Annotated in this window: 54 protein-coding genes and 1 tRNA gene (2 of these 55 only partly in view); 15 read left to right on the top strand and 40 right to left on the bottom strand. The window is 44.0% G+C overall.

What is annotated here, in order from left to right; translation table 11 throughout:
- The 5 genes from B9N78_RS13105 to B9N78_RS13125 all read right to left on the bottom strand — a co-directional run.
- Nucleotides 1–1,262 carry the 5' portion of a PAS domain-containing sensor histidine kinase gene (locus B9N78_RS13105; protein WP_170921424.1) on the bottom strand. It extends 439 nt beyond the left edge of the window, so 1,262 of the gene's 1,701 nt are visible here — the first part of the coding sequence; the start codon lies at nucleotides 1,260–1,262; its stop codon lies beyond the left edge, outside the window.
- Between the two features lie 240 nt (nucleotides 1,263–1,502).
- Nucleotides 1,503–2,060, bottom strand: a complete 558-nt coding sequence (gene amrA / locus B9N78_RS13110) for an AmmeMemoRadiSam system protein A (RefSeq protein ID WP_085103003.1) — start codon at nucleotides 2,058–2,060, stop codon at nucleotides 1,503–1,505.
- Between the two features lie 9 nt (nucleotides 2,061–2,069).
- The gene (locus tag B9N78_RS13115) at nucleotides 2,070–2,312 is read right to left on the bottom strand and encodes a cysteine-rich small domain-containing protein (RefSeq protein ID WP_085103005.1); all 243 of its coding nucleotides are present in this window, start codon (nucleotides 2,310–2,312) and stop codon (nucleotides 2,070–2,072) included.
- A 1-nt stretch (nucleotide 2,313) separates the two neighbouring features.
- Nucleotides 2,314–4,452, bottom strand: coding sequence for a SpoIIE family protein phosphatase (locus B9N78_RS13120; protein WP_085103007.1), 2,139 nt, complete (start codon nucleotides 4,450–4,452; stop codon nucleotides 2,314–2,316).
- Between the two features lie 12 nt (nucleotides 4,453–4,464).
- The gene (locus B9N78_RS13125) at nucleotides 4,465–4,779 is read right to left on the bottom strand and encodes a DUF4389 domain-containing protein (RefSeq protein ID WP_085103009.1); all 315 of its coding nucleotides are present in this window, start codon (nucleotides 4,777–4,779) and stop codon (nucleotides 4,465–4,467) included.
- Between the two features lie 238 nt (nucleotides 4,780–5,017).
- On the opposite strand from B9N78_RS13125, the gene B9N78_RS13130 reads away from it, so the two are divergent.
- The gene (locus B9N78_RS13130) at nucleotides 5,018–5,299 is read left to right on the top strand and encodes a hypothetical protein (protein ID WP_085103011.1); all 282 of its coding nucleotides are present in this window, start codon (nucleotides 5,018–5,020) and stop codon (nucleotides 5,297–5,299) included.
- On the opposite strand, the gene B9N78_RS13135 is transcribed toward B9N78_RS13130, so the two are convergent.
- The 8 genes from B9N78_RS13135 to B9N78_RS13170 form a co-directional block, all read right to left on the bottom strand.
- Entirely contained in the window at nucleotides 5,300–5,701 is a 402-nt protein-coding gene (locus B9N78_RS13135; protein ID WP_085103013.1) for a secondary thiamine-phosphate synthase enzyme YjbQ, read from the bottom strand.
- A gap of 2 nt (nucleotides 5,702–5,703) precedes the next feature.
- Complete coding sequence (cobM, locus tag B9N78_RS13140) at nucleotides 5,704–6,462, bottom strand: precorrin-4 C(11)-methyltransferase (RefSeq protein ID WP_085103015.1); 759 nt, start codon at nucleotides 6,460–6,462, stop codon at nucleotides 5,704–5,706.
- A 3-nt stretch (nucleotides 6,463–6,465) separates the two neighbouring features.
- Nucleotides 6,466–7,686 (bottom strand): precorrin-6y C5,15-methyltransferase (decarboxylating) subunit CbiE, encoded by a 1,221-nt coding sequence (gene cbiE, locus B9N78_RS13145; RefSeq protein ID WP_085103017.1) that lies wholly within the window; start codon nucleotides 7,684–7,686, stop codon nucleotides 6,466–6,468.
- Nucleotides 7,687–7,903: 217 nt separating this feature from the next.
- Nucleotides 7,904–8,986, bottom strand: a complete 1,083-nt coding sequence (cbiD, locus tag B9N78_RS13150; protein ID WP_085103019.1) for a cobalt-precorrin-5B (C(1))-methyltransferase CbiD — start codon at nucleotides 8,984–8,986, stop codon at nucleotides 7,904–7,906.
- A 9-nt stretch (nucleotides 8,987–8,995) separates the two neighbouring features.
- Nucleotides 8,996–10,174, bottom strand: a complete 1,179-nt coding sequence (gene dinB, locus B9N78_RS13155; protein WP_137982543.1) for a DNA polymerase IV — start codon at nucleotides 10,172–10,174, stop codon at nucleotides 8,996–8,998.
- A 44-nt stretch (nucleotides 10,175–10,218) separates the two neighbouring features.
- Nucleotides 10,219–11,595 (bottom strand): cobyrinic acid a,c-diamide synthase CobB, encoded by a 1,377-nt coding sequence (locus tag B9N78_RS13160; protein ID WP_085103021.1) that lies wholly within the window; start codon nucleotides 11,593–11,595, stop codon nucleotides 10,219–10,221.
- A 27-nt stretch (nucleotides 11,596–11,622) separates the two neighbouring features.
- Nucleotides 11,623–12,366: a tetratricopeptide repeat protein gene (locus tag B9N78_RS13165; protein ID WP_085103023.1), complete on the bottom strand. Its 744-nt coding sequence runs from the start codon at nucleotides 12,364–12,366 to the stop codon at nucleotides 11,623–11,625.
- A gap of 89 nt (nucleotides 12,367–12,455) precedes the next feature.
- A complete protein-coding gene (locus B9N78_RS13170) occupies nucleotides 12,456–13,199 on the bottom strand; it encodes an RNA methyltransferase (RefSeq protein WP_085103025.1) in 744 nt (247 codons plus the stop codon).
- Between the two features lie 290 nt (nucleotides 13,200–13,489).
- On the opposite strand from B9N78_RS13170, the gene B9N78_RS13175 reads away from it, so the two are divergent.
- Nucleotides 13,490–14,809: a malic enzyme-like NAD(P)-binding protein gene (locus B9N78_RS13175; RefSeq protein WP_085103027.1), complete on the top strand. Its 1,320-nt coding sequence runs from the start codon at nucleotides 13,490–13,492 to the stop codon at nucleotides 14,807–14,809.
- A gap of 156 nt (nucleotides 14,810–14,965) precedes the next feature.
- The gene (locus B9N78_RS18185) at nucleotides 14,966–15,142 is read left to right on the top strand and encodes a hypothetical protein (protein WP_170921425.1); all 177 of its coding nucleotides are present in this window, start codon (nucleotides 14,966–14,968) and stop codon (nucleotides 15,140–15,142) included.
- Between the two features lie 38 nt (nucleotides 15,143–15,180).
- Here B9N78_RS18185 and B9N78_RS13180 read toward each other — a convergent pair whose 3' ends face one another.
- The 4 genes from B9N78_RS13180 to B9N78_RS13200 form a co-directional block, all read right to left on the bottom strand.
- Complete coding sequence (locus tag B9N78_RS13180; protein ID WP_085103029.1) at nucleotides 15,181–15,363, bottom strand: hypothetical protein; 183 nt, start codon at nucleotides 15,361–15,363, stop codon at nucleotides 15,181–15,183.
- 448 nt (nucleotides 15,364–15,811) lie between these two features.
- Nucleotides 15,812–17,968: a methyl-accepting chemotaxis protein gene (locus tag B9N78_RS13190; RefSeq protein ID WP_085103033.1), complete on the bottom strand. Its 2,157-nt coding sequence runs from the start codon at nucleotides 17,966–17,968 to the stop codon at nucleotides 15,812–15,814.
- Between the two features lie 155 nt (nucleotides 17,969–18,123).
- Nucleotides 18,124–18,888: an exodeoxyribonuclease III gene (locus B9N78_RS13195; RefSeq protein ID WP_085103034.1), complete on the bottom strand. Its 765-nt coding sequence runs from the start codon at nucleotides 18,886–18,888 to the stop codon at nucleotides 18,124–18,126.
- 322 nt (nucleotides 18,889–19,210) lie between these two features.
- Nucleotides 19,211–20,041 carry a hypothetical protein gene (locus B9N78_RS13200; protein WP_085103037.1) on the bottom strand — a complete coding sequence of 277 codons (831 nt, stop codon included), beginning with the start codon at nucleotides 20,039–20,041 and terminating at the stop codon, nucleotides 19,211–19,213.
- 127 nt (nucleotides 20,042–20,168) lie between these two features.
- Here B9N78_RS13200 and B9N78_RS13205 point away from each other — a divergent pair, with 127 nt between their 5' ends.
- Nucleotides 20,169–21,080, top strand: a complete 912-nt coding sequence (locus B9N78_RS13205; RefSeq protein ID WP_085103039.1) for a hypothetical protein — start codon at nucleotides 20,169–20,171, stop codon at nucleotides 21,078–21,080.
- A 104-nt stretch (nucleotides 21,081–21,184) separates the two neighbouring features.
- Here B9N78_RS13205 and B9N78_RS13210 read toward each other — a convergent pair whose 3' ends face one another.
- From B9N78_RS13210 to modA (B9N78_RS13320), 23 genes are all read right to left on the bottom strand, one after another.
- Nucleotides 21,185–21,478 (bottom strand): hypothetical protein, encoded by a 294-nt coding sequence (locus B9N78_RS13210; protein WP_085103041.1) that lies wholly within the window; start codon nucleotides 21,476–21,478, stop codon nucleotides 21,185–21,187.
- A 122-nt stretch (nucleotides 21,479–21,600) separates the two neighbouring features.
- Nucleotides 21,601–22,770, bottom strand: coding sequence for an ATP-grasp domain-containing protein (locus tag B9N78_RS13215; RefSeq protein WP_085103043.1), 1,170 nt, complete (start codon nucleotides 22,768–22,770; stop codon nucleotides 21,601–21,603).
- A 371-nt stretch (nucleotides 22,771–23,141) separates the two neighbouring features.
- Nucleotides 23,142–24,323, bottom strand: coding sequence for an iron-containing alcohol dehydrogenase (locus tag B9N78_RS13220; RefSeq protein ID WP_085103045.1), 1,182 nt, complete (start codon nucleotides 24,321–24,323; stop codon nucleotides 23,142–23,144).
- A 300-nt stretch (nucleotides 24,324–24,623) separates the two neighbouring features.
- A complete protein-coding gene (locus B9N78_RS13225) occupies nucleotides 24,624–25,964 on the bottom strand; it encodes a sigma-54-dependent transcriptional regulator (RefSeq protein WP_085103047.1) in 1,341 nt (446 codons plus the stop codon).
- Between the two features lie 13 nt (nucleotides 25,965–25,977).
- Nucleotides 25,978–27,159 (bottom strand): two-component system sensor histidine kinase NtrB, encoded by a 1,182-nt coding sequence (locus B9N78_RS13230; RefSeq protein WP_085103049.1) that lies wholly within the window; start codon nucleotides 27,157–27,159, stop codon nucleotides 25,978–25,980.
- Nucleotides 27,159–28,301: an iron-containing alcohol dehydrogenase gene (locus B9N78_RS13235; RefSeq protein WP_085103051.1), complete on the bottom strand. Its 1,143-nt coding sequence runs from the start codon at nucleotides 28,299–28,301 to the stop codon at nucleotides 27,159–27,161. Before B9N78_RS13235 ends, B9N78_RS13230 begins: the two co-directional genes overlap by 1 nt.
- Nucleotides 28,302–28,403: 102 nt before the next feature.
- Complete coding sequence (locus B9N78_RS13240) at nucleotides 28,404–28,988, bottom strand: histidine phosphatase family protein (RefSeq protein WP_085103052.1); 585 nt, start codon at nucleotides 28,986–28,988, stop codon at nucleotides 28,404–28,406.
- 43 nt (nucleotides 28,989–29,031) lie between these two features.
- Entirely contained in the window at nucleotides 29,032–30,165 is a 1,134-nt protein-coding gene (locus B9N78_RS13245) for a DVU_1551 family NTP transferase (RefSeq protein ID WP_085103054.1), read from the bottom strand.
- Between the two features lie 2 nt (nucleotides 30,166–30,167).
- Nucleotides 30,168–31,214, bottom strand: coding sequence for an XdhC family aldehyde oxidoreductase maturation factor (locus B9N78_RS13250; RefSeq protein WP_085103056.1), 1,047 nt, complete (start codon nucleotides 31,212–31,214; stop codon nucleotides 30,168–30,170).
- A gap of 24 nt (nucleotides 31,215–31,238) precedes the next feature.
- The gene (locus B9N78_RS13255; protein ID WP_085103058.1) at nucleotides 31,239–32,552 is read right to left on the bottom strand and encodes a DVU_1553 family AMP-dependent CoA ligase; all 1,314 of its coding nucleotides are present in this window, start codon (nucleotides 32,550–32,552) and stop codon (nucleotides 31,239–31,241) included.
- The gene (gene trsS / locus B9N78_RS13260; RefSeq protein ID WP_085103060.1) at nucleotides 32,545–33,933 is read right to left on the bottom strand and encodes a radical SAM (seleno)protein TrsS; all 1,389 of its coding nucleotides are present in this window, start codon (nucleotides 33,931–33,933) and stop codon (nucleotides 32,545–32,547) included. The genes B9N78_RS13255 and trsS overlap by 8 nt, the downstream gene beginning before the upstream one ends.
- Nucleotides 33,923–34,387, bottom strand: a complete 465-nt coding sequence (locus B9N78_RS13265; protein WP_085103061.1) for a DVU_1555 family C-GCAxxG-C-C protein — start codon at nucleotides 34,385–34,387, stop codon at nucleotides 33,923–33,925. Before B9N78_RS13265 ends, trsS begins: the two co-directional genes overlap by 11 nt.
- 22 nt (nucleotides 34,388–34,409) lie before the next feature.
- Nucleotides 34,410–35,075, bottom strand: coding sequence for a DVU_1556 family methyltransferase (gene trsM / locus B9N78_RS13270; protein WP_085103063.1), 666 nt, complete (start codon nucleotides 35,073–35,075; stop codon nucleotides 34,410–34,412).
- Between the two features lie 2 nt (nucleotides 35,076–35,077).
- On the bottom strand, nucleotides 35,078–35,293 hold the full coding sequence (locus tag B9N78_RS13275) for a DVU_1557 family redox protein (protein ID WP_085103065.1): 216 nt from the start codon (nucleotides 35,291–35,293) through the stop codon (nucleotides 35,078–35,080).
- Nucleotides 35,290–37,569, bottom strand: coding sequence for a pyridine nucleotide-disulfide oxidoreductase/dicluster-binding protein (locus tag B9N78_RS13280; RefSeq protein WP_085103067.1), 2,280 nt, complete (start codon nucleotides 37,567–37,569; stop codon nucleotides 35,290–35,292). The genes B9N78_RS13275 and B9N78_RS13280 overlap by 4 nt, the downstream gene beginning before the upstream one ends.
- A 79-nt stretch (nucleotides 37,570–37,648) precedes the next feature.
- Nucleotides 37,649–40,372 (bottom strand): molybdopterin-dependent aldehyde oxidoreductase, encoded by a 2,724-nt coding sequence (locus tag B9N78_RS13285; RefSeq protein WP_085103069.1) that lies wholly within the window; start codon nucleotides 40,370–40,372, stop codon nucleotides 37,649–37,651.
- Nucleotides 40,373–40,439: 67 nt separating this feature from the next.
- Complete coding sequence (locus B9N78_RS13290) at nucleotides 40,440–41,459, bottom strand: molybdopterin-binding protein (protein WP_085103071.1); 1,020 nt, start codon at nucleotides 41,457–41,459, stop codon at nucleotides 40,440–40,442.
- Nucleotides 41,460–41,944: 485 nt separating this feature from the next.
- Complete coding sequence (locus B9N78_RS13295; protein WP_085103073.1) at nucleotides 41,945–42,676, bottom strand: Rossmann-like domain-containing protein; 732 nt, start codon at nucleotides 42,674–42,676, stop codon at nucleotides 41,945–41,947.
- A 42-nt stretch (nucleotides 42,677–42,718) separates the two neighbouring features.
- Nucleotides 42,719–43,390 (bottom strand): molybdate ABC transporter permease subunit, encoded by a 672-nt coding sequence (locus B9N78_RS13300; protein ID WP_085103075.1) that lies wholly within the window; start codon nucleotides 43,388–43,390, stop codon nucleotides 42,719–42,721.
- 8 nt (nucleotides 43,391–43,398) lie between these two features.
- The gene (gene modA / locus B9N78_RS13305) at nucleotides 43,399–44,121 is read right to left on the bottom strand and encodes a molybdate ABC transporter substrate-binding protein (protein ID WP_085103077.1); all 723 of its coding nucleotides are present in this window, start codon (nucleotides 44,119–44,121) and stop codon (nucleotides 43,399–43,401) included.
- Nucleotides 44,121–44,825: an ATP-binding cassette domain-containing protein gene (locus B9N78_RS13310; RefSeq protein ID WP_085103079.1), complete on the bottom strand. Its 705-nt coding sequence runs from the start codon at nucleotides 44,823–44,825 to the stop codon at nucleotides 44,121–44,123. The genes modA (B9N78_RS13305) and B9N78_RS13310 overlap by 1 nt, the downstream gene beginning before the upstream one ends.
- Nucleotides 44,822–45,478, bottom strand: coding sequence for a molybdate ABC transporter permease subunit (gene modB, locus B9N78_RS13315; RefSeq protein ID WP_085103081.1), 657 nt, complete (start codon nucleotides 45,476–45,478; stop codon nucleotides 44,822–44,824). Before modB ends, B9N78_RS13310 begins: the two co-directional genes overlap by 4 nt.
- Before the next feature lies 1 nt (nucleotide 45,479).
- The gene (modA, locus tag B9N78_RS13320; RefSeq protein ID WP_085103083.1) at nucleotides 45,480–46,214 is read right to left on the bottom strand and encodes a molybdate ABC transporter substrate-binding protein; all 735 of its coding nucleotides are present in this window, start codon (nucleotides 46,212–46,214) and stop codon (nucleotides 45,480–45,482) included.
- 134 nt (nucleotides 46,215–46,348) lie between these two features.
- Here modA (B9N78_RS13320) and B9N78_RS13325 point away from each other — a divergent pair, with 134 nt between their 5' ends.
- The 11 genes from B9N78_RS13325 to B9N78_RS13380 all read left to right on the top strand — a co-directional run.
- Entirely contained in the window at nucleotides 46,349–47,392 is a 1,044-nt protein-coding gene (locus tag B9N78_RS13325; RefSeq protein WP_085103085.1) for a TOBE domain-containing protein, read from the top strand.
- Between the two features lie 88 nt (nucleotides 47,393–47,480).
- Nucleotides 47,481–47,996: a thiol peroxidase gene (tpx, locus tag B9N78_RS13330; protein WP_085103087.1), complete on the top strand. Its 516-nt coding sequence runs from the start codon at nucleotides 47,481–47,483 to the stop codon at nucleotides 47,994–47,996.
- A gap of 253 nt (nucleotides 47,997–48,249) precedes the next feature.
- Nucleotides 48,250–48,750, top strand: coding sequence for a hypothetical protein (locus B9N78_RS13335; RefSeq protein WP_085103089.1), 501 nt, complete (start codon nucleotides 48,250–48,252; stop codon nucleotides 48,748–48,750).
- Between the two features lie 227 nt (nucleotides 48,751–48,977).
- Nucleotides 48,978–50,666: an FmdE family protein gene (locus tag B9N78_RS13340; protein ID WP_085103091.1), complete on the top strand. Its 1,689-nt coding sequence runs from the start codon at nucleotides 48,978–48,980 to the stop codon at nucleotides 50,664–50,666.
- 10 nt (nucleotides 50,667–50,676) lie between these two features.
- Nucleotides 50,677–51,096 (top strand): winged helix-turn-helix domain-containing protein, encoded by a 420-nt coding sequence (locus tag B9N78_RS13345; RefSeq protein ID WP_085103093.1) that lies wholly within the window; start codon nucleotides 50,677–50,679, stop codon nucleotides 51,094–51,096.
- Between the two features lie 141 nt (nucleotides 51,097–51,237).
- Nucleotides 51,238–54,276, top strand: a complete 3,039-nt coding sequence (fdnG, locus tag B9N78_RS13355) for a formate dehydrogenase-N subunit alpha (RefSeq protein ID WP_137982544.1) — start codon at nucleotides 51,238–51,240, stop codon at nucleotides 54,274–54,276.
- Between the two features lie 47 nt (nucleotides 54,277–54,323).
- Nucleotides 54,324–55,064 (top strand): 4Fe-4S dicluster domain-containing protein, encoded by a 741-nt coding sequence (locus tag B9N78_RS13360; RefSeq protein ID WP_085103099.1) that lies wholly within the window; start codon nucleotides 54,324–54,326, stop codon nucleotides 55,062–55,064.
- A gap of 63 nt (nucleotides 55,065–55,127) precedes the next feature.
- Nucleotides 55,128–56,051, top strand: coding sequence for a formate dehydrogenase accessory protein FdhE (locus B9N78_RS13365; protein ID WP_085103101.1), 924 nt, complete (start codon nucleotides 55,128–55,130; stop codon nucleotides 56,049–56,051).
- 131 nt (nucleotides 56,052–56,182) lie between these two features.
- A tRNA-Thr gene (locus tag B9N78_RS13370) sits at nucleotides 56,183–56,258 on the top strand.
- A gap of 461 nt (nucleotides 56,259–56,719) precedes the next feature.
- Nucleotides 56,720–56,971, top strand: coding sequence for a hypothetical protein (locus B9N78_RS13375; RefSeq protein ID WP_085103103.1), 252 nt, complete (start codon nucleotides 56,720–56,722; stop codon nucleotides 56,969–56,971).
- On the top strand, nucleotides 56,958–57,671 hold the 5' portion of the coding sequence (locus B9N78_RS13380; RefSeq protein WP_085103105.1) for a hypothetical protein. The gene runs 267 nt beyond the window's last position; the window shows 714 of its 981 coding nt (coding positions 1–714); it begins with the start codon at nucleotides 56,958–56,960; its stop codon lies off the right edge, out of view. The genes B9N78_RS13375 and B9N78_RS13380 overlap by 14 nt, the downstream gene beginning before the upstream one ends.

Genomic DNA, 57,671 nt, shown 5'->3' on the forward strand with positions numbered 1-57,671 from the left:
TTTAAAGCTACTTCATTAAGGTCGAGAAGGATTGCAGATTCATAATCAAGGTGCGTAAAACTGTTTAAAGCCTTAACAATTGTTGAAACGTGTTCTATGCCTTCCTGTGATTCGTGTATTGCCAGAAAAACTTCTTCTCTCAAGTAGTCAACATTTTCTATGTCCTTCGGCGAAATAACATTAGAATCATATTTATTGTCTGAAATATTTTTAGGAAGATGTTCGGTTAGTTTATTGATAAATTCAAATAATTCGCTGAAGGACTGATTAAGAAAGTTTAAATTTTGCGATAAAAATTGCAACGGAGTATTAATTTCATGGGAAACTCCGGAAGCAAGCTGCCCTATGCCTTGTAGTTTATGGCTTTGCCACAACTGGCGTTCCATTTCTGTTTTTTGGGTTAAGTCGTCAATAAGAACTATCCCGCCTTGGGATTTTCCGCTTATATCGAGCATTTTGGACATCACGACGCTGTAGTAAAAAATGTCATCGTCTTCGCGGACTTCTTTATCAATTGTAAGGGAAGGTCTTCCTTCAGATATAAAATTTTTTATTTCATCTGCCAGCCATGGGAATGTTTCACTCAGCGGAGTTCCCTTTATCTCTTCCGGGTCTTTGCCCTTTTGCCCGTAATATACCGCCCCCGGGAGATTGGTGATTCCAAGCATAGAAAAAGATTTTGGATTCATATTGTCAATATTGCCGTGTTCATCAATTAAAATAGTCGGAACATTCAGACTTTCGAATATAGTCAGATATTTGTTTTTCTCATTGGTAATTTGTCTATTTGATTTCTGTAATTCTTTAATTGTATTGTCAGGGTCCAGACCAGACCACTCAGAGCAGAAAGCAATTTCAATCCGATCCAGTACTCTCTCAACAAATTTTTCATAGTGAAGTTTGCGTTCTTGATCTGTATCCATATTTCGGACTAGATCTACATAAGCATAGCGATAATATTTGTAGAGCCCGAGAAACATTTGAAGGCTTATACCCCGTTCACGGTGCACACGGGCTTCAATCACACCAAATACTGCTGCAGGGTCCTCTGCATAGTTCTCGTCCGCGCTAAACTGCGGTAAATCGTCGCCGTATTCATTCAGAGCAATAATTATAGCTTCTGATAATCCCTGTATAGAAATTCGCCATGCTTCAATAAGTGTTGAGGTATAATCTGTATATTTTTGAGCTTTAGCGTAAGATAGAATGCGCTCCATCAACCAAAGTTCATTGTCAGAAATAAATTTAGCAAGAGTCTGCATTGAACCCTCCATGGTATTCATTCGGGCATGGAATAGTTTTAATCTGTTCAATAATTAAATAGCCCCTTTAATATGCACATTTAAAACTATAAATACAATTAAAAGCGTATAAAATTATATAGAAATGATTAACACAAAACAGCTCTGCTTTATTAAGCCAGAGATGTTTTGCGCTATTATAGATAAGATGACGGATTTAATTAAGGTCTAAGTGCTCTTTTAACTAGCAAATTTAGATAATTAGAAGACTATCGCTTCAAACCAGAATATATTGGTAGCTTCATCCTGCCATGCCCTTGGTTCCATTCCTGCCTTCTGGCAAGTGTGCGCCAGAAATTGGTGGCGATTCCATTTCCATTCAGTTGCAACCTGCGGCAACAGCAGCCCCGAATTTCTTCCTCTTTGCATGATCAGTCCGTGTTTTCCTATTTCTATCTGCTCTATGTCAGGGCAGATGGAAATAGGACTTAGAATCGAAATTTCGTAATCAAGTTCTTCATATTCACTTAAAGTGAGCTCTGGAAATCTGGGGTCTTCAAATGCTGCCGCGCGGGCCATTGCCCATATTGTTTGATAAAGCGGTCCGGTCCCTTGAACATTACCTATGCACCCGCGAAGATCGCCACCAAGCTTAAGTGTAACAAAGGCCCCAAGGTTCTCTTTCAGGTGTCCAGTTGGCGGATCCGGTATTTCATGCTCTTTATCACCGCGCAGGTTGCTGACAATGCTCAGCTTTACAATCTTTTTGAGATATTCTTTTTCTTCGTCAGTAAGCGAAAAACTGAAATTTTCTGTCATGGTCTCTCCTTACTTAGACTTATTTCGTTTGAGCTTGCCTATGATGTAATCATACATCTCAGGGCGATGAGGCAGGGCGCAGTCCGAGCACCATTTAATGCCGTCTTTAACTTCATATGTGCCGCCGCATTTTTCCAGATGATAGAGTGGGCAGAAGCAGAACAGGCAGTTGAATTCCAAGTTGTTTTCCACTTCATGGCAGGGAAAATACCGGCATTGATAATTTCTAAAAAAACGGAAACTGTTTTCCATGCTACGACTCACAATTCAGTTTGTTAACTTTGATAATGACGAGAGTTATATCGTCTTCCTGCTCCATTTCGCCTTGAAACTCTTGTACTGCATTGATTATTTTGTTTTGTATTTCAGATGCAGGCAATGCTGCATTTTCCAGAATAAGTGCATCAAGTTTTTTCCGCCCGAACATTTCATTGTCACTGTTTCGAGCCTCCCATATTCCGTCTGTGCCGATGAACACGATTTCACCTTCTGCCAGTGGTGTTATGGATTCTGCGTAGTCACTTGCGTCAAATATGCCTAAGGCAAGCATTGCATCGCCTACGAGTTCTCTCGTTTCACCTGTTGCCGGAGTGTAAACAGTGGCCGGATCGTGTCCTGCTCTGACATAGGTGGCGGTGGAATTGTCGGAAGAAATCTCCATACAAAAAAGAGTCATAAAGCGTCCGGTATTGCCTATGTCATTGCATAGCAACCGATTAACTTCGGCAATTCTTGCTGCAAGAGGCAACTTGTGTCCTGATGCATGTTTGAGGTGTGCGCGACCTGTCGCCATAAGCAGTGCGGCTGAAACTCCGTGTCCGGTTACGTCTCCAAGTAATATTCCTGTCCCGCCGTCGCTTGGGACTTTATAGTAATCGAAATAATCCCCGCCGGTTTCGTCACAGGAGATGCTTATGCCGGAAATATCAAGTCCGGCTACTTTCGGCGAAATTTCAGGAAGGAGATTGTTATGAACCTCTTGAGCAAGTTCCATGGATTTAGTTATCCGTAAATGGTCCTGCAGTTTAGGAATCATAGAATTGAACGCTTCCGCAAGGGTCTGCCGCTCGTCATTGGTGCCGACTTCAACGTGTGTGGAAAGGTCTCCCCCTGCGATTCTCTTTGCCGCATCGGTCATCAGAATGAGAGGGGCAATGATTGCCTTGCTGCCGAGATAGGCGACAAGCGCGACCGTAAGCAGAATAATGAAAGCCGCAGTTCCGACAGCAATGTAAAGATTCTGACTGAGGTCAAGGGTTCTTTCTGCCGCTGCGTCTGGTATTTCTGTTATTACTTTTTCCGGAACTATCAGCACATAACTGCCTTGATCTCTAAACGGTGCATATGCCCAGACTGAATCAATTCCGTTATGGGGCATTCTCACTACACCGGATTTCTTAGCTATAATATCCTGAGTTGTTATGGCCAGTTTTTCTGCGTTTGAAGATTGCAAAAATTTGAGATCGCTTGGAAGTTGGGCGCGCCATGAAATAGATTTTTCTTCATGGCCTGATTCTGCCCAGATTCGAAGCTCGTTTTTGCCGTTTGATACAACCGGCCCCACCACGAAAGCCTGAATTGCGGAGGACCATTGCGATGACAACTCATCTTTTCGCAGCAACTGAACCAACTGAATATCGATTGCCGCAACTCCCAGAATCTTTCCGCCCCTGCCTCTGATGGGCATGGAGAGAGTGTAGACCTGCTGACCTGTGCTTACGTCGATAAACCTTTCCCATACAATCCGGCTTGTTGAGATGGCATTTGTAAACCATTTCCTTTTTCTAGGATCGTAATCTCGGGGATAATTGCCGTGTCCCGGGTACTCCATATGCAGCCCGGAAGTAAGAGTTACATGAATTCTATGCAACCCTGTTCCGGCTTCTGAAAAAAAGGATTTGAATTCAGGTTTTAAGAGATTCAGCCGTGCAATATTCTGATCTTTTTTCATGTATTGTTTGTCTTTCGGGTAAAAGAAAACGGGTTCTTCAAGGCTTATGGAAGAAGATTTTCGTTCACCTGAATCATCAATGCTGAAATATTGATCTGAGGGGGCAAGGTCAGGCGGCTGTTTACCCGCTGTTTTAAAATCATCAGCAAAATAAACTTTCGGCAGTCCGTTTACCGGATCATTAAGCACATCTTCAGCATCAGATACAATTGCTTTAAGTGCGAATTCAAGTGAAACAGCCTGCTGTTGCACCAGTTTGGCAGAGTCCTTTGCAGATTGGCGCATTTCACCTTGTAAAATGTTGATCATCCCGGATCGCAGAGTTTCAGATTGAGTCTGTCCGAGACTGAGAATACCCTGTCTGCTGATAGAGGCAACAACCAGAAGTGGAATCAGGCTGAAAACCAACAAGAGAAAGAATAATTTTGTACGTATACTCATAATTTTTAAATTTTAAGAAAAGTCAATTTTAGAAGAAGGAGATTCACAGTTTGATGTTTCCGGTAGATCTGAAAAAGGGAAAGGTTTCCGGTTATCATTAAGCGTAGCATAGCGTAGTAGTTCATAAGTATAGGCGCTGAGTCTGTTGCCGAATCTGCGAAGCGGGGCGGAAGATTTGGCGAAAATCAGCAGGTAGGCATATTGAAAAAAAACAACTGCTTGAAGTAATAGTCTAACCAGCTCAAAGGCGATCATGCATATGATTGTTCTTAAAAGTCTTTTGAGTATGTCGATCCGGCTGTTTTTACATTCGGTAAAGTTTTCCATCTTTTTATGCATCCTTTTATAAAACAGTTCACAAACATTTATTAAAAGTGTTAGATTAGAAGTAACTCCGATATTATATACAATCTTCTTTCCATTGGATTGTACCTTCTTTGTTTTCAGACAGCAATGGAGGATTGAAAATTGCATCAGAACCCGTAACAGGGAAATAACCGTCGGTTATCCGGCTTATCCGCTAGCTTGGCAGAAATTATGAACTTCGACCTCCGGGAGGTGTTTGATGAACACCATGCTGATAGAAGAATTGGTAAGAAGAAAGGCTCAGTCGTTCAGGTCTGACGGGGCTTCAATTTCAGAAGCTCTTGACCGTGCAGGGGAAGAAATCTTATTGCGCTTCGGAGCAGGGCGCGGACATGGCTCCCTTTTTTGTCTGCGTATGTGTTTGCAAGCGGCAAAAGAACGAATTTCTCCGGAATATCAGAGTGAATCCGGTAATGCGGAGGGGGACAAAAGGCTTCCGCTAACAAATTTTGTGCAGGCAGGAGAATATTGTTCCCTTTAGTTACTCCTCAGACGGAAGCCACTTAATCCACAAGTTGCGGTTTCGCGGTCCGTCAAATTCGCAGAAGAATATTTTTTGCCATGTACCGAGCATTATTTCTCCGCCTTCCACGATAAGCATCTGTTCAGGACCGAACATGCTGGTCTTGATGTGTGCATCGCTGTTACCTTCTGCGTGCTGATAATCTCCGGCATGCGGAACAAGTTTCCTTAGATTAACTATGATATCTCTGACCACATCGGGGTCGGCTCCTTCGTTTACAGTGACAGCTCCTGTTGTGTGTGGGCAGTACAGAAGAACTGCGCCGGATGACCAGCCTTTATCGCGAACAATCTTCCTCACCATTCCGGTAATGTCGATCATTTCGTCTCTGACATTTGTTCTGATATTAAGTGTTTCCATATTTAATCCTCACCTTTTCTGAACATGTGAGTGAAACCGGAGTCGTAGAGTAATGATTCCGTTTCCTTATTTTTACCCGGAAGAATGAGAAAAATGGTCTGCCGTTTGAAGCCGTTCTCTTCTGCTGTTGCAGCAAGGTTGCTCAAAGTTGTTTCAACTGATTTTTCTTCGGGCCAGCCTATACGGTATCCGATGATTACAGGTGTTTCCGGTCCCATTCCGCCTTTGACAAGTTCTTCCTGAATTCTGGAAGGATTGCCTGCGGAAAGATAGATGGCCATAGCACTGCCATGCATAGCAAGCTTTTCCAAGCTTTCACTTTGCGGAACAGGTGTGCGGCCTTCCATGCGGGTTATGATAAGAGTCTGTGTGCCGCTTGGTACGGTGAAAGATGCGCTGGAGGCCGCCGCAGCGGCGCAGGCAGAAGTCACGCCGGGGATAACTTCATATTCAATTGAACTTTGTTTAAGCAGTCTGGCCTGTTCCTGTACAGCTCCGTAGAGGGAAGGGTCGCCTGTATGAACGCGGGCAACAATGTTACCTTTTAAGGCATACTCAATCATGATGGAGTTTGTTTCTTCAAGTGACATTGCCGCAGAATTTTCAATGCGCGCATCAGGAGAAGCTTCGGCAATTACCGCTTCCGGCACAAGTGAACCTGCATACAGCACAAGCCCTGCCTCGCGAATTATGCGTTGACCTTTGACTGTTATGAGTTCGGGGTCTCCCGGTCCTGCTCCAATGAAATATACTTTGCCCATAATTTATGACTCCGGCTTGTCAGCCCACATTATTGTGACGGGATTTTGCGCTTTAAAACGGATATCGCCGGCGAGTTTATCTGAAATACTGGCTTGAAGCTGCATAGCCTGCCATTGCCATCCTAATTGTTCAAAAATTTCTTTTGTGCGTTGAACTGAACCCATAAGAATGGCGTGAACTACAATACGCCCGCCGGGTTTGAGTCTTGCTGTTGCTTCAGTTATTGTTGAACTGTCTTTTCCTATTCCTCCGCCGATAAAAATTCGGTCAGGGTCGGGTAGCTCTGCTAAAGCTTGCGGCATTGTTCCTTGAACCGGTACAACCGTGAAGGCTCCAAATTTTCGCACATTTTCTTTTATCATTTCAAATCTATCCGTGTCCTTTTCTACCGCAAAAACTTGTGAATTTTTCGCAAGAAAAGAAGCTTCAATAGAAACTGAACCGCATCCCGCGCCGAGGTCCCATATTGTTTGTCCTCTGCTAAGCCCCAGCAGGGCGAGACCCGTAGCGCGAACAGGAAGTTTTGTAATAAGCCCTTTCTGGCGTGTAAAATCATCATCACTGCGCCCGATAACTGGATGGTTGCAGGAGCAGTGCCCAACCGTAAGCATCACAAGATTTAGGTCTGAACATGTGAAGTCTAGAAATTTATCCAGAGGTCCTGTGGTAATTTTTTCAGACGAAGTACCAAGCTGATCCAGAACCGTCATAGTGTAATTTGCAACACCTTTTTCGAGTAATTTTTTTGCGATTACAGCAGGATTATTGATATGATCGGTATACACTGCGCAGTCTGCTACGCGCTGCAATGCTCCGAATAGAGGGGAGGAGTTTGTCCTGCCGTGGAGCGATATGATTTCGAAATTTTTCCATCCCTTGCCTATTTTCGCCGCGGCAAGCTGAACAGTTGATACACAGGGAATAACGCAAACGCTGTCGCTGCCGAGATTCCTGATCATGCTTTCTGCTATTCCGAAAAGCAGCGGGTCTCCGTCAGCCAGAAGAACAATTCTTTTCCCAGACTGACGCAGTTCATCAAGTTTTTCTGCAAATGCTGCAACCGGGGTAAAGAAAGTCAGGAGTTCGCCATTAAACTCAGGGAATTTATCCAGCAACCGTTTGCCGCCTGCCAGTACATCCGCTTCGCAGATGATCTGACGTGATGATTCCATCGGTTCCAGACTGCCGGGATGTAGGCCTATTATGTGTACAGCGTGTTTCATTTAAGCCTTATACAATGGAAATTAAAGATGTGAAAGGAGCCATATTCACGGCACTGTGTCCTATATATATCACCCAAATCAAGCTCAATATTTTCCCGTCAAAGTCAAATAGACAGTACTGAGTAGATACATTATAATATACTGTAAATAAATGTTCTTTACATTTTTAGATTACCGATAAGTTCCGCTTTAAATGTGACTATTAGCTCTTAATTGGTTATTTCAGCATATTACCGTCAAAGTCAAACAAGCAATACTTAATTGACATGCTGTCATCCCCTGTGAATGAAGTAGCATTGCGTTTTGCCTTATCGATCAGTGTCGTGATGAAGAGTTGTGTTGAGCCTTGAGGGATCATTTCAAAAACTTGTCTGGCGGTATTGGCTCCGGCTATTTCTTTTGTAATTGCGGAAGGTATATCTAATTCTTCGCACCATCTGGCTAGCCGCTCAAATTCAATATGCCAGTCTTTCGCGTGGGTGTAAGGGAATCCCATGGCGTGCTTGACCAGCTTACCGATGAAAAGCGACCAGCGAACTTTGCGAAAACCGCTTGCTTGCGCTTCAAGCATTGAGAATTTAAAAAAGTCTGCGGCTTGAATCATTGCCAGTTCTTGTGTGTTTGGAAAGTGCTCCAGATAGAATCGCTCGCTTCTCCGGCCGGTAGTGAAGATTATTTCTTCAACTCCCGCGGCTTTCGCAACATTTATTCCCTGCGCAATAGACGCTTTCCATGACGCATGGCTGAAAGGTCTGACGATTCCCTGCGTCCCGAGAATTGAAATCCCGCCGATAATGCCGATTCGTGCGTTCATGGTTTTAAGGGCGATAGCTTCACCTTGCGGGACTTCTATACGTACTTTGATGGTCCCTGTAAGGCTTGGTGTCATCATGGAAGCTTCTTTCAACACTCCGGCAATGATCTGTCCCCGAGGGGCCGGATTGATAGCAGGTTCGCCAACAGGCACAGGCAACCCGGGCAGGGTAACTTTGCCGACTCCTGTGCCTCCTGAAACCTCAACGCGGATTTCATTCTCATCTGATATTAGCTCAACAACTGCATGAATTTCGTGTCCGCTTGTAGCGTCCGGGTCATCTCCGCCGTCTTTAATAACTACGCCGCGTGCGCATGTCTTTTCTAACTCGACACGTTCAACAGGAATTACGAGAGTTCCTTTTTCAGGAAGAGGAATTTCTATTGATTGCGGTTTAGATCCGCCAAGCAGAACCCGAAGCGCGCTCATTGCTGCGGCTGTAGCTGATGAACCTGTGGTGTACCCTTCGCGAAGATTTTCTCTCATTCTATGCCTTTACTTGTCAGAAGGGGATTTTAGCAGGCTGCCACGGGTGAGCATTGCACTGCCGAATTTTTCACGTACTTTATCAACAGCTTTATCAAGCTGGTCCAGTTTTTTGTCGTCACGCACATTCTGTTCAGGTTCCAGCAGTGAAAGCTGTCTGCTGCGCTCTTCAAAATTTGATATTCCTATTCCGATGAGTCTTACAGGCCCGAGACAGCCTTCTGCATCAAGAATAGCGCACCCTGTTTTATAAATAATTCCGGCATTTGATGTCCGCTGGTCTAAAGTCTTACTGCGGGTAATCTGCCGGAAATCAGGGAATTTAACTTTTAAAGTTATAGTACGTCCTTTCAGCCCATACCTGCGGACATCTGCCGCAATGCGTTCGGATTGACTCAGCAGCCATGTTTTTAGAATTTGCGGGTCGCGAACGTCTTCCCCGAAGGTGTTTTCTGCGCTGGAAGACTTCATCTGCCCGCCTACAGCCACCGGAGTGGGATCAATTCCCGAAGCTTTGGCATAAAGAACACTTCCGCGTTCACCAAATCTTTCCTGCCAGAATTCAGGAGGATAACGGAGCATATCCGCGGCATACTTGATGCCGAATGACTGGAAGCGCGGCAAGGCTTTTTTACCAACACCGGGTATTTTTTCAATGGGAAGTGTCTTTAAAAACTGCTCAACTTCATGAACTTCAATAATGGAAATTCCAGCAGGTTTTTTTAAGTCTGAGGCTATTTTCGCCAGAAATTTAACAGGCGCAATGCCTATGGACGCGGTGAGTCCTACTGTGCTTAATATTTCCTGTTTCACGCTTTCCGCCAGTGTGAGCGGTGGTCCGAAAATTTTCTCTGTTCCGGTGATATCGAGGTACGCTTCATCAATTGAAGCCTGCTCCACAACAGGTGAATAGTTTCCAAGTACAGCCATGACCTGTCGTGAAATCTCTTTATACCTACTCATTCTTCCAGAAACAAGAATCAGCTGAGGGCAGAGCTTTAAAGCCTGTTGCGAGGGCATTGCCGAGCGGACTCCGAATTTTCTGGCTTCGTATGAAGCGGTGCTCAGCACGGAACGTTTGTGAGATGAGCCTATAGCAATGGGTTTACCGCGAAGTTCCGGATTATCCATTTGCTCTACGGACGCGAAAAAAGCATCCATATCAAGGTGCATAATATATTTTTGCATGGCTTTTCTCAGAGTCTGAAAAGAGGCAGTCCTGAAGTCTACGACTAAATTTTTTCCTGCTTGGAAAAGTTGATACATGCTTCAACAAAGTTTTTAGCAAGATCAGGATTGCTTGCAAAATGCAGGTGGATATAGCTTCCCAAGGTGTTTCCTTCAGTTAAGAATCCTTCTGCTTTTATGTCGCCATTTTTCCCGTGGACAAGAAAACATTTATTTAAATCTTCGGGCATATCCGCAAGAGCTGAATAATGGAATTCGTGTCCTCTGGCGGCAGTTCCGGCCTTGCCCAGTATGCAGTCACCTGACAGTTCAATTTCTTTGTAGCCGAGGGCCTGAAATCTGTCTTTCATGGTTGAGCGGAAAGGGAAGACTCCGCACATGGGGAAAACTCGATCCCCTTTAGAAATGGACTCCATCAGGTACATGAAGCCGCCGCATTCGGCATAAACCGGTTTGCCGGATTTTGAAAATTCCGCAACGGCGCGCCGCAGACGGGTGTTTTGAGCTAGGTCGAATGCAGACAGCTCAGGGTAGCCTCCGCCGAGATATAGCCCTGAAAGATCAGGAGGTAATTCTTTGTCGTTTATGGGGGAGAACGGCACAAGTTCGGCTCCGGCATATCTGAGCATGCGGAGATTTTCCTCGTAGTAGAAAGAGAAAGCCTCATCCTGTGCAATTCCGATTCTGGTATGAGGAATCATGGGAAGTTCGTCAAAGCGCGGCGGCATCGGGATATCCGGCAGAGCTTCTAAAATAGTATCAAGGTCGAGATGTTCTTCAACCCAGTCGGCAAGGGCAGAGTATTTACCTTCAAGATCTTCCAGATGTTCAGCTGTGATCAGCCCTAAATGGCGGGAAGGGGTTTCGATTTCATTTCTTTTCGGCAAACATCCTACAAGCGGGATGTCTGTAAGTGAAATGGCTTCTTGAAGTGTCTGCGCGTGGCTTTCACTGCCGACTCTGTTAAATATAACCCCGGCGATTGCTGTTTCAGGGTCAAATTCGCTGAACCCTTTAATCAGTGCCGCTGCGGATCTTGCCATCGCACGGGCATCCACAACGAGTATTACCGGAAGATTGAGTTCTTTTGAAAGATGAGCGGTGGAACCTGTTTCTTCCAGAGCTGAAAAACCGTCGAAAAGACCCATTACTCCCTCAACAATACAGACATCTGAGTCCTGAGAGTATCTTGAGAAGATATCGCGCAGCACTTCTCCTGAAAGCATCCATCCATCAAGGTTGTGACAGGTCTTACCGGCTGCTCTTGAATGATGACCGGGGTCGATAAAGTCCGGACCTACCTTGAATGGTTGCACTTTCAGACCTTTGCGGGCGAAAGCAGCCATCAGTCCGAGGGTGACTGAAGTTTTGCCGCATCCGCTGTGCGTTCCTGCTACGATAAAGCCTTTAATAGAGTTCATATATTTTCTATAATGTTTTTTGTATGATCAGCCTAGCTTCTTTTTATCTAGGTAGGCGATAAATTTAATAGCTTCTTCAAAATCGGCTCTAAGTTCCAGACAGGTCTTTAATGCTTCACGTGTTTTAGCGTAGTCTTTTGCTTCAAAGTAGGCTCTTGCAAGATTGTAGTGCAGATTTTCATCTTCGGAACTGAGAGACAGAGCCTTGCTATAGTACTGAATGGCTTGCGGAATCATTTTTGATTTACGAAGACTTATCCCGAAATCATTAAACAAATGCTTATGCTTTCCTTCAAAGGCTGCGTCCATGGAGATGAGTCTGGCAAACACATCATTTGCCCGTTCTGTTTCACCTCTTTCCATAAAGCAGAGTCCCACTCCGAAATTCCCGCGGACGTTCAGTTCGTCAACTTTAATCGCATTTGTATATTCCATTTCTGCGCTGTAGGAGTTGCCTTGTTTACGGTGTCTGTCCGCACGGGCGAGTGTTTTCTGCAAATCCTTCATATTAGGAAGAACTTGTTTATGATACATTTCCGGCTCAGGCGTATAGTCAGTCAAAAGTGAGTCTCGTGAAACTTTTTCCGAGTTTCCGGTAGGAACAAAATTGCTGTTCAAAGGGCGTACTTCGAACAGATCATCTTCAAGCTGCTCAATGAAGTAATAGCCTATCTGCGCAACTTTTCTTGAAGTTGTTCCTGTTCCTACTTTTGCTATTTTTTGGCGGGAAAAAACCCCTGTTAAGTCATGAATCGTATTGGAATCAGTCATTTATATACTCCGAAAATAATATAGACAATTTAGCTGTTATAGTAGCTGTCTTTTGCCTCATTGAGAAGGGCGATTTATTCATTCAACAATTATTTCTTTGGGGATGATTTTTCAGCAATCCATTTGATTTGCCGGCAAATACCCATAAGTAAATTGAATTCATTTCTTTTAATATTTATTCTGGACATGAACCGTTTAACGGGAAGCATCCAGTAGTCGGAATTCTCTTCTTTCAAAAAATCAATTGCCAATAAAGTTTCTTGCAAATTGGCCGCCAAAATTTCCTGTTCTTGAAATGTGGTGATTCTTTCTTCAGGCGGACCTGCCGGAGTGAACGGCGTTTCAAGGGCTTCTTTAAAGCATTCGTAAAGAATTATAAGAACAGCCTGTGAAAGGTTAAGTGAACTGCTTTCTTCACTTGTCGGAATATTTATCAGTCTTGAACAAAGTTTTGTTTCATCGTTGGTCAAACCTCTGTCTTCCGGCCCGAATACAAGGGCAATCTTTTCTCCGTCCTTAAGCTGCTGCACAATTAAAGGCGCAGCTTCTGCGGGAGTCAGTACCCCTTTTCTCCATCCGCCTGTACGGGCTGTAGTTCCATAAATTTTGGAATGATCGGCAAGAGCGGTTTCAAGGTCAGGGCATATACGGGCTTTTTCAACTATTTCATGACCTTTAGCGGTAGCCAAAGGCATGGCCCTCTCCATATTCCATAGCGGTGGGTTGACTAGAATAAGATCAGAACAGTCCATGTTTCTCATGGCACGGGCTGTTGATCCGACATTCTCAGGGTATTTGGTCCCGAAAAGTACTACACTGATATTTTTAAGCATATTTTCTCCGGGGGCAACAATAAAAAGGCTTTTTGTACCCGTGGAATAATCTTCAGAAAAGCTGAATTTAATTTGTGGATTATCACATTAGCAGAAAGTAGGTGGAGGCTTAATAGATTTATCTTTCACACATGTCCACTGTATAAAAAAGCGGGCGTGGACTTTATGGCCAGAATAGAAAGTATTACTATATTACTTAGAATGCTTGACCATTTTTGATGTCAGCAATAGAAAAGGGTATGTAATTGATCAGTCAATCATCTGCAAACATTTTCAACGGGGGTTCAGGTATGGCTCTTTTCACAAAAGAGGAAGCTCTAAGGTATCATAGTGACGGTAGAAAAGGTAAGTTGGAAGTTATTTCCATCAAGCCTTGCAATACCCAGAAAGATTTATCTATGGCATATTCTCCAGGCGTAGCTGAAGCTTGCCGCGCAATACACGCTGATGAAGATCTGTCTTACAAGTACACAGGCAGAGGAAACCTTGTTGCTGTTGTTTCTAACGGAACCGCGGTCCTTGGACTGGGTAATATCGGTCCTGCCGCAGGCAAGCCTGTTATGGAAGGCAAAGGTGTGCTCTTTAAAATTTTTGCTGATGTTGATGTCTATGACCTGAATATTGATGCTTCCGATCCTGAAAAAGTCATTGAATTTTGTAAAATGATTGAGCCTTCCTTTGGTGGTATTAATCTTGAAGATATTAAAGCCCCAGAGTGTTTTGAAATAGAAAGAAGACTTATTGAAGAAATGGATATTCCTGTTTTCCATGACGATCAGCATGGAACAGCAATCATTTCTACTGCCGGAATTTTGAATGCTCTTGAAATTACCGGTAAAAAAATTGAAGAAATTAAAATTGTTGTTTCCGGCGCCGGCGCTGCAGCAATTGCCTGCTCTAAATTATATGTGACTATGGGTGCACGCCCGGAAAATATTTATATGTTCGATTCTCGCGGACTTCTTTATGAAGGCCGTGCAGGTGTAACCGGATTCAAAGCCGACTTCGCCCAGAAAGAAAATGCAGGATCACTTGCTGACTGCATGGTCGGCGCAGATATGTTCCTCGGACTCTCTGTTAAGGACGCAATTAATCAGGAAATGGTTAAAACCATGTCTAAGGGCGCAATCATTTTTGCCTGTGCTAATCCTGATCCTGAAATCTCTTATCCTGATGTTAAAGAAGTCCGTCCTGATATTCTTATGGGAACCGGACGTTCCGACTATCCTAATCAGGTTAATAATGTCCTTTGTTTCCCATTCATTTTCCGCGGAGCACTGGACTGCCGCGCGACCACGATCAATGACGAGATGAAGTTGGCCGCAGCTCAGGCTCTTGCCGCTCTTGCCAAGGAACCTGTCGCACAGGATATTTGTGATGCTTTCGGTGTGGATAAACTTGAGTTCGGCATGGATTATATCATTCCGAAACCTACAGATCCCCGCGTTTTAACCCGCCTTGCCCCTGCAGTTGTCAAAGCTGCTATGGAAACAGGTGTTGCCCGCATCCAGATTGATCTTGACCAGTACAAAGCAGATCTCGAAGAACGCATGGCCGCTTCTAAAGCTCGTGGTAAAATGGTCGTTGACTCATTTAATTATGACTTTTAATTAAACTTCCAGCCTGTTCTTTTTGCAAAAAGAGAGGCAGAGCTACTTTGAACCGATTAATAAAACGGCTCGGTCATCAGTAAAATGATCGAGCCGTCTTTTTTTTTGTTCAATCTAATGCTTTGCAAATCACAAGTATGAAAGTATTCTAATTAAATGAAGCGCATTGAACTTACAGAAAAACAGATTGCCTTTGTAAATTCGTCAGGATTGACAGAACAAGAACTTATTGAATTGTTAACAGGGGACGGTTTGATCCCTGCTGAACTTTTGGAGATTGTCCAAAAGGTTGCTGCGCATACTGCGCAAGTCTTAGAAAAAGAAGATTCCTGATAGTCTGATCTGTGTATTTTATACCTGACAAATGAATGCTATCTTTTACGTTTGCTAACGGGAAAAACATCTCCTTCCTCATTCACTTCTCCTATCAGCTCAAAATCAGGAAAAAATTTCGGGTCAAAAGTATAAGAGTAGTAATCCCTGAATTTAATCAAGTATGTTTTCCACCCATATTCTCGTCGCGCACTAGCGGCTGCCTTTATTGCATCTGCCATTTTATACTCCGATGATTTTACAGTTTGAGACTTGCTCTAAGAATTTGGGGAAATGTTCTCAAAATTTTCGTCTTCGGCGTTTCCGTTATGGAAATAATTTGGTTCAGATAAAATTGAGCTGGCTGAAGCTTGGATGGTTGAGCTGTTACCAGTTGAGAACCCTTTAAAAGCCTTTTTTAAAAATGATTTTTTATTCCTGGATGAAATGCTGGCGGTTTGAGTCATGTCGCTACTTCCTTTGTTCTTGGTGATTGTTTATGTTGAGATAAATCTATACTGAATATGATAATCAATTTCAATCAAAAACAGTCTTTTTTTAAATTAATCAATAAAAAAGGTTCTTCTGCTATTCAGAAGAACCTTTTTAAATTTGTAACAAGCTAAAATATTGCTTTATATTTTAGAAAGAGCGGGTTTTACCCGCTCTAATTTAATTATATGTCAGGAACTAAACATCCTTAAGTTCTACAATTAAAGATTGCAGCTCTGAGGATAGGCGGGCCAGATCAGAAACCGCCTGCATTGACTGACTCATCGCTCCGGCTGTTTCCGCGGCAATACGGTTTACTTCTTCGGTGCCACGGCTGATCTGTTCACTGGCCGCAGATTGTTCTTCACTGGCAGTGGCTATAGCACGGACCTGATCAGCGGTTGACTCGACAATTTCCACAATGCTTTTAAGACTATGCCCGGCTTCACCGGCAAGCTTCGTGCTTTGGTCGACCATAGTTGCCGCACTGTTCATTTCACTGATACTTTTGCGTGTTCCACCTTGGATAGCTTTTACCGCTTCTCCTACTTCATGGGTGGCCTGCATGGTTTTTTCAGCAAGCTTCCTAACTTCATCAGCTACGACTGCGAAACCGCGACCGGCTTCACCTGCGCGGGCCGCTTCGATGGCCGCATTCAGTGCCAGCAGGTTTGTCTGATCAGCTATGTCAGTAATGACAGTGATTACTTTACTGATACCTTCCGCTTGTGAACCGAGATCATTAAGTCCTGAAACCATGATCTTCGTTGCATTATTTACTTCATTGATGGATGAAACGACATCGGCGACAATTTTACCACCTTCTTCTGCATTGCCCTTGGCTTCCATGGCACTTTCCGCTGCCCTTGAAGCGTTTTGAGCAACTTCCAGAACGGAGGCATTCATTTGTTCCATTGCTGTTGCAGATTCAGATGTCCTGTCACGTTGAATTTCAGTTCCTCTGCTGGATTCTTCAATCTGAGATGCCAGCTCTTCGGATGCGGAGGTAACCTGTTCAACAATACCTTCAAGCTGTCTTGCCGCGTGTAGCATTCCTTCTGCTTTAGCTCGTTCGGCCTTCTCTTTTGCTTTACGTGCATCTTCTAACGCAACTTCTGCGACTTGTGTATGATGCTCAGCTTCTTTAGTCTTCTCTTCGGAAGTTGCAATGAGCTCAACAAGGCTTTTTACCATGCTGGATAATGCATTATATAAAGTGAGAAGTTCTCCGCCAAAGTTGCGAACATCCGGTTTAGAGTCGAAGTTGCCGTCTGCAATATCCTGAGCAAAGCCGACCATACTGTTGATAGGTTTTGACACACTGCGAGCAATGAGAAACGCTACGATTAGTACTAAGCAGATGCCGACAATGGATAAAATCGTGCTCACTATAAGGAATTCATGAGATTCTGCGTCAATAGTTTGTATTGGAATCGCTAGACCTATGGTCCAAGGTGTACTTGTTCCTTGAATAACGATCGGAGCAAACAGGAAAAAGTAATCTTTCCCATCAAGGGGAGAAATAATATCTTTGTGGAAGGTTTTACCATTTGCGATTGCAGAGGAAATTTCGTTACGTTCGTTTTCAGGGAATGCTTCAGTGATATTTTTCCCGACCAGTTCTTTATCTGGGTGAGCAACGCAATATCCTTTATTGGAAGCCAGAAAAGCAAATCCGTTCCCCATCGGGTGAATGTCATCAACCATTTCCTGGAACGAGTTGATCATAAAGTCTATGCCGATTATTCCGATAAAGCTTCCGTTTTTGATTATCGGAACACTCACTGTCGCCATAGTTCCTTTAACAACACTCGTAGTATATGGTTCTGTCAGGATAGGACGTCGTGTGTCGCGAGGAATTTTATACCAATCACGGGTTTGAGCAGGGTTATGCTGAATCATATCTTCAGCTTTAAGCTCTCCGTTTTCGCGCCAGAAATATGGTCCGTATTCTCCGTTTGGACCATACCATTCCTTTGTTCCCTTATAATCGGCATCGCGACCATCAAACTTATTGGGTTCGAACACTACTTGTATTCCAAAGAAAGTGGGATCAGATAACGTAAGCTGTTTTATGAAATTATCAGCTAAAGTTCGATCAAACTTATCGTCGAAATCGGAAAATGTTATAAAAGCAGCAGCGCCAGCCTTAGAGGCATCAAGGGCTTTTTCTATGTTATTTTTAACCTGATTGCCATATCTGATTGCCATTTCATCAGCCATTTCCATAGCTTGATTTCTGGACATCTGTCTGGTTTTGGTAACAGTTATGCTTGTAAAAGTTACAAAAATTAAAATTACCAATACGCTGATACCTATGGCAATTTTAGGTCCGATTTTTAAATTTTTAAACATGTACCCCCCCGGGAACAAATAATTAAATCTTGAAAAGTTTTCTCTTATTTATCATTTTCATCTAAGAGAATGGTGATTTTTATAATAGATTTTTAAAAGAGGCTATATAATAATGACCAGTCTAGTAATATTATTCTTAGTCTAAGGTGTCACTGTTAGAAAATAAGTTCTATCCCGATCGGACAATGGTCAGAACCTAAAACATCCTGTTCGATCCACGCTTTTTTTACATTATCTTTGAGTTCTTCCGAGACAAAGAAGTAGTCAATTCGCCACCCTGCGTTGTTCTTGCGAGCGTTAAAGCGATAACTCCACCATGAATAATTGCCCCCATCAGGTTCAAACATTCTAAAAGTATCAATATAACCATGCGCCGTAAATTTATCCAGCCATTCCCGTTCAATAGGTAGAAAACCTGATCTTTCAGAATTTGCTTTAGGATTTTTGAGGTCTATTTCTTTATGCGCAGTATTAAAATCACCGCCGACAACAATCGGTTTTTTTTTGCGCAGTTCCTGTGCATATTCAAGGAAGCAGTCATAGAACCCTAATTTATACTCAAGTCGTCCGTCATCCATTTGTCCGTTAGGGTAATAAATATTAAACAGGTAGAATTGTTCGTATTCAGTAAGGATCACACGGCCTTCTCCCTGATATGCTTCATCCGGCAGGCCGTAAGAGTGGGAAAGTACAGGAGTGCGTGAAAAACAAGCTGTGCCGGAGTATCCTTTTTTGCCTTTGGACCAGTTCCAGAATGATTCATATCCCTTAAAATCGCGGTGGGTGTCCGGTATCTGGTCAGGGTGGGCTTTTGTTTCCTGAAGCATTACAACATCTGCATCGCTCTGCTGAAACCACTCTGTAAAATCTTTTTTTATTACAGCGCGATATCCATTAACGTTCCAAGAGTATATTTTCATTATTCAGTCCTTTTCGGCGATGGCAGTAATTTTTAAGTTTTTAACGAAAAAAGCCCACATAATGCGGGCTTTTCAGGAAAAATAAAACGGGATTGCCCGCAAATAAAACTAAGACTATTCGTCAGTTGTGCTGCTAGCCTTAATGAATCCGATGACTGCAATGGTCATCGCCAGACCTAGAAAAAACCAGAAAAAGCTCATCATATCCGTTTCCTCCATGTAAAGCTTGTCGATACAATCTAAGATTAATAGCAAAAAAAAATGAGCTTGAACAGCCTGTAGTCAAAAGAGGATTACTTTTGTGACTATTGAACTGATTAACTTATACAGAAAGATTCAGTACTGACCCTTTTGCAGGGGGCTTTAAATATCCTGAGTTCTGAATTTGATCCATCAGCTCACCCGCGGCGTCAGGTGCAGCCTGAGCTGTTATACCGGGATGAAGTTCTTCGGCTTTTTCTAGTGCCTTCTCCAATCCTTCTTTAAAAGAACTGAGTGAGTTGCCTTTTGTTTTCATAATCTGATCGATCATGCTTTCAATGGCTTCAGATGTTCCCGTGCCGAACTCCTCGTTCAGTTTGGCAAAGGTGTTACTGAGATTTATTTTTGCCGCAGTGCCCGGTTTTGCTGCAAAAAAATGTTCCTGCAAACCGTTTTCAAAATGATTGTTCATCACATTATTCAGGTTCGCGTTGAAGTGGTCCATAACCTTATCTCCGGCAGAAAAACCGAAGTTGCGGTCAATGAATTGAATGGACTGTAACAACCCGTTACTAAGGGATTCCTCAGTAACCGTGTCCCCTGAGTTCGCAATGACAATTCCTTTAAAGGCGGTAGCCGCATCTTTACCGAATTCACTTTCAATAAAGTTTGAAGCCTCAGCAAGAGCTCCGGCAAGTTCAGAAGGGTCTTTGGAAGACTGTCCGTTTTCCAAAGCTCCCTTCTGAGCTTCTGCGCCTGAAGTCTTAGAACTAACGGTTTTTTGAGCGATCAAATCGGCGAATTGTTCAGCAGTATTAACGGGTGGGGCCGAAACATTAAGGCGCGTCGCTCCCACGCCGAAAGTCCGGCTCCCGCCCAAAAGCGAAGCCCGACTGTCTTGCCAACTAGTTGCTCCGTAGGTACTTTTTAATGCTGATGCGTCAATTTGCATAACCGAATTCCGTCCTTAGGGGTTGTATCGGTTCATTTGTAAATTAACTTTATATTTCTTTAGAAAAATGAATATAAAATATGCGCATATTATTGACGTACTTACCTGCTGACCGTATCTTCCGTGCATGAATATTTCCACAATTAAAGAATTTATGAAGCGTAAGAAGCTAATTCTTATTGGAATTGCAGGCGCAATTGCCTTGATTGCAATAATTTTCTGTGTATTAGCAGTGCAGAATAACTTTGCAGAAGAGCGGGCGCGTATTGCGGAGCAAAGTCGCATAGAGCAGGAGCGAATCCTCAAAGAAAAACAGGATAAAGCCCGTGAGAATGTAATTTTCAGCATGAAGCGACTTATTGAAACAGGAAACGCTGAAACAGCCCTTGCTGTTGCTGAAAAAAATAAAGAGTTAATGAATGACGAGCTTGAGGCGCTCATTCATCTGGCGACAGAGAAAGATCTGCTGTTCAGGATAGAGAATACATCCAAGTGGAATTATTCAGAATTGGCAAAATATTATGCCCGGCTAGCAGCCCTTGAGCCTGATAATTCAAAATATATCAAGGCCCTTAAAGGGTACGACAGTAAGCTTAACAGAAAGTTGGAAAAGAAGCTTTATGCGCGCGCGCAGACACTGCCCGCTGGAGACTACAAGGCAAATATGGATATTTATGCTGAGCTGGTGAGGCTGAACCCTGATGAGGGTTTATATAAAAGCAAATACGAGCGTTATAAATCCATGTACGATGATTTTATGAAGGATCTTGAGAAATTCGGAGATAAGCCGGAAAAAACATCCGCAGACGGCTACTATGTAGAAGTTGAAAAATACTTAAAAGAAAAGTCGGAATTCCCCGAAACTTTGCAGATGGAACGCTGCACAGATTGCTATTATACAGATAAGGGCTGGCTTGTCGGTTGCAACTACAGTGAAAAAAATGCAGCAGGTTCAAGGTTCAGCGAATTTTTATGGTTCACTATTACCAATTCCACAGTGCAAAAAGTGGAATCTGCCGGAACATATACGGTAAATTAATTTTGCGTTCTCTTTTTCGCTAAAAAGCTCCGCTCAGATATATTTATCTGGGCGGAGCTTTTTTATGAGTGATGAAAAAATGCGCGAATCGCAGAAACTTAAGTCTATTCTTCGACTTCTTTCAGCCACTCTTCCAAAGTATCAATAATTTTGCGGGCCTGAGCAGGACTGGAAATATTGAATTTAGACTGCGGGCGGTATTCACCGTTCATTTTACGGAAGCGGCGGATTGTGTACATATCTTTTCCGAACTCTTCGGTCTTGCGATCAAGCTGCTGATAACGGAAGATGATCGTGGTCCATGCACCCTTGGTAAGGACTTCTTTTGCCAGCTCTTTTACAACTATTTGTCCGTCTTCTTCATATTGTATGGTCAAGTCTTCGATTGTAGAACTCATATAATCTCCTTGAAGGGTTGTTTTTATAATCTAGGAATTGCCGTAAATGCGCGCTCTTGTCAAAGGCGATCATTATGGGGATTGTGCTTACGGGATTTTCTAATTTCCATTTCAATTCCCTTCTACTCAAATACAAAATACTTACTAAAATCAGCATGCAGCACATTCTTAAGTTCTGCCATATTCTCCTTTTCCACTTCCGCAAACATGAAAGCGAAAACTGGGAATGTTTTGTAATCAATCTTACGTAATTCAAGTGGTTTAGTGAAATAAGAATTAAATTCTTCGTAATCAACTTTTTTGATTTTTGTACGGTCAATGCTCGAATCTACATCGGCGATAATCATTGCGTAGACTTTATCTTTGTTCTTCTCGAATATTTCATTCCAATCGGGAGTTAGGCCTTGCATGAAATACTTATACGGGTTGATTCCATATGCAAAGTAGGCAAGGTCCGTTACGCACCATCCTGCAAAGCGCATGGGGTTGACTTCTATTACTCCTAGATTGCCTTTCTCGTCGCCTCTGATTTCTATATGGAGCGGGAAGTTTGTGAGTTCGGTTCTTTTACCTATTTCCGCAAGCAGAGCTTTAAACTTGTCATGCCATTTCTTGATGATTTCAGTGGATGTTATGTAAACTCTGTCGCTGACATCATCGCTGGATGCGAAAAGGTGTCCGAAAATATTTAGAATTATAGGCTTTCCTTCTCCGTCGAAATAGGCGTCAACTGCGAACTCTTCACCTTCAATACATTGCTCAATGATAAACATATCCAGTTCAAGAACTTTTGCCGGATACATAGTTTTGATGTGCTCAACTTCGCCTTTGATTTTGGCTACTGCGTCATGCCAGCCCTTGATAGATTCAACCATATGCACGCCAAGGCTGAAAAAACCTACGCTAGGTTTTACCACGCAGGGGATGGGCAAATCTGCCGGATTGACGGAATCTAGCTCTTCAAAGGCTACTGTTTTATAAAAAAAGTTTGGATATAGATCCTTTACTAAATCGCGGAAGGCGGCTTTGTCTTTAAACAGGCGGATCTTTTGCGGCAACCCGTTGGAAATCAGATGGTTGTCGATCCAGTCTATAGCATTTTCAGAATTGGAATAAACAGGCTGGTTGGGATTCGATTTGTATGAATTAACGAAATCCTGCTCACTTACGAGCGAAAGGGGAGAACCGTGCAGTGCCGTTTTTGCGATATCGTTGCTCAGCACTTTTGCGTTAAGTTCGATCAGTGTGTTTTTTAACAGATCAGATACGTATGGCTTTTCTAAGATAAACATCTGCAATCCTGTGGTTATTGAATAATGTTTCAATATAATGATGAAACTTTTTAAGGAATGCAGATATTAATAATAAGAGAAAGGTAAATTGTACAGCGGCAGATTGCGAAAGCTTGCAGATAATAGAAGGTGGGGAATAGATTTTTTAATAAGAGAAGGGGAGGAGTGAGCCACCCCTCTCTTTTTTTGGGAAAATTTAGCCTGTCGGCACCATTTTGAGCTTTCGGCTCCACCCGAACTCTGATGCTGGACTTTTCGAACAGTCAGGGCTTCCTTAGCCAATCCATTCTCGTATACCTGACTGTTCGTGGCATAAAACTGGAAACGGTCGATTCCGAGTTGCCCACCGGAATCGACCGGAGTTCGTTTAATTAAAGTGCTGCTTTGTAGATTGCTGAAACTGCTGCGTCAGACATGCAACGTGGGTTAGTAAGACCACATGCATCTTTCTGTGCATTAGCTGTCATAGTCGGGATATCTTTTTCTGAAACTTTCTTACCATAACGTTCGCCAAGAGCAATCAAGCCGTCAGGAATACCTACATCGGTTGAAAGTTTGCGAATTGCTGCGAGACATTCATCTGCACCATCGCGTTTGGACATTCCTGATATATCTGCGCCGAGCCATTCAGCCATGTCGCAGAAGCGGTCAATGTTCGCAATCAGGTTGTACTGTTCAACGTGTGGAAGAAGAATAGCGTTACATTCACCATGTGGAAGGTCATAGAATCCACCGAGCTGATGAGCCATAGCATGAACATGACCGAGGCTGGCATTATTGAAAGCCATACCACCTAGATACTGTGCGTAACACATACCTTCACGTGCTTCGATGTCTTGACCGTTAGCAACTGCGCGGCGCAGGTACTTGGAAACGAGTCTGATAGATTTTTCAGCACAAGCGTCTGTGATCGGGGTAGCGATTGTTGAAACATATGCTTCAACGGAGTGAGTAAGAGCGTCCATACCGGTAGCAGCGGTAAGGGATGGTGGCATTCCCATCATGAGTAATGGATCATCAAGAGCGATACCAGGAGTTACACGCCAGTCAACGATTGCCATCTTAACTTTACGTGATGTGTCGGTGATAATACAGAAACGGGTCATTTCTGAAGCTGTTCCTGCTGTGGTGTTAACTGCAATGTAAGGAGGCATTGGGTTTTTAGATTTGTCCACGCCTTCGTAGTCATGAATTGTTCCACCGTTGGCAATAACAAGTCCGATACCTTTACCACAGTCATGCGAGCTACCGCCGCCAAGGGTGATAAGTGAATCACATTTGTTGTCCTGGTAAACTTTTACACCGGCAGCAACGTTTTTATCGGTTGGGTTAGGGATAGTTTCATCGTAAACAACGCAATCCATTCCTTCTGCTTTTAAGATGTCTACAATCTGTTTGGTGATACCAACGCCAGTGATTCCCTTATCTGTTACTAGAAGTGGCTTTTTGCCGCCTAGTGAACGAATGCGAACTGGAATTTCTTTGTGTGCACCGATACCGATCAGGGTAACACTTGGAATAAAGAAACCGTGTACTTCTTCGCGTACTGCCATTTTGACCATCCTTAAGCTACAGGTTTTTGAAGGTTGTACTTGCCGAGTGCTTATTAATGGTTCTCTATAAGCAATAACGGGGCCAAACTGTAATATCATTTTATTTAAGTATGTTATGTGTTATGAAGGGTGGGCATAGTGGATCGGTTTCATCTAAAAAAAACAGTCGTTCAAGGTTTAGCATTACAAAAGAGAGAGTGATGAACCTCGCAATGGTTATAAAACGTACCATTGCGAGGGCTGTGTCATTTTGTCTCAAGATATAACGGCTGTGTGTCATTCATTGTGGGGTTGGTTGGTCTACAGATTGTACTTATCAATTTTGCGGTAGAGGGTTTTGCGGCCGATACCAAGGGCCTGTGCAGCTTTAAGTCTGTTGCCGTTAAAAAAGTCTATAGCCTTGATAATATGTTCCCGTTCCATACGCTCAAGAGAAAGTATACCTGTTTCGCGGTCTCGCTCCGGCTGATCGGCAATTTCGCGGGGAAGACAGTTGCAGGTGATTACATAATTATCGGATAGGATGATACTGCGTTCCAGAACGTTCCTGAGTTCACGGACATTTCCAGGCCAATAGTAGGAAAGCATGCACTGCATGGCCCGCTCACTTACTGTGTACTCGCCTTGCCCTATCTGCTGTCCGAGCTTGTTAAGGAAAAAATCTACCAGAAGAGGAACATCTTCGCGGCGATCTTTCAGCGGAGGCAGGTTGATATTGAATACATTGATACGGTGAAAAAGAGCTTCATGGAATCTTCCGGCTTCAACTTCCTGTGCAAGGTTCCGGTTAGTGGCGAAGAGAAAGCGTATGTCGACTGTCCGTTCGTCTTTTTCTCCGACTCGGCGGAAAGTATGCGATTCCAGAACGCGCAGCAGTGAAGCCTGCACTTCCATCGGCAGTTCGCCTATTTCATCAAGAAAAAGAGTTCCGGTATGGGCAAAGGTCATCAGCCCGTCACTGTTGTCCATGGCTCCGGTAAATGAACCTCGTGTATGTCCGAAAAGTTCACTGCGTGCGAGTTCTTTTTGCAGAGTCGCACAGTTCTTTACGATGAGCGGTTTGCCTGCGCGCTGGCTTGCGGTGTGGATGCTGTGTGCAACCACGTCTTTACCTGCTCCGGAATCTCCGGTGATAAGGACTGGAACTCCTGTAGGGGCGACTTTACTGATTAAATGATGAATATGTTTTATTGAAGCAGCTTGTCCTATCAGCTGCGTGCTTGCGGTATCACTTTGTGAATGCTTATAGCTGCGGTTTTCACGTTGCAGACAGACTCTCTGCCATGCTCTTTCAACAACTAATTCCATTCTATCAAGCCTGAAAGGTTTGGTGATATAGTCGTAAGCACCGATGCGGATAGCCTCTACTGCGTTATCAATATTGCCGTGTCCGGTGATGAGAATAACTTCTATCTCCGGTTCAATATCTTTGAATTCTGTGAGTAGTTCAAGTCCGTCTCCATCAGGTAATCTTATATCTGAAACGACAATGTCAAAGCGGACTTTACGCATATGCTCTCTCGCCGCCTCAGCGCAATTTGCCGTATGAATAATCCGTTCGGGACTTGCAAGTTCTTTACTAAGTAATTTCAGTATGGATTCTTCATCATCTACAACAAGAATTTTATACGATTCAGGCATTTCTATCCTCTCACTATATTGGAAGAAGTACTGTGAAACATGAGCCTTTGTCAGGTTCGCTGTCCACTATGATTTCACCGTTATGCTCGCGAACGATATTGTAGCAGGTAGATAAGCCAATGCCTATTCCGTGTCCTACTGATTTAGTCGTAAAAAAAGGTTCAAAAAGCATGTCTTTGTTTTCCGGTGGAATGCCGCATCCTGAGTCACTGACTTTCAGCCCCACGTGGGTGGCTGTGGAAAATGTTTGCACATGAATTTCCCCGGACTCACCTACGGCATCAATTGCGTTGGTCATTAGATTCAGTATTACTTGTTTGAGCTGAGCTTCATCCCCATATATGTGGGATAGCGATGGAGCCAGTTCTGTTCTAAGGTTGATATCTTTTCTTTTACGGAATTGATGGTCCAGTAATCGTAGAGTATCTTTTGCAACTTGATTTAAGTCGACAGGAAGGAAATCAGCTGCAACGGGACGGCTGAATGAAAGCAGTGTTTTTACAATATCCTGACAACGCAGACATTCTTTCAGAATGGTGTTTGTGTAGTCGTTCAGATCTTCCGCCAATTCGTCCGGCACGGAGTCGTCCAGTCTGGCCAGCCTACGCTGAATTCCTTCTGCAAATCCGGCTACGGCTGCCATAGGGTTGTTAATTTCATGGGCGACGCCGGCGGCAAGAACTCCGATGGTAGCCATCTTTTCTGCCTGATAGAACTTTGCCTGATATTCTTTTTCTAAAGTAACATCCCGCTTGAATATGAGGATACGGTTTTCAGTAAGATCAGGATTTTTCAGTGGTGAGGCAACCATATCAAATTGCATATTCTTGCCGTCAACACGGAATATAGCCGTTTCTTTACAGACGGAATTGGTGGAAAGCGCGCGGAAAGCAGGGCATTCAGAGCAAGGTTTATTGTCATGTCTGAACAGGCTGTAGCATTTTCTGCCTATAGGATTAACACCGGGGAAAAGCTGTTCAAAAACATGATTGACCGAAATTATTTCAAGATTTTCAGAAAGAACCATCATTACATCGGTTATGCCGTCAAGGATGGCAGCAATTTCGCGTCTTTGGTCCTCTGATTGAAGGTTCAGCTCAGTCAATTCCTGAATATTTTTTTGCAATTCTTGAAAGAAATTAAGTTTATTATGCTCAATGCCTATAAGGTCAAGAAGTGAAGTCTTGCTGGTCATTACCATGCCTCGTTACAGATATTAAGAAGATCGCGCCAGTCGGCCTCTCTGGGATTTGGAACAGCGCAGGCATCCTGAACAGCCAGATGACATATTTCTTCCAGATGATTGTTATCAGGAAGGATATCACGCAGCCTCATTGGAATACCCAGATCTTCAAACATATGCTGCAATGTGTTGCAAACCTGTTCGGCCTGTATCTCTGTCGAGCAGATGTGTGCACCGTTAATAGTACGGGCTATAATTGCCATTTTGGTTTTACAGCTTGGGATGTTGAAGCGCATGACCGCCGGAAGTAATATAGGAAGAGTCATGCCGTGCATTACATCATAGCGACCGCCGAGCGAATGAGCCACCGCATGTCCTATACCTAGTCCTGCATTGCTGAAAGACATCCCTGCCGCGGTACTTGCAATTGATAGATTCGTTAACGCTTCTGGATCTTTCGTATCTGCCGCAGGTTTGAGGTTTTCAGTAATCAGCTTGATAGCGTTTAAAGCTTGCGATTCCGTGAAAGGAGAAGCGAGCCTCGAAACATAGGACTCAATGGCGTGAGTCAGTGCGTCAACAGCTGAGGACAGGATTAATTTACGGGATTTAGTAATGAGTAGGTCTGGATCTATGATTGAAATATTGGGAACCAGTGAACGGCTGATAATGGACATCTTTACTTGCCGTTTTGTGTCTGTGATAATTGCGTACTGTGATACATCTGATCCGCCGCCGGCAGTGGTAGGGATAAAAATCATGGGCGGCAGGGGGTGGCTTATTCTGTTTGCTCCCTCGTAGTCGCTGATTTGTCCGCCGTTGCTGACTATTGTTGCGATTCCTTTTGCTGTGTCAATGGGACTTCCGCCGCCCAGTCCGATTATGACATCGGCCTTGTGCTCAATATACAACTTTGCCCCTTCATGAATTTGGGTGTCACGAGGGTTTGAAGTCACATCATTAAAATATGCACAGTCCATCTTTGAATTTTCAAGAATCTTTAGAACTTGTTTCACCCATCCGGAGTCTTCAAGTCCTTTATCGCTGACCAGTAAAACCCTTTTGGCCCCAAGTCGCTGTGCACATGAAGCAAGGTACTTGATACTGCCGTTACCGAAGATTATTTCCGGTATGGCAAACTTAGTTATCTGCACAAAGACTCCTTGTTTCATAAGGTATATATATTATTATAAAAATTCTATTTATCATTTTATTCTCCGCGCTGAAAGCTGTAAAGTCAATAGGCCCTTTAGGCTTTAGCTTGGAAGTATATTGAAGTTTTCAAGAATTAACCCTGAAGATTTTTTTTTCAAAACAGTAGTACAGCAGTGTAGAGGAGACAGTTTAAATATATTGGATAAAGGAAATTGGAGAGTAATATGAAGGATGATGCGGATAACTCCGGCATGAGTAACAATGACTACAGGTTTTTTATGTGCAAGGATTTTATCCAGCCCGGTTTGAACCCTTTGCTTCAAGTCTGCAAAGCTTTCTCCCTTGGGAGGACGATAGTTTGCGAAATCCACTCCTCGCTTGATGTATTCATTTGGAAATTGTTCTTTTATTTGCTTGAAACTAAGTCCGTCCCAGTCTCCTAAGTTAATCTCAGCAAATTCCGGGCAGGATACAGCTGTAAGATTGCACTTTGTTTCAATTTCCGCAGCTGTTTCGCGTGTTCGTAAAAGAGGGCTTGTGTAGAGATGATCAAACGGTACATGACATAGTGATTTAGCTAGAATCTTAGCCTGTTTCAGTCCTGTATATGAAAGCGGAAGATCCGTTTGTCCTATGGCACATCCTTCAGCTTTTTCAGCCTCACCATGACGGATGAGTATAATCATATTTGAGCCTTGATGCTTTTAATTGCGTATAGTCAGTAAAATCTTAGGATACGAGTATTTGGTCTGACAACAAATCAATTATTCTGATTTTTGTTTCATCTTCATATCTGGCCAGCAGGTTCTCGGCTCTTTTCTGGCGTTCTCCGATAGCTTTTGCGGCTTCGGGGTCGTCAGCCCATTTACACATTGTTTTTTCATATCGTTTTTTCAAACTTATCAATGCGGTTCCTTTAAAAAATTTGTCAGCTAAAAAGACCATCTCTTTTTCCGTTAGCGGAGAGTTTTGATCAATTTTTGTGTCGCGATGTGAGGCTACAATTTCTGAAATTCCTGTGAATCCGTAGCCAGCCAGAAGATTGCCGCCTATAGCTTCATGATTCCTGCGTGTTTTGGCAACATCATGCATCAGTGCTGCGCTCTGTACGATATTCATATCTAACAAAGGTCCATTTTGGCGTGCTGCATTGAGAGCTTTGGTTATAATGCAAGCCCCTTTTGCGACAGCTTTGCAATGTTCCTGTGTTGCTTCCGGTGTTTCAGCCAGTTCCCAGAGGGCTTCGCATTCTTCGAGAAGTGGAAAACGTTTGTTACGGGAAAATCGAAGAGCTGTTGTATAATCTTCCGGTGTGTCAAGGTCATGCAGGATTCCGAGATCCGGCATGTTTTTGTCTCGGGAATTTGAATCATGCTTTTCTAAAATTTTGCGTAGCCCGCCATTACCGTCATGTTGTAGAATTTCAGGGATAAGTTTTGCACTTATAAGCGGAGGGTGTCCTCGTTTCCCCTTAAACGCCGGGTAAAGAATATCTGATGGTGATTTATTAAAATCAAAAGTAAGGGCCCTTATTGTTGAGGATCTTACCAGCGGGATATCGACCGGCAAAACAAAAAAGGCTGAGGCATCGTCAGGGAGAGCATGTATTCCGGTAATGACAGAAGAAAACATACCCTGTTCATAGTCAGGATTGTATACCGAGTTTATTCCTAGTTTACGGACTTCCGATTCAACTTCATCTGCTTTGTATCCGGTTACGACAAAGACTTCTGAAGCTCCCCCGTCAAGCAAAGAGCGGACACAGTTTGAAAGCACACTCCCTCCGTCCAGAGGCAGCAGAGCCTTAAGATTTCCCATGCGTGATGACAGCCCTGCGGCCAGCACCAGTCCATAAATTTTCATGATCAATCCCCGGATCTTTCTTGAATCAGTTCTGCAACAATGCTGACAGCTATTTCTTCAGGAGTCTGCCCGCCGATATTAATTCCTATAGGACAATGGCAGCGATCTATATTTTCCTGCGTAACGCCTTCTTTAATAAGCGCATCATAGATGGCGTTGCGTTTTTTTGTACTTCCTATCATTCCCACGTAACGGGCTGGAGTCTTCAGTGCTTCTGCAAGTACTGTTTTATCATGCAGGTGCCCACGGGTAACTATTATAATGTATGAACTTTCAGTCACATTCAGGTTTGCAAATGCGTTATCAAAATTAGGAAGAACTTCAATTTCATCTGCCAGCGGAAAGCGGTCGGCATTTGCAAAGTCGCTTCTGTCGTCCAGAACTACAGTCCTGAAATTTACAGAGGTTGCCAAGGCCGCAGTGGGGCGCGAAACATGACCTGCTCCGAAAATAAATAAACTGGGTTGCGGAGCAAGGGTTTCCGCAACAATCTGTTTTGTTGCAGATTCCAGGATAATAGGCTCATCTGTTTTGCGGGATTTTATGAGAAGCGTTAAAAGATCTTCTTTTGCAAACTCATTTATTACGGGTAGATCCTGGTCAAAATTTAAAACGATTTTGTTCGAAGTAAGGGATGTTTCGCCTTTATCCATCAGAGTGAGGGTAGTCACCTTTTGTCCGAGTCTTAAGCCGTTATTAATGTCTGAAAATGTTTTGGCATTTTCTTTACTCGCAGAAATATACTCAAGCATTACCGTGACGTTGCCACCGCAAATCATGTCTGCGTTTGCCGCCAGCTCATTCGAAAGGTCAAATCCTATAAAAGTAACAGCATTTTCCGGGGCGATAAAAAGTTTTGCGGCAGTTTGCTGGACAAGAGCTTCTACAAGACCTCCTCCTATAGTGCCGTCAATCTCTCCATTGCGAAGAATTACCATTTTGCTGCCTGAGGAACGCGGGGTGGAACCTGAACTTTTAACAATGCTTGCAAGGATGAGATCATTACCTGATTCTAACTGCAAACTAATATTATGAATGAGCTTTTTCATTGGATGAAGCCTTTTCCGGTTTGTTTAAGATGACGTTATTAATCTTTTCCCAAAACCTGAACTGATGCTGCCGTCATTGTTATCAATAATAATGTTAATTTTCAAATTGTTTTCTAAAACGGTGCGGCTCAGTTTTGGGTATGAAGTTAAGGCTCTGGAAAGATCTGTCGGGATTTTTGACTCAGGGGCTATATCCAAAGCAATGTTAAGGGCAAGTGATTGTTGCTGATAATTGACTTTGAAATCCAGCACTCCTACATACTGCAGGATTATTTCATTGAGTTCTGCCATGGACAGGTATTCTGAGGTAGGTAAAAGGATGTCGGTATCAAGCCTGCCTTTTACGTCTCCTAACCTGCGCATGGAAAGCCCGCATGTGCACGGTCCAGATATAATTTGTCCGAGGTCACCTGTTTTATATCTGATAAGCGGCATTGCCCTTCTTGAGAGAGTTGTAAAAAGTATCTCACCACTGGTTCCGTCAGGGACAGGTAAACCTGTTTCAGGGTCGGCTATTTCAAGATAAAAATCAGGTTCACGAAGGTGCATACCTGACCCCTGAAAGCATTCAACTGCGCCTCCGAGGCAAGTTTCAGTCATGCCCCAGTGAGAAAAAATTTCACAGCCGAATGTATTTGAGATTGTCTCAATTGCTACCGGGGGCAATAGATCCCAGCAGAGGAGGGCAGAACGGACTTGATTTTTGGGGAGTCGTTTACTTTTCCAGAGCCGCGCCAGTGCGTGAATATGTATGGCCGGTCCTAAAAGACAGCTCGCTCGTGAATTTAAAAGTAAATTCAGAATAGTTGGAATGTCGGATGGGTCTTCAGGGTAAACAGTCTTCGCCCCAAGCCTTGAGATGCTTTCAGCAAAGAGGTTTCCTACGCCGCCTGGGCGAGAATCCGGTAACAATGCGAGTACCGTTTCTCCTTCTCCCACCAATGGTCCCATGCCATATTGAAAAAACTCAGTAGTGCGCTCTAAATCTCCGGATGTAAAAAAGAGACGTTTCGGGGTACCGCTTGATCCTGAGCTTGAAAGAGTTATGGCACGTGCTACCTCATCTTGAGATACGCATAGAAAGCTGTTTGGATTTTTTCGAAGATCCTCAGGGGTTGTTACGGGTAATTTGTTGAGGTCCGCAGGACTGAGAATTTCATCGGGGACAACGCCCTGTAATTGCTTTGAATAGAAAGGTGAAGATTTAACGGCATGACTTATAGTTTTTCGTAACAGACCAAATTGCCACGCCTGCAATTCCTCAGGGGAAACACTACCTGAGTTAAGTGGGCGGTCCATGCGTAGATTCAGCCAGCATTCAAGGGGATGATTAATCATTTTTTCCTCGGTAAAGAGATGATCCTTCCATTGAAGTCAGGTTGTAAGCGCAAAACGGAATTAATTTTCCGTCGGGCGCAGCTACGTGGATGCAGCAACCTTTCAGTCTTTCAAGATCAAGTGTCCATGCGTCTTGAAAAGCCATACCTGAAACCGCTAGAATATGCGTTTTTGCCCGTTGAATGAAGCGATCAAGATCATCAAGAGGCTTCGTACAGCAACATTCGCTCACCACCGGAGCAGCCCATTGTCTGCGTACAAATGATTTTGATTTCTCCGCACCTTCCGCTGCAGGGCGCGTAGAGCAGCATGCTTCACCCTTTCCGGAAAGTTTTTTCAGATTTCCATTCTCCATCACCATATAATTACTGTGAAAAGAGCATAAAGCGTGTTCACATGCCGGAGGTAAAAAATCTGTTTTATGCACGAGACTTGAAGTCTGTTCTTCAAGCTTAGTCATTATTTCCGGCAGTGTTATACGGGCCTTGTCTGATGGAGATTGCGGATAGCGTCCGAAATAGCTGACAGGTTGAAAATGTACGCCTCGTACTCCTGGAGCATGCTCAACCGCTAACTTAAGTATCTCTCCGATATTGTCATCATTTACACCCGGAACAATTGTCGGAACCAGAACAACTCCGATTCCGGCTTCGATTAGGTTAGTGATTGCACACATTTTTTCTTTAAGCAATGAACGCCCACGAATTGATTCATAAATATCATCGCGCGTGCCATCAAATTGCAAAAATACGGAATCAACGCCCGCGTCTGCCCATATTTTAGCTAATTCTTTCTGACGGGCTATTCTAAGGCCGTTAGTGTTGATTTGTACAAATGGGAATCCAAGTTCTTTAGCAATAGTTGCCAGTTGCGGCAGATCATCTCGAACTGCAGGTTCACCACCTGAAAGTTGTAAATTGCAAGGTCCGGCTGTTTCACGGACCTTTGCCAGTAAAATTTTAAGTTCATCAACAGTCGGATCAGGGCGAGGCAAAATTTTGTTCTTGGAACTTTTAACAGAGTGGTTCTCTACGTTGCCGGCAGACGCAAAGCATATCTTGCAGTTAAGATCGCAACGCCATGTTATTTCTACCAGAGCTGTGCAAGTGTGCTGATTGTGTTCTGGGCATAAACCGCAATCAAAAGGGCAGCCTTTTAAGGCTGTTGTATCTGTTACCGGAGGAACTGAAGGTGTTTTGGGACGTGCCCAGTTTTGTATGGCAGGCTCACCACGCCACACAGGCGTGCTGAATTCTCCATGTTCAATGCATTTTTTTATAATGCGGGTTTCACCGTTTTCAGTAACTCTTCGGGCAGATATCTTTTTTAAGCAAACAGGACAGACGCTTTCAGTTTCATAGCTATAAGGATCAGAATCCATCGTTTGCTTCCCTGCCTGTATATGGATCAAAACCTTCAGCAACAAGAATTTGAATAAGCTGCGTATAGGCATCAACAAGGAGCTTGCCGCAGCGGTCCGGTTTTGGTGCGCCGCATTCGTCCCCGATAATATCACTGCATTTTATGCCGCCGAATTGCTGAATTGAAGTGTTTCTAAACCACTCTCTGAAATTTTCTGTGATTAAAGGAAGTCGCTCATCTTCTTCTTCGCTGTCAACTCCTTTACCTGCGTATAGAGCAAGGGCGCATATTCCACTGCTGAGAATTCCGCATGTGCCTGAGCAGTCGCCCATACCGAGGCAAAGCCCCTGCATGGAACGTACAAGATCCGGATTTTCACGCTGTAAATTATCAAGACAAAGAAGGGTCATTATTTGTGCACAGCAATAGCCTGCACCGTTTAATTGTAGGATGCGCAGATCGGTATCATTCATATGAACATCTCCGTGATTAGGATTAGCTCTGCTTTGCAATAAGCAGCATATAACCGGGTTTGGAGCAGCAATTTCCTTTGGGAATGATGGACTTTTCACCTGTGAAAATAAGTCGCGCTGCAAGTTCTGCCAGTAGTTTCGAGTGGTCCTCTTTAATAATAGTATGAAATTTGTGATTGGAAATTGTCTTTTCTAAGATGCTTATATTTAAAGGATTCGTTGCGCAAGATCCTGAAATTGAGCCTGAACTGTTTTGACCTCGCTGATAGATGTCAGTGATAATCAGTGTCCCTGTTGAATTCAGGACTCTTCTAAATTCACCGATAGTTTTAGAAATATCAGGAAGAAGTGAAAGAACACATTCGCATATTATTCCGTCAAAGGAATCATCGGCAAAGGGAAGGATGTCCGCATTCGCAAGAGTAAGCCGCATATCTGATGGAGCCTGGCTTAATTGTTTAGCGGAAATGTCGATACCGTATCCTTTGAAGTGGTGGACATTGTTCAGATGTTCAACGGTTGCACCGAGTCCACAGCCCACATCAAGTATACGGCTATGCGCAGGAAAATTTGTTAGTGATAAGGCCCTGTCGGTTAGGGCCAGTCCTCCAGGACGTAATGTTTTTCCCGCGGCATCCTGCAGTGTTGACCGCTCCCAAAGTGGAACGGTTGAAGCCGTGGAATTCATTACTATTTGTCCTCCAGAAGGCTCTCCACTTCGGCCATTTTCCCAAGTGCCAGATCTTCAGGGATAAGTACCAATCCGCAAACAGGGCAGGCGGGGAGTTCAACTTTGAATTTACTTTCAAGGTAGCCCAGTTCAATTGGTCTTGGAACAAGCTTTTCGCCGCAAGCCTCACATTTCCAAGATGAAAAATCTGCATCAAGAACTTTTAAAGTACTCACTTACTACCTCCCAATATCTTCATGCGATGACTCCAGACTCTGTGGACTAAATAAGTGTTTTCATCCGTCATTTCGTATTCAACCCAGTAAGTAACTATTGTCGGTCTGTAGTATATAAGTTTATGACCTGTATCGGTATTTTCTAGTACTTTTCCTGTTTTCTGTACTGCTTCAATGGTCTTCTTAATATCAGAAACAAGGATGCGTCGTTCTTCCATAAGCTTTTCAGCTTCTTCAGTAAAAGAGACTTGAATTGATTCATAATCTGGGCGTGGCGTAGGTGAATCTTTCCAAATATTTTCCAGCAGCTGTTCTTTAAGCCGGACTCTGTTTTCACGCCTTTCAGAGTAGCGCGGCGCAGTCCGTGCGGCCGGGTCGATATCTTCTGAAGGGAAAATAAGATCCAGTATGTTGAGACAGCGTTTACCTGTTTTTGCAAGCAGATCACGGCACATTGCGCAATATGTAATTCCGTCGCCGTCCAGCTTTGACGCTCTGTTTTCCGCAACTTTTTTGGATAACGGCTCGTTGGCATCGCTCAGCAATCCTCCGAAACCGCAACATTCTGTATAAAGCCCTGAAAGTTCAGGTTCTGTGAATTCTATTCCTAAATCTGAAAGTAAAAGGCGGACATCTGTTAAGAGTTTGTCGTTGTGTCTGGCCGAACATGGATCTTGTAAAGCTGGAATTGTTTTTGGCAAAACAGGCTTTAAACTTTTACGATATTGGCTGAGCAAAGACCAGAGCGATGTGATATCTGCTTCCGGAATGGCTTTATGCAAAGTTTCCATGCACGAAGGACAGGCTGCGATTATTTTGGGTTTGCCAAGGGATTCCCAATCAGAACGCAATTCAGCAGATTTTTTATCAAAAAGATCAACTATTCCTGACCAATCCGCCGGAGCGGAGCAGCAGCGGAGCATAAGTCCAGTTCCGCCAGTTAATGTGCCGCACAGATAACTGTACACACGTTTTACAGCATCCGGATCTGATGCCGGAAGCTGACATCCGGGAAAGAACGCCCACTCACTCTGTTCGAACCCGTCCTGATGGCGGTTGATAGCGCAAGCATCGCTGTCCGCAAATTCCATGTCACGCAGAGCAAACTCATGAGCTGATTGAGGCATAACCCCTTGCTCTACCAGATCTTTTCTTGCTTCTATGCAAAGGTTTTTCATGGAGAAATTTTCTGGGCATATCTCAGTGCACAAGTCGCATAGCATGCAGGAATTAATAAGCTTATTAGCTCTTCGTGTTCCCATTACGATGGACGCATTGTTGTATATCTGGCGGGCGAAAATCTTTGGATACTCTTTGAAGTTCTCTAGATATACGCAATTTTTAACACATTCCATACATTCGCAAAGAAGACAGCGGGAAGCCTCTTCTTTTGCTGATTCCGCAGTATACCCTTCGTTTGGAATGGCAACAGGAGGAAGCGGCTCAACTTTACTGATGTTTGTGAATAGTTTTGTCTCAAAAGGTTCATCACGTTCGCGCCCTGCAGACAGAGATGCATTCTGCATAAACCGTTCAATGGATAATGCTCCTTTGCGGCCTATTGCTATGAGTGTAATCGGTGATGTGTTCTTTTCCGGCTGAGATGCGGCAAAAAGTCCCTTCTTTTCCGTTTCAAGAGTTATGGAAGAAGGGGCGGAAATTTTAAGATTTTCAGGGGTGCATGCTATGGGGTCTGCAAATACTGCATCGAAATTTTTAAGAGATTCTTCGGTAAAATTATCATCAAAAGTACTGTTTTCAACAAAAGTTACACCCATTTTTTTGATGACTTCAATTTCCTGATTGAAAATTTCTATCGTCAGTAAGTCTTGGGGCAGCGTTTTAAAAACTTCATTCAGCTTGCCTAAAAAGAGTGTGACAGTAAAACCTTTTTTAGCAAGGTCCCATGCGGCAGTCAGTCCTGGCAGAAATCCACCGAGAACAGCAACTGTTTTTCCTCGTGGAGGTAATGGCCTGAAAGGAGGAGTACGCTTTGTATTTTCAGCGCAAAATCTTTCAAGACCGGCCATTTCAATACCGCCGCCGACTTCCTCGCGCAGGCATGAATTTTTACATGGAGCATCACAAATACGCGCTGTTACGGCAGGGAACGGTAATGTCCGGCACAGAACGGCCCATGCTTTGTCTACTTGTCCCGCTGCAATCAGCTTACAGAATTCCCGTCCATCAACGTGAAGAGGGCAAGCTGCTTTACAACGCGGCGGTTCTTCCTGAATACATTTGGCTTCCCATTCGCGAAGTGAATTCTGTTCCATAATGCTCCCGTGGCTGTTAAATAAAGAAGGCCGTGATCGCGTGCTCTAAAACACACGACCACGACCTTTTAAGATATAACTAAGCTTTTGCTTTCATTGCAGCAAGAACCTTTTCAGGTCTGGCCGGCAGATGAGTAACGCGTGCGCCGCATGCGTTGTAGATAGCGTTGATAACTGCGCCATGAGGACATGTCAAAGGCAGTTCACCAACTCCGGATGCCCCATGAGGACCTTCTGGACGAGCAGTTTCAACATAAACAATTTCCATATCGTCTGGAATTTGCTTGATGTAAGGGAAACCTGCGCCGACCATGGTAGAATGTTTAATGATATCTTCATAGTCTTCAGTAAGAGCAATTCCGATACCCTGAGCAAGTCCACCGTAGATCTGACCGTCAACAACGAGTCTGTTGTTGATTTTACCGATGTCGGTAACGAGAGTTGCTTTTTCAACGGATGTTTTACCAGTTGCAATCTCTACAGCAACTTCCATCATGAACAGTCCGTACATGTAGCATGCAAATGGGCTACCCTGACCGTCTGCATCACATTCAGTACAAGGGGAGGTCCAAGAACCGCTGTAGCGAAGGGCTTTGTTTTCTTTGACCATTTCGTCATAAGAGCGATATTTGCCGTCTGCTTTACGCATAGCATCCAGTAATTCTCTACATGTTGCGACAATGGCATTACCGATAACAACCTGTGAACGGCTACCACCTGCAGGTCCGCCGTTAGGGCAGGTGCGGGTGTCGTTCATGACAAGGTGAATCTGTTCAGGAGCAAGTCCGAGCGGACGGAGAGTTTCGTGAGCTGTTCCAAGAACACCCATGTCAGCACCCTGACCATGATCAAGCCAGCAGGCATACATGGTTACAGTTCCGTCAGCGTGGAGTTCAATTTCAGCACCGGCACTGTCCGGTCCATCAAGTCCGCAACCGTAAACACCGAGGGCAAGACCTACACCGTGTTTAATAGTGTCGGTGGATTTTTTAGCAACGCGTTTTTTGGCTGCTTCATACAAAGGACGAGCCTGAGTGAATATTTCTTCAAGGCTTAAGACTTCAGGAGTCTGGCCTGTCGGAGTTGTAGAACCTTCGCGGTAGATGTTCTTATAGCGAAGATCAAATGGATCCATGTTGAGTTTTTCTGCCAATTCATCCATCAGAACTTCGGATGCAAATTCAACTTCTGTTGAACCGTATCCACGGAAAGCAGAACCCCATGCGTGGTTGGTACAAACAGTGCGACCTTTACCACGGATGGAAGCGATGTCGTAACCTGCGCCGATGAACTGAGCCCCGCGGAGAGTTAGCAGGTCACCGAATTCGGAGTATGGACCGTGGTCACAAATCCAGTCGGTTTCCATGGAGCGGAGTTTGCCGTCGCTGTCAGCGGCAAGGCGAACTGTTGTGAAGAACGGTGAACGTTTTCCTGTGTAAGTCTGCTGCTGGAACCATGTGTAGTTAAGGAATACTGGTTTTCCGGTAGCAAGACATGCAACACCGACAAGGGCTTCCATGGTAGGGCTGAATTTGTAACCGAAAGTACCGCCTGCAAAGTTCTGGACCATGATCAGGTTTTCAAGTTCGATTCCCATACCCGGAGCAATCATTGCTGCATGGAGATGCAGGCCGATTGACTTGGAGTGTATGCAAAGTTTGCCGTCGTCATCCATGTATGCAAAACCTACATCTGGTTCAATCGGCATGTGCGGCTGACGTGAAACATAAAAGTTATCTTCGATAACAGCATCAGCCTTATCAAAAATAGCAGCAGTATCTTCGCCTTTGGCAACTTTCTGTTCAAAGTAAACGTTAGGTGTGCCGGGATGAATTTCGATTGCATCATCAGCCATCGCTGCAGGTGCGCTCATGTATTCTGGCAACTGTTCAATTTTTACAACAACTTTTTCAGCTGCGGCTTTTGCGTGTTTTTCTGTGTCAGCACAGACAATGGCAATTGCATCACCGAACTGGAATATTTTCTTTTCAGCAAGAATAGGTCTGTCCCATCCGTCACCTTTATTAGTCGGGAAGGTGATCAGACCGGTAATGAGGTTCTTACCTTTGATATCTTTGTGGGTAACAATCTTAAAAACACCTTCCATCTTTTCAGCTTCACTGGTGTCGATGGAAAGAATGTTTGCATGTGACACTTCAGCCTGTACCAACGCACATCTGAGAGTTCCTTCAGGCATCTTGATACCGAGGTCTGCGCCGTAATCAAGTGTTCCGGTAACTTTGGCAACAGCTGTTGGGCGTGGGTATTTTGAACCCCAGATGCGTCCGTCTTCAGGAATCTTGAAGAGTAGGTCTTCAACTTTCATGTCACCGCGCATAACTGCGGCAGCGTCCATGGTTGCATCAACAAGCTGTTTGTAACCTGTACAACGGCAGGCGTTACGATGTTTCTGGAACCAGTTGCGGACATCTTCGCGAGTTGGAGACGGGTTTGATAAAATGAGACCGTAGGTGGAAATAATAAAACCTGGAGTACAGAATCCGCACTGTGCAGCGCCATGTGCCATCCATGCAATCTGGATAGGATGCATCTGAGTTGGTGTTCCGATTCCTTCAGTGGTCAGGATTTCAGTAAAGTCTTCAACTCGGCTCATTTTAAGGGAACATGTGCGTTTTACTTTTCCATCCATAAGGACAGAACAACTACCGCATTGTCCGGTTCCGCAACCAATTTTAACACTGGTCAGACCCAAATTTTCGCGTAAAACCGTAGCTAACGGGGTGTCGTTCTCCACAATCACCACGCGTTCTACTCCGTTAACTTTAAGAGTTCTTTTGATCATCCTAGGAGCCTCCTTAAAAGAATTTCTGTTTTAATATAATTAGGCGCCCGAAACAGGCGTCAATTGACTATTTACCAAAGGAACAGAGAGGGTAGCGGCAAGTCTCGCATCCGGCACAGAATCCTCCGTGCCCGAGAGCCGCAATTTCTTTTCGTGTCGGACGTTCTCCCGCAACAATTCGCGGCACGATCAGGTCAAAAATACTGGCCCGGTAATACATCACGCAGCCGGGCAGCCCGATAATCGGCACGCCGTTAAGGTATGCCAGCATGAACATTACTCCTGGGAATGACGGTGTTCCGTAAGTGACCACCTCTGCTCCGGTTGAGCGGATACTTGCGGGGGTCTGGTCATCTGGATCAACGCTCATCCCACCGGTCAGCACAACCATTTGCGCCCCGTCATCAATACATTTCATGATTGCGGCACGGGTCATTTCAGGGTCATCGCTGACAAGTGTCTGGGAAATTACTTCAGAATTTAAGGCATTGAATTTTTTGCGGATAACAGGTCCGAATTTGTCTTGAATGCGTCCTGTGTAAACTTCGCTTCCTGTTGTTATGAGGGCTACGTTCAAATGCTTGAAAGGTTTAACACTGACAATTGGTCCGGATTCTCTGCAGATTTTCTCAACTTCTATTATTTTACTCTCATCAATGACGAGTGGAACTACCCGTGTTCCGGCAACATCGCGTGGTTCAGTAATTTGAATTCCGTTATGCATAGTCGCCAGTACGACTTCATCAATGGAATTAATACGTTCAAGAGCTTCTACATTGATGGAAAGCAACCCTGGGGCAGCCTTCATATTGATGCGTCCTTCAGATATGGCGGAAAGAGTTATTCCAGGACCTGCTGCAGCATTGGCAATGCGTCGCGCTGCATCATTTTCATGCAGCTGACCTTCTTCAAGTGTAAGAATATAAACGTGTTCTTTGCCTATTTCGAGCAGAACAGGAATATCTTCCTGTTTGATAATATGTCCTTTTCTAAAAGCAGGACCTTTGAATTCGCCCGGAACAATACGGGTCATATCATGGCAAAGCACGCTTCCTATGGAATCCTGAACAGGCACTGTTTTCATCATGAGTGAGTGGCTCCAGAGTATGGTTTTATGCTTATTGCTTGCGTCTTTCGCGTAGACACAGTTTTCGAATTAATAAGTATTTTGCAATTTTTGTTGTTATAATTCGAATCTGTATGTCTAGGTAGACATAATAAGTCAAGCTGTTAATCCGAACAGATATGAAAAATATAGCGGCTTTGATCTATTCTTCGCATCTGAAAATTTGATAACAACAGAAGGCAGCTCCTTTTTTGGGAGCTAATTAAAGGACTCTTTAAGCAAGAAGAGGTCCAAAATAATATTGTTGATATTCCAAATGGTTAAGTGATTGGCGGTGTGGCAAAGTGGATCGTTTATAGAATGAAAAGAATAAAGAAAGATGTAAGTAATATTATTACAATAAAACTAATATGCGTTAGGTGGCATAAAAAATGAGTTAAAACGTGCTGTGTCGTTTTGTCTCACTTTTGAAGGAATGTGTGTCACAAGTTGTTGCAGTTAAATTACTAGCTGCTTTCAGCGCAAAAACGGGTCCATCCCATTAAATCTGCAGCTGCGGAAACGGTGGTGCCAAAGAAAATAGTCGGCTTGTTTTCGACCAAAAAGTCAGTGATGGTTTCGTTAACAAGGGTTGATCCTGTGACAATAAGCAGGTCCGCTGAGTCGATAGCTTTTGCCGTGTCAGCAGGGCCTTCAATAATTATTCCGCATTTGTTGACGCCGATGTTGTCGGGATCCAAATCAACAACTCTAAGATCGAATTTAGGGGCAAAAGCTTTAATCATTGCCGGCTGATATCCTATTTGTGTGATGCGGATTTTGCCGTATTTTTCCATAACATATTCAGCAAATTTAGGAGCGCAAAGGGCTGGTCCTTCATTGCGACAGTGAATAGTATGATCAGTTTGCCCTAAATTAGATTGAACTGCATTAAGGGAGGATACGAATATTGCACGGCGAAAGTTGTTTTCAAGTTTCATTTCGCAAACTTCCCGAAGCGAAGTGCTGAAATCTCCAAAACGGTCTGTGAAAGCTTGTCCTTTGGAACCGCGGAATTCTGCTTCCATCAGTTTTTCTTTACCGCGCAGCAAAGGAAAATCATCACCTTCAGGGTTGCCTATAGCTTCTTCTGTGCTCAGTATTCTGGCTGTAATGGAAATGTTTTCATCAAGAATACCTTCTTTTTCCCAAATTTTGCGCGCTTTTTCCTGAATCTGATTTAAAATTGATTTACTCATTTTATGCCTTAATTCTTTGAAGTTATATTCTCAGCCATTAATTTAATTGTCGGAGACTTTTTTTAAAACAACAAACATTGCAACCGATACTGCGCCTATAATCATCGAAAGTACTATAGCTCTTTCAAATTCACCATTGAAAACAGAATTGTATATTTCCAGTGAAAGAGTGTTTGTTCTGCCTATAATGTTCCCGCCAAGCATCAATGTCATACCGACTTCGCCAAGTGATCTGCCAAGTGCCAGCAACATCCCTGCTGCAATGCTGCGTTTGGCATATGGCAGTAATACCCGCAGAAGAATTACAGTTTCTGATTTTCCAAGTACTGCCGCTACTTCGCTAAGTCTAGCTGCTTCTGCCGATTTAAGTGCGGCTTGAATCGGCTTTACAGCTAGAGGAAGTCCCGCAATGAATGCAGCAACCACCAGCCCGGGAAAACTGAAAATGATGTTGTCTCCGAACAAAGGGCTCATCGGTCCGCTTCTGCCTAGCAGCAGAAGAAGTCCGAAGCCCATTGCAACGGGTGGAAAAACAAGTGGCATTGTCACAGCTGTATCCATGATATTGTTAAGAGTTCCATGCGAACGGGCAAGCCAGCACGCAAGAGGAATTCCGAGCAATATCTGCAGGAGTCCGGAAACAGCCAGAACTTTACCCGAAAGAATAAGCGGGCGCATTGTTGAGCTGTCTGAAAGGATAGCCGTGAAATCCATTAATTAACCTACATGCCGTGTTTGGCAGTAATTTTAGCCGCTTCCTCAGTTGTGAGGAATTTTAAAAAGTCTTCACAGTCTTTCTGATTTGCGGAGGTTTCCAGCTGACCGATAATAATGTTGATAGGAGAATAATCTTTCTGATCAATAAGAACATACCCGCCGATTGAGTTAGCGATTTTGCGTGCATGTGTAAGATTGATAAATGCGTAATCAACTTCTCCTGCAACAACATATGATGCGGATTGCGGAACCGTGGCAACAATGAGTAATTTTGACTCGATTTTATCGTATATTCCCGTGTTTTTGAAATATTGCAGAGCGGCCTTTCCATAGATGGCCCGATTGGTGTCAGGAATAGCTATACGGGTCACTTTAGCATTCAGCAGGTCAGTTTTATCATGAAAACTGCTTCCTTTTGGAAATGCTACAACAAGTTTGCCGTTGCCTATTTTGTGTGTGGTTTTGAAAGGCAATTTTGCTTTTTTAAGGAAATTAGCATCACCGAGAACCATATCGACTGCTCCGCTGACACTGGCCTGCGCCGTAACGCGAGACATATTGCCGTAGATGCGTTCAATCTGGTTGCCGGTTTCTTTTGTGTAGGTATCGGCTAAGTCGTCAACAAGTGAACGGTAACCTGCACCGGAAGCGAGTATCATTTTAGATTGAGCTGCCGCAGGAATGCATAGAACTAATAAAAAAATCAGAAACAGTTGATTGATACGCATTACATGTTCTCCACAAGTTCATATTGATTAGGAATTACATAGTTTATATTCCGGCGTGCGTTCTGCCTTTCCAGCCATTGCGGTGAGGCAATTCCGTTTTCCATTACAAAAATTTTGTCTGCGAGGTAGTAAGCTTCTTCCAGATCATGCGTGACATGAATTATCGGGATGTTCAGTTCTTTTTTGAGCTCTCTGAGTTCACGGCGTAATGATTCGCGCGTAGCGATATCAAGTGCTGAGAATGGTTCATCAAGTAGGAGCAACACCGGCTCACGGGCCAACGCCTGGCAAAAAGCCGCGCGCTGTCTTTCTCCGCCGGAAATACCGGAAGGTTTGCGGTCTGCAATGTGGGCAATGCCGAATTTATTAAGCAACCCTTGGACACAGTTTTTATCCACCGCTGCGAAAGCGACATTTTTGCGAACCGTCAAATGAGGAAAAAGAGTATATTCCTGAAAAACCAATCCTAAACCTCTTTTCTGAGGTGTTGCATGAAAATTTTTTGAAGTATCATTCCAGCAGACATTCCCGAGTGAAACAGTTCCTTCATCAGGAGACTCAAGGCCTGAAATAATTCTGACTAAAGTACTCTTGCCTGCTCCGGACGGCCCGACAATGGCTGTAAGAGTTCCGGCGGGACAGGAAAGAGAAACATCCAATGTAAAGTTTGCAAGTTTTTTGCGAATATCAAGATGAAGAGTCATCGACGCCTTCCGTTGATGTAGTTAATGGCAAGCAGAGCAAGAAAGCTGACCGGAATTATTGCAAGCGACATATACAGAGCGTCCTGATAGCGCATAGCTTCCACAGCCTCATAAATTGCAATGGACGCAACCTTTGTAGAACCCGGAATACTGCCGCCGACCATGAGAATTACTCCGAACTCACCAAGGCTGTGTGCAAACACAAGCATCGCCGCCGCAGTAAGTCCCGGAATACTGTTAGGCAGGACTACGCGGAAGAAAGTAGCAGTAGGAGAAAGTCCGAGAACTGCGGAGTTCTCAAGCAATCTGATATCCAGTTTGTCAAAGGCGGCGCGCATGGGTTGAACCGCGAAGGGGAGATTATAAACCAGCGAAGCCACTAAAATTCCTGAAAAACTGAAAACCATTCGTTCGCCGGTAGCATCTCTCCAAAGTCCTCCCAGCGGACCTTGGGGACCCATCAGAATGAGGAGCCCGAACCCAAGGACCGTGGGAGGCAAAACCATAGGAAGAGAGACAACAGCATCAAACAGACTTTTTCCACGAAATCGGCAAAACGCCAGTATGTATGCCGTTGGCGCTGCAACAACCGGAATGAACAGGGTTGTTGCAACGGCCAGTTTGGCAGACAGAACGAGCGGGTAAAAATCCATGTTATTCGTATCCGTATTTGCTCTTGATAGCTTTAACTTCAGGGCCAGCTAAGAATTTAACGAATTTAGCAGCAGCGTCTTTATGCTCTGAAGACTTAAGTACACAGGCAGCCTGCACAACCAGAGGAGCTTCTTTTACAACGGTAAAGAATCCTTTTTTACCTTCGTCTGTGAAAACGGAGGAATATGCACAGAAACCTGCATCAGCCGCGCCGGTTGCAGCATACTGAAATGTCTGAGAAATGGACTGAGCATATGCCAGTTCAGGTTTTACTTTTTCCCAGAGATTAACTTTTTTAAGAGCGTTCATAGCTGCAGTTCCGTAAGGAGCCGTCTCTACGTTTGCGATAGAAATCTTTTTCAGTTTCGGATTAACAACAGCTTTCTGCCAAGGAGCGGAGCCGAATTCTTTGTTAAGAGACCAGAAAACAAGTTTACCGTTTGCATATACAAAAGGTTTTTCCGCAAGACCGTCTGCAAAAAGTTTGGCTGGGCGTTTTTCATCTGCAGCAAGGAAAACATCGAACGGTGCGCCATTGGTGATCTGTGCGTAGAGTTTTCCTGTTGATGTATAAGTTGCCTGAACTTCGAGTCCTGTAGCTTTTTTGAAAGCCGGGATAATCTCCTGCATTGCCGGAGTAAAGTTTGCAGCCTGCCCGATAAGCAGGTCAGCAGCATTTGCCGCAATAGGCAGAGCCAGAAGTACTGTAAGAACTAGTGTAAGAATGCGTTTCATCGTAAAATCTCCAATTTCATTGTGATTATGTCAAATTATGACTATTAGACGATCAAACACTTATGCAGGTCTGATGAAAGAAACAATGCCGTCACGCTAATTATAAAAAACGTGATTCTACGAAGGGATATTTTATGGGAACAGGTAAATTAGCCCCGTGTAAATTCTTTGATGTGCCGGATAATATTAAACATCTGGACACAAAAATGCTTGATTCTCTTGAGTCAGCTTATCGCTTATGGCGGGATGAATCCGGGCGAGCTGACCACTTGAGATCACGTACACGAGTCTTTTGTCTGTTTCTTATATTGCGGCATACCGGTGCGAGGCTTGGCGAAATTCTTAAAATGGATGAGAGAAAAAGTATAAATTTCGGACGTGCGACAGTCACTCTCGGAACAGAGAAATTCAGCCGCGAAGTTCCTCTGCCGCAAAATGTCTGCCGTGAACTTAAAGCTTTGATTGAAGGCCCGATGGGAATGGGACTAGAATCTCAGGTTTTTCATCTTGATCCGGGCTATGTGCGGCGTATTTTTTATGACAGGGCTGAGGCGTGTAGCCTCCCCCGTGCATTAGGTGCTCCAAGTGTGCTAAGGCGGTCCCGCGCTGTTGAGCTGCTCAGAAACGGAGTGCCGCTGGGGGTTGTACGTAAAGTACTTGGCCAATCTTCGGCAGATCTGTCAGCCGTTTATCAGGAGTGGTCTGAAGGTGATGTGCAGAACATTGTCCGGCGGATGGCTCTTGAAGAATCTTCCTTAAAATCCAGTGCCCGTAATACCTTCATAGGGCATGTCGCACAGATCCGTCGCGATGGAATCCTTGCTGACGTTGAATTTGAGACTGCTGAAGGGTTGCGAATAAGTTCGGTAATTACCCTTGAGAGTCTATATAAACTTGATCTTGAAGTAGGAGTTCCCGTTTCTGCAACGATTAAAGCTCCGCTTGTTTCTGTCCGGCCTGCGGAAGGTTGTACTTCCAGCACACGAAACTGTGTTATTGCAACGGTTACAGAAATAAAAAGTACTGAAATACTTGCCGAAGTTTCCGGCGAGACAGCGTCCGGAACAAGGTTATGTGCGCTTGTCGCCTCATGGAGTATCGACGAAGAAGGGATGAATGTTGGCGATAAGATAGAATTTTGTTTTAAAGCATTGTCCATTGTCCTTCATGTAGTTTAAGATTAAGTTATAATTAATTGAACGTTGCCGCAATTTCCCAGTTGTGGTATTTTGCGTAGAAATTAAAATAAACAATGGAGTATACATTATGAGCGAAAGAACCGGAGTAATTACTTTCCAAGGGAATCCCCTCACACTTATCGGGGCTGAAGTAAAAGTCGGAGATAAAGCACCTGATTTCAGCGTGACTGATAACGGTCTGGCTCCTAAAACTCTTGCTGATTACAAAGGAAAAGTGCTTATTTTGAGTGCTGTTCCTTCTCTTGATACACCGGTATGTGACATGGAAACCCGCAGATTCAACAACGAAGCTGCAAAGCTGAGTGATGATATTGCAATTTTGACTCTAAGCATGGATCTTCCGTTTGCTCAGGCTCGCTGGTGCGGAGCTGCCGGAGTGGAAGCAGTTAAGACCCTCTCCGATCACAAAGACGCATCCTTCGGTGAAGGTTACGGATCGTTGATCAAAGAACTTCGTCTGCTTACCAGAGCAGTGTTTGTTGTCGGCAAAGACGGCGTTGTTAAGTACGTTCAGTATCTGAAAGAAATCACAGAAGAACCGGATTACGATGCAGCATTAGCCGCAGCTAAGAAACTCGTTTAGATTAAATTAGAATCGACTTTAAGAAGCCCCTTGCAGGATATCCTGCAAGGGGCTTCTTTTTTTATGAAATAGTAGAAATTTTATTTGTAAGCACTCTGTTGAATATGAGGTGTGTTAATATTGAAGTAATAATAAAGTTATAGTGTATGGGGTAAAGATATTAATACATGCTCCGATAAATCCTTTAATATTGCGGTTATTTGGTGTCTAAAAAGTGTTTTTGGGCATAATTAAACAGTTTAAAGGAGAAATTATGAAACGTTTAATGAGTGTCGTGTTGTCGATGGTTGTGGTTTTGATGATGTGCGGTGGGGCAATGGCGGAGGATTTTAATGCACAGGGGAGTACTTTAGTTCCTAGTTTATATTTTGACTTTATGGCTGCTAATAATTGGACTTCCCCATATATAATTATCAGCAATATTACAGCCGAGAAAGTTCAATGCAGAGTTACAATGTATAATCATGATGGAAGTGATGTGACTTCATTAGGTTATGTAATGACTGGAGGAACAAATTGGGTTGCTGTCTCACATGGTGTTGGCGATTTTGATCTTCCTGCTTATTCTTCACGAATTTACAGTTTGCTGCCAAGTGGTGGGACAAAAGCAATCGTTGGGTATGCAACTATTGAATGGAAGTCTGATAACGTAAAATTGAGGAAGGCTTTGGTCGGTGGAGTGATGCGTTATCGTGCTCATCCAGGAGGAGCCGCCGAATCTCAAGTGCTTATTAACCACGGTGATCCTTTCTAAGTCGATTAATATTAACGGGCAAAGCCATCCGGTGAACTGCTTTGCCCGTTTTTTTCTTCCCATCTTTCATTCTCCACCACTCACCCATTGCCAATCCCCCATCCATTAAATAAAAGACTCACTCGTTAGTTCCAAACTAAACGCAATAGCCATTACATTGTCATTTGTCATAGATAAAACTATTTATGCTCATCTAGACATAATAAAATTCATCTATGGAGTGACATATGAATCTTGAAATCCACATGGCATCAAAAGCAGATACAGATTTGCATGACGATTCAATAGGGTCATATTCTTATGAAGAGTTCTATGAAGCTGCTCGGAGGTTTCATGGATATCCTGCTCCCGGGTTGATGCTCGGTGGTTATATGATGGAAGAAGCCCGCAAGCATCTTCCAGAAGGAACACTTTTCGATGCCATCAGCGAGACTTCCTGGTGTTTGCCGGATGCTGTGCAGATGCTCTCTCTTTGCAGCATCGGTAACGGTTGGCTCAAGATCAAAAATCTCGGAGTTTACGCTCTTTCACTCTACGATAAATATACAGGCAAGGGTGTGCGCGTCCGTGTCGACCCCTCAAAACTTGAAGAATGGCCTGAAATTAAATCTTGGTTTCTTAAGGAAAAGCCCAAAAAAGAGCAGGATACTGAAAAACTGCAAGCTGAAATCCGCATGGCAGGGGCTTCCTTATGCACCATTGAGATTGTTCAGATAAAGCCGGAAGTAATGGGTCATCGCAGTAAGGGCGGCATAACTATCTGTCCGTTGTGCGGCGATGCGTATCCCGGATCATTCGGTGCTATCTGTCGTACCTGTCAGGGAGAAGGCCCATATCTTGAGCGTGAGTCCGGTCGGCAGTTTAAGATGGAAGATCTGCCTAATGGATTAAAATCTGTTCCCATCAGCGAGGCTGAAGGTAAGAAGGCCGTTCATGACATGACCCGCATTAATCCTGGCGACAGCAAGGGGCCTGAGTTTTTCAAAGATCATAATTTCAGTGCCGGAGATGTGTGCCGCTTACAACTTATCGGCAAGAATCATATTTATGTTGATGAAGGTGACATTCCTGCCGGTGAATGGGTGCATGAAAATGAAGTTGCCGAAACCTTCGGGCGCATCATGGCCGGAGAAGGTGTAGTTCAGGAAGGAATGCCGCGCGAAGGAAAAGTTAATCTGGTGGCGGAGCAGGATGGAGTTCTTGTTACCAACCTTGAAATGATGACTCAGTTCAACTTTGTACCGGATGTAATGGTCGCGGCCCGTAAAAGCGGATCTCTTGTAAAAGCCGGTACGCGCCTTGCCGGAACCAGAGCTATTCCTCTTTATCTTTCCCGTGATAATTTTTCCAGAGCTCTTTCTGTCCTGAACGGCGAACCTTTGTTCAAAATTGCTCCGCTGCGTAAAGCCAAAGTCGGTTTACTCATTACCGGAGATGAAGTTTTCAACGGATTGATTGAGGATAAGTTTGAAGCAATCATTAACGCAAAAATTCATGCACTCGGAAGTGAAGTCATTTGTACAATGATTAAACCGGACAGCCGCGAACAAATACGTAATGCAGCAATATCGCTGATGGATAAAGGTTGTGATCTGATTATTACAACTGCCGGAATGTCTGTAGATCCTGATGATGTTACCCGGCATGGATTGAGAGATGCCGGAGTGACAGATATTCATTACGGAGTGCCTGTTCTGCCCGGAACTATGCTGATGCTCGCCCGTGCAGGTGGTGTTCAGGTTATAGGTGTTCCTGCATGTGCTCTTTTCTTTAAAACAACCAGCCTTGATCTTGTCCTGCCGCGTATGCTTGCCGGGCAGACTTTAACTCGTAAAGACCTCACTGCTTTCGCTGATGGCGGATATTGTATGGAATGCAAAACTTGCACCTTCCCCAAATGTCCTTTCGGAAAATAAGGAGGATGAAATGCAGGATATTACTGCTAATCCGGACTTTAGTTACCTGAATGATCCGTCTGCCGTTGATGGGCACAGTCCTACAATACGTCTTCATCTTTGGCTTGAAGGAGATGAAGGAGTGTTTTTCGGGTACGGTCGTTTGCAACTCTTAGATCAGATTGAAAAATGTGGTTCTTTGAAAAAAGCAGCTGAGGAACTTGGAATGTCGTATAGAGCTGCATGGGGGAAAATTAAGCAGACCGAACAGGTGCTCGGATTTCAGCTCATTGAGAGGATTGGATGCAGGCGCAGCGGGTATCGTTTAACCGAAGCAGGGCGGCTTGTGCGTGATAAGTTCTTCGAATGGTTTAAACAGGTTGAATGCGATGCCAGACAACGGGCAGACGAAATTTTCCCGTGGCGTTCAAAAAGTTTCGGAGAATCTTGATATGATTATATGTGTTATTTTTAACATATTGCAATCATTGACTTTATTTAACTAATCTTCTTTAGTGTAATAATCAACACAACTATCGGGCGAAAAGCAGCCAAGGGTGCTCTCTGTCCGGTAAAAATTAGGAGGTTCTCCATGAATATTTCACGGCGCGGCTTTATGAAGCTTGCCGGGATAGGCGTGGCAAGCATCAGTTTGAGCCAGATGGGGCTCGATCTTTCTCCGGTCAAGGCTTACGCCGCCGGACTTAAGATCGAAGGATCTCAGGAGTTTATCTCCATCTGTCCATTCTGCGCAGTCAGTTGCCATTTTATCGCTCATGTAAAAGACGGTAAAATTGTCAGCACCGAAGGTGACCCTGATTATCCGGTCAGTGAAGGCGCACTCTGCGCAAAAGGCGCAGCAATGCTGTCCATGCACAACAGCCATCACAGATTGCAGAAACCTAAATATCGCGCGCCTTACAGCGATAAATGGGAAGAAAAAGAATGGGATTGGGTTATCGATCGCATTGCTAAAAACGTTAAGAAAACCCGTGACGCGGACTTCAAAACTCACAATGCTAAAGGGCAGGAAGTTAACCGCGTAGAATCCATCTTCCATCTCGGTTCCTCGCAGATGGATAACGAAGAGTGTGCATTAGTCCATCAGGGAGTGCGCGGTCTCGGCCTGGTGCATTTCGATCATCAGGCAAGGATCTGACACAGCGCAACAGTTGCGGCTCTGGCAGAGTCGTTCGGGCGCGGTGCGATGACAAACCATTGGTGCGATATTGAAAACGCAGATGCTATCATGATTATCGGTAGTAACGCTGCGGAGCACCATCCTATCTCCTTTAAATGGGTCTTACGGGCCAAAGACAAAGGTGCCACTGTTATGCATGTGGACCCTAAATTTTCCCGTACCTCCGCAAGAAGTGATTTTCATGTCCCTCTCCGTTCAGGAACGGATATCCCGTTTATGTGCGGTATGATCAATTATGTTCTTACCAACAAGCTGTACTTTAAAGAGTACGTTACCAATTACACCAATGCTGCATTCATCGTAGGGAAAGATTACAAGTTCAAAGACGGACTATTCTCCGGCTACGATGCGAAAACACGCACATACGATAAATCTAAGTGGGCGTTTGAGCTTGACGATAAAGGTGTGCCGAAGCGCGATCTTACTTTGAAAGATCCCCGCTGTGTTTTCCAGATGCTTAAAAAGCATTACTCTCGCTATACTTTGGATAATGTTTCCAAAACAACCGGTGTCAGCGAAGATAATCTCCTAAAAGTCTGGAAGACTTTTGCCGCAACAGGTAAGAAAGATAAAGCCGGAACTATTATGTATGCACTGGGGTGGACTCAGCATACTGTCGGCGTGCAGAATATTCGCAGTAGTGCGATGCTTCAGCTCCTTCTTGGTAATATCGGTGTCGCGGGTGGCGGTATCAATGCTTTGCGCGGTGAACCGAATGTTCAGGGATCTACCGACCACTGCATTCTCTGGCATATCCTGCCGGGATATCTGCCTATGCCTAAAGCAAGCCTCTCGACCTTTGAAGATTATACCAAGGCAACAACGCCTGTAAGCAATGATCCTCAAAGTGCGAACTGGTGGCAGCATAAGCCTAAATATATGGCTAGCTTGCTCAAGTCATGGCGTGGCGATAATGCTACTGCCGAGAATGGTTTCGGCTACAAGATGCTGCCTAAAGCGGATGACGGTGAAGATTATTCCTACATCTACATTTTCGACCGGATGTACAAGGATCAAATCCGTGGCGGGTTTGTTTTTGGTACCAATCCGGCTCAAAGTGTGCCGAATTCCAATAAAGCCCGCAAGGGGCTGGATAATCTTGACTGGCTGGTTGTCGGTGAACTGCATCATACTGAAACATCTGACAACTGGCATCGCCCGGGTGTCGATCCTCTGAAGAATAAGACCGAGGTCTTCCTTCTTCCTTCTGCTCAGCGCGCTGAAAAAGCCGGTTCCATCAGTAACAGCGGTCGCTGGCTGCTGTGGCACTATAAAGCATGCGAACCTATGGGACAGAGTAAGAGTATGGGGCAAATGTACGTGGAAATTATTAACCGCGTTCGTGACTTATACAGTTCCAAGGATGGTGCATACCCTGATCCTATCCTGACTCTTGATTGGCCTTCTTACTATGATGCCGAAGATGTGGCTCAGAGAATTAACGGCAGATTTACCAAAGACGTTGAATTCAAAGGAACGAAATATAAGAAAGGACAGCAGGTTCCTTCATTCGTTGCTCTTGGTGATGACGGTTCCACTTCCAGCATGAACTGGCTCTATGCCGGCAGCTACACTGAAGAAGGTGGAAACAAGGCAAAACGGCGCAGTCTGGAACAGACTCCTATGCAGGCTAAGATCGGTTTATTCCCGAACTTCGCATGGTGTTGGCCTGTTAACCGCCGTATCCTTTATAACCGTGCATCTGTTGATGCAAACGGTAAGCCTTGGGCTCCTCAGAAAGCTGTTATTGAATGGAACGGAACGAAGTGGGAAGGTGATGTTCCTGACGGTGGCTGGCCGCCGAATGCAACTGGTAAGGGGCGTTATCCATTTATCATGCGTACGGAAGGACACGGACAATTATACGGAACAGGTCTTAAAGACGGCCCTATGCCTGATCATTATGAACCGGCAGAAACTCCGCTTAAGAGTCATCCATTCTCTAAACAGCTTAGCAGTCCATGTTATAAGAGTGTTAAGAGTGATATGGATAAGCTTGCAGAACCCGGGGATAAACGATTCCCTATAGTTCTGACTACTTATAGTATGACAGAGCATTGGTGTGGTGGCGGTGAAACCCGTAATATTCCTCCGCTTCTGGAAGCTGAACCTCAGCTTTATGTGGAAATGAGTCCTGAACTTGCCAAAGAAAAGGGTATTGCCAACGGTGATGCTGTTATCGTGGAAAGTATTCGCGGCAAAGTTGAAGCGATTGCGATGGTAACTGTTCGTATGACTCCGTTTAAAATCAAAGGCAGAATTATCCACGAAGTGGGTATGCCGTTCTGTTTTGGATGGACAACAAAAGGAGTAGGTGACGCAACTAACCGTCTGACTCCGGCTGTAGGTGATCCGAACACTACTATTCCTGAGTATAAGGCCTCTCTTGTGAATGTTCGCAAAGCGAAAAAAGTCACAGAGCTTGTGTAATTCGCAACTAAGCCGGGTCAGCAGACCCGTCCGATATGGAGTAAAAAATGCCTAAAGCATTCTTTGTCGATACATCGAGATGTACGGCTTGTCGCGGTTGCCAGATAGCCTGTAAGGAATGGCACGATCTACCTGCGACAGAAACAAAACAACGCGGTTCGCATCAGAATCCACCTGAGCTGAACGCTTCTACTTATAAACTGGTTCGTTTTAGCGAGCATCGTATCGATGGCAAAGTCGAGTGGTTTTTCTTCCCCGAACAATGCCGTCATTGCCTTGATGCTCCTTGTAAAGAAATTGCCGATGGTTATGTGGAAGGTGCGGTAGTTCAGGATAAGAAAACAGGTGCAATTATATACACTGATCTTAGCAAGCAATTGAGTGAAGCACAGTGCGACGAAATCACCGAAGCTTGTCCTTACAATGTCCCGCGCCGTAATTCCGGCACTGGAATGATGATGAAGTGTGATATGTGTATTGATCGTCAACAGGCAGGTCTTATACCTATGTGTGTAAAGACTTGTCCTACCGGAACAATGAACTTCGGTGATCGTGAAGAGATGCTCGCATTGGCGGAGAAAACTCTTGTGAAAGTAAAAAAAGACTACCCGAGAGCCTCAATTGTTGATGCGGACGATGTTAACGTGATCTATCTGGTCATGGATAAGCCGGAACTCTACTATGAGTTTGTGACGGCTGATAATTCAGACACAGGAGTCGGTAAGGGCATGACCCGCAAGAATTTTCTTGCAGGTCTGACAAAACCGGCAAAGCGTATCTTCGGATAGTTGTCTTTATAACCCGAGACCCGGATTTATCCGGGTCTCGTTTTAAAGCAGGACCAGATTCCCATGAAAAAAAATCAATCCACTCCATCCAATAAGCATGATGTTCGAACAGGGCTCCTTGCTTTACGTGAACAGACTCCCGCTTTGAAAAATATTTTTGATGCCTTCGGTCCGATTGCGATGGCACAGGAAGATGGATGTAAGTTAATAGAAAAATGGAATAATTTCACCATCCCGGAAGCAGATGCTTTGCGCTTTGAGCAGGGGGTACCCCTTTTTTCAGATATGGATATGCCTAACTTTGAAGATTACTATGCAGACGTTTTTTGGGCGACCAGCGTTGCTGTGGCGGAAGGAATGCCTGCGCTTGCTGAAAGAGTAAGTATGATCAGAGCTGACTTGCAAGGCCGTGCCGATATGAATGAGCTTGCAAAAGCTGTGTGGGAAGAAGATAACGAAATAATTGAAAGTGTCGCGAAAAAATCAAATCTTGATGGCTCAGTTTTGTTGATGCTGGCATCGCTTGCAATAAAACCTTTCATGACCCGCCTGAAGGATGAAGCCATAGCCAAGATTGAAAAAATGCAGTGGAGCAAGGGGTATTGCCCTATATGCGGATCTTTTCCAGATATTGCACTTCTTAAGAAGCAGCTGACGGAGAATGCCGAGTATATGGCCGGACATGGCGGTCAACGCTGGATGCATTGTTCCTGCTGTGATCACCAGTGGCGCATTAAACGAAATATTTGCCCATGGTGTGAAAGTGAGGATTATTCGAAACTAAGGTACCTACAATCCGATGAGCGCAAAACAGAGCGTGTTGATATTTGTGATAATTGCAAACATTATTTTGTAACTATTGATACTCGCGAGCTTTCCGAAATGCCGGATGCCCGGATAGCACCGCTTGGGCTGGTTTATTTGGATATTAAAGCACAGGAAGAAAATTTCACACCTATGGCTCAAACGCCTTGGAATGTACTTTGACCAATTCTTTCTAATAAGTAATGGTTTATATAACAGTCTGAACAATAGCAGTGTTGTAGAAAAGTACAGATCACAATGCAGCAAGGCTTGACCGTGACTAATTCCCAGTATATTCAGTTTTTCAAATGAGTGCCAACGTAGCTCAGTTGGTAGAGCAACTGATTCGTAATCAGTAGGTCGTCAGTTCAACTCTGATCGTTGGCTCCATAAGCAAATCAAGGGTTTACATGTAAAGTGTAAGCCCTTTTGTTTTATCTAAAATATAGTTTATCCCCATTTTTGTCCCCATTATTGTCCTTTGTTACTCGTTTGTGCTTCTTCATATACTCCCGAAATAGATGTTTTATCTGTAACTACAAAGAACAGATAATAACTGTCGCAGAAATCATGTCTTAATTCCTTTATTCATTTTTAAAGACGTAAAAATAATTTGTTAAAATAATGCAAGCTTTGTTTTAATTGAACTTATTGTTTTAAACTTAAAAGTATGTTTAAGGTGTTCCCACTAATGCATGGCAGGGGCATTTGGGTAAATCAAAAGTCTTAGATGTACTAAAAAGAATATTGCAATTGTTCACATCTTAAAGATTTTTGTTTCGCCTCAATTGTTAAAAACATCCCTTAATAACAGAGAAGTCACGTTAAGGGATTTAGCGAAAGGAAATAGTATGGTAAAAGTTCAAACCTCTCTTATTGATTTAGCAGAAAAATTACCTCCCATTATCAGCCGTAGTCATGTTGAAAGGTTTCTTGGTGGGATTATATCCTCTAAGAGTCTTGCCAATCTGGACAGCCTTGGTGAAGGGCCTCCCCGAGTGAAAGTAAGTGGTAGAGTTGCCTATCGAACCGAAGAACTACTTTCATGGTTGAGTGCAAGAAGTTTTGCCATTGAAAAGGGGGAAGGCCATGTCTCAAGGTAAGCTTAAATTGGTCGGTGCAAATGGCGGTGCTAACGCCTCGTCAACCGTTAATGCTGCTGCAATTGCCGCGGCGAATCGCGGCGCGGTTGACGGAGCAAATAGAGTCTCTCTGAAATCTGTTTTTACTAGCCTCACCAAAAATATGAATGCGGTCCTTTCTTTTCTGATCAGGGAATACGGTATTGGGTCATGCTTCAAAGTAAGGTGTATTGATATTCATTACGCAACAGGTGTTAGTGTTGATACTGTGCAGAGAATATTAACAAAATTTGCGTATGAAGGGTTCCTGACGAAAAGGAAAATTCGGGACGGACGTTTTCAAGGGCTTGAGATTAACTTGAAGCCAATTTGCAACCATTATCAGAATTATATTTTGAATGAGGCGTCAGTTGCACTCGCAACCGTTACGGGTTTCCAGTCTAGTATAGTAAGTAGTTTTAATAAATCTACTTACTCTGAAGAGGCTTTGAAAATTCTCGCAGTGACTGATGAAGAAATTAAAAGCAAATATCCTTCTGTTGCAGGAATTGGATTTGGAACTGACCAACTGCGACAAATTGTCGATAAAAGAGACAAGTACGGCGAGCATCTTAACATGCTGCTGATGTCTTTAGAGTATGTTAATTATGAAATTGAAAATGGGGGATTCAAAGATAGTAAGGGTAAGCCTGTTGAAAAGACCCTTGGTTATATCTTTCAA

Origin of the sequence: Desulfovibrio gilichinskyi, from assembly GCF_900177375.1 — a bacterium.
GTDB classification, from domain to species: Bacteria; Desulfobacterota; Desulfovibrionia; order Desulfovibrionales; family Desulfovibrionaceae; genus Maridesulfovibrio; species Maridesulfovibrio gilichinskyi.

Bases quoted from the DNA above. Each gene is read 5' to 3' on its own strand.
- amrA (WP_085103003.1), bottom strand. From the start codon at position 2,060: ATGACAGAAAATTTCAGTTTTTCGCTTACTGACGAAGAAAAAGAATAT.
- B9N78_RS13115 (WP_085103005.1), bottom strand. From the start codon at position 2,312: ATGGAAAACAGTTTCCGTTTTTTTAGAAATTATCAATGCCGGTATTTT.
- B9N78_RS13120 (WP_085103007.1), bottom strand. From the start codon at position 4,452: ATGAGTATACGTACAAAATTATTCTTTCTCTTGTTGGTTTTCAGCCTG.
- B9N78_RS13125 (WP_085103009.1), bottom strand. From the start codon at position 4,779: ATGGAAAACTTTACCGAATGTAAAAACAGCCGGATCGACATACTCAAA.
- B9N78_RS13130 (WP_085103011.1), top strand. From the start codon at position 5,018: ATGAACACCATGCTGATAGAAGAATTGGTAAGAAGAAAGGCTCAGTCG.
- B9N78_RS13135 (WP_085103013.1), bottom strand. From the start codon at position 5,701: ATGGAAACACTTAATATCAGAACAAATGTCAGAGACGAAATGATCGAC.
- cobM (WP_085103015.1), bottom strand. From the start codon at position 6,462: ATGGGCAAAGTATATTTCATTGGAGCAGGACCGGGAGACCCCGAACTC.
- cbiE (WP_085103017.1), bottom strand. From the start codon at position 7,686: ATGAAACACGCTGTACACATAATAGGCCTACATCCCGGCAGTCTGGAA.
- cbiD (WP_085103019.1), bottom strand. From the start codon at position 8,986: ATGAGAGAAAATCTTCGCGAAGGGTACACCACAGGTTCATCAGCTACA.
- dinB (WP_137982543.1), bottom strand. From the start codon at position 10,174: ATGCAAAAATATATTATGCACCTTGATATGGATGCTTTTTTCGCGTCC.
- B9N78_RS13160 (WP_085103021.1), bottom strand. From the start codon at position 11,595: ATGAACTCTATTAAAGGCTTTATCGTAGCAGGAACGCACAGCGGATGC.
- B9N78_RS13165 (WP_085103023.1), bottom strand. From the start codon at position 12,366: ATGACTGATTCCAATACGATTCATGACTTAACAGGGGTTTTTTCCCGC.
- B9N78_RS13170 (WP_085103025.1), bottom strand. From the start codon at position 13,199: ATGCTTAAAAATATCAGTGTAGTACTTTTCGGGACCAAATACCCTGAG.
- B9N78_RS13175 (WP_085103027.1), top strand. From the start codon at position 13,490: ATGGCTCTTTTCACAAAAGAGGAAGCTCTAAGGTATCATAGTGACGGT.
- B9N78_RS18185 (WP_170921425.1), top strand. From the start codon at position 14,966: ATGAAGCGCATTGAACTTACAGAAAAACAGATTGCCTTTGTAAATTCG.
- B9N78_RS13180 (WP_085103029.1), bottom strand. From the start codon at position 15,363: ATGGCAGATGCAATAAAGGCAGCCGCTAGTGCGCGACGAGAATATGGG.
- B9N78_RS13190 (WP_085103033.1), bottom strand. From the start codon at position 17,968: ATGTTTAAAAATTTAAAAATCGGACCTAAAATTGCCATAGGTATCAGC.
- B9N78_RS13195 (WP_085103034.1), bottom strand. From the start codon at position 18,888: ATGAAAATATACTCTTGGAACGTTAATGGATATCGCGCTGTAATAAAA.
- B9N78_RS13200 (WP_085103037.1), bottom strand. From the start codon at position 20,041: ATGCAAATTGACGCATCAGCATTAAAAAGTACCTACGGAGCAACTAGT.
- B9N78_RS13205 (WP_085103039.1), top strand. From the start codon at position 20,169: ATGAATATTTCCACAATTAAAGAATTTATGAAGCGTAAGAAGCTAATT.
- B9N78_RS13210 (WP_085103041.1), bottom strand. From the start codon at position 21,478: ATGAGTTCTACAATCGAAGACTTGACCATACAATATGAAGAAGACGGA.
- B9N78_RS13215 (WP_085103043.1), bottom strand. From the start codon at position 22,770: ATGTTTATCTTAGAAAAGCCATACGTATCTGATCTGTTAAAAAACACA.
- B9N78_RS13220 (WP_085103045.1), bottom strand. From the start codon at position 24,323: ATGGCAGTACGCGAAGAAGTACACGGTTTCTTTATTCCAAGTGTTACC.
- B9N78_RS13225 (WP_085103047.1), bottom strand. From the start codon at position 25,964: ATGCCTGAATCGTATAAAATTCTTGTTGTAGATGATGAAGAATCCATA.
- B9N78_RS13230 (WP_085103049.1), bottom strand. From the start codon at position 27,159: ATGACCAGCAAGACTTCACTTCTTGACCTTATAGGCATTGAGCATAAT.
- B9N78_RS13240 (WP_085103052.1), bottom strand. From the start codon at position 28,988: ATGATTATACTCATCCGTCATGGTGAGGCTGAAAAAGCTGAAGGATGT.
- B9N78_RS13245 (WP_085103054.1), bottom strand. From the start codon at position 30,165: ATGAAAATTTATGGACTGGTGCTGGCCGCAGGGCTGTCATCACGCATG.
- B9N78_RS13250 (WP_085103056.1), bottom strand. From the start codon at position 31,214: ATGAAAAAGCTCATTCATAATATTAGTTTGCAGTTAGAATCAGGTAAT.
- B9N78_RS13255 (WP_085103058.1), bottom strand. From the start codon at position 32,552: ATGATTAATCATCCCCTTGAATGCTGGCTGAATCTACGCATGGACCGC.
- trsS (WP_085103060.1), bottom strand. From the start codon at position 33,933: ATGGATTCTGATCCTTATAGCTATGAAACTGAAAGCGTCTGTCCTGTT.
- B9N78_RS13265 (WP_085103061.1), bottom strand. From the start codon at position 34,387: ATGAATGATACCGATCTGCGCATCCTACAATTAAACGGTGCAGGCTAT.
- trsM (WP_085103063.1), bottom strand. From the start codon at position 35,075: ATGAATTCCACGGCTTCAACCGTTCCACTTTGGGAGCGGTCAACACTG.
- B9N78_RS13280 (WP_085103067.1), bottom strand. From the start codon at position 37,569: ATGGAACAGAATTCACTTCGCGAATGGGAAGCCAAATGTATTCAGGAA.
- B9N78_RS13285 (WP_085103069.1), bottom strand. From the start codon at position 40,372: ATGATCAAAAGAACTCTTAAAGTTAACGGAGTAGAACGCGTGGTGATT.
- B9N78_RS13290 (WP_085103071.1), bottom strand. From the start codon at position 41,459: ATGATGAAAACAGTGCCTGTTCAGGATTCCATAGGAAGCGTGCTTTGC.
- B9N78_RS13295 (WP_085103073.1), bottom strand. From the start codon at position 42,676: ATGAGTAAATCAATTTTAAATCAGATTCAGGAAAAAGCGCGCAAAATT.
- B9N78_RS13300 (WP_085103075.1), bottom strand. From the start codon at position 43,390: ATGGATTTCACGGCTATCCTTTCAGACAGCTCAACAATGCGCCCGCTT.
- modA (WP_085103077.1), bottom strand. From the start codon at position 44,121: ATGCGTATCAATCAACTGTTTCTGATTTTTTTATTAGTTCTATGCATT.
- B9N78_RS13310 (WP_085103079.1), bottom strand. From the start codon at position 44,825: ATGACTCTTCATCTTGATATTCGCAAAAAACTTGCAAACTTTACATTG.
- modB (WP_085103081.1), bottom strand. From the start codon at position 45,478: ATGGATTTTTACCCGCTCGTTCTGTCTGCCAAACTGGCCGTTGCAACA.
- modA (WP_085103083.1), bottom strand. From the start codon at position 46,214: ATGAAACGCATTCTTACACTAGTTCTTACAGTACTTCTGGCTCTGCCT.
- B9N78_RS13325 (WP_085103085.1), top strand. From the start codon at position 46,349: ATGGGAACAGGTAAATTAGCCCCGTGTAAATTCTTTGATGTGCCGGAT.
- tpx (WP_085103087.1), top strand. From the start codon at position 47,481: ATGAGCGAAAGAACCGGAGTAATTACTTTCCAAGGGAATCCCCTCACA.
- B9N78_RS13335 (WP_085103089.1), top strand. From the start codon at position 48,250: ATGAAACGTTTAATGAGTGTCGTGTTGTCGATGGTTGTGGTTTTGATG.
- B9N78_RS13340 (WP_085103091.1), top strand. From the start codon at position 48,978: ATGAATCTTGAAATCCACATGGCATCAAAAGCAGATACAGATTTGCAT.
- B9N78_RS13345 (WP_085103093.1), top strand. From the start codon at position 50,677: ATGCAGGATATTACTGCTAATCCGGACTTTAGTTACCTGAATGATCCG.
- B9N78_RS13360 (WP_085103099.1), top strand. From the start codon at position 54,324: ATGCCTAAAGCATTCTTTGTCGATACATCGAGATGTACGGCTTGTCGC.
- B9N78_RS13365 (WP_085103101.1), top strand. From the start codon at position 55,128: ATGAAAAAAAATCAATCCACTCCATCCAATAAGCATGATGTTCGAACA.
- B9N78_RS13375 (WP_085103103.1), top strand. From the start codon at position 56,720: ATGGTAAAAGTTCAAACCTCTCTTATTGATTTAGCAGAAAAATTACCT.